57 protein-coding genes and 4 tRNA genes (2 of these 61 running past the window's edge) are annotated in these 56,364 nt (G+C 67.7%); 44 read left to right on the forward strand and 17 right to left on the reverse strand.

The window, feature by feature from the left end; genetic code table 11:
* The 8 genes from purL to truA all read right to left on the reverse strand — a co-directional run.
* Nucleotides 1-567 carry the 5' portion of a phosphoribosylformylglycinamidine synthase subunit PurL gene (gene purL / locus VF167_03195; GenBank protein ID HEX6924405.1) on the reverse strand. It extends 1,752 nt beyond the left edge of the window, so only the first 567 of its 2,319 coding nucleotides appear in the window; the start codon lies at nt 565-567; the stop codon falls past the left edge of the window.
* Nucleotides 568-774: 207 nt separating this feature from the next.
* Nucleotides 775-1,476, reverse strand: coding sequence for a phosphoribosylformylglycinamidine synthase subunit PurQ (gene purQ, locus VF167_03200; GenBank protein ID HEX6924406.1), 702 nt, complete (start codon nt 1,474-1,476; stop codon nt 775-777).
* 28 nt (nt 1,477-1,504) lie between these two features.
* A complete protein-coding gene (gene purS / locus VF167_03205; GenBank protein HEX6924407.1) occupies nt 1,505-1,765 on the reverse strand; it encodes a phosphoribosylformylglycinamidine synthase subunit PurS in 261 nt (86 codons plus the stop codon).
* A complete protein-coding gene (gene pssA / locus VF167_03210; GenBank protein HEX6924408.1) occupies nt 1,762-2,622 on the reverse strand; it encodes a CDP-diacylglycerol--serine O-phosphatidyltransferase in 861 nt (286 codons plus the stop codon). Before pssA ends, purS begins: the two co-directional genes overlap by 4 nt.
* Entirely contained in the window at nt 2,619-3,563 is a 945-nt protein-coding gene (locus tag VF167_03215; protein ID HEX6924409.1) for a phosphoribosylaminoimidazolesuccinocarboxamide synthase, read from the reverse strand. The genes pssA and VF167_03215 overlap by 4 nt, the downstream gene beginning before the upstream one ends.
* 59 nt (nt 3,564-3,622) lie before the next feature.
* Nucleotides 3,623-5,134, reverse strand: a complete 1,512-nt coding sequence (locus VF167_03220; GenBank protein ID HEX6924410.1) for a carboxypeptidase M32 — start codon at nt 5,132-5,134, stop codon at nt 3,623-3,625.
* On the reverse strand, nt 5,127-6,569 hold the full coding sequence (purB, locus tag VF167_03225; GenBank protein HEX6924411.1) for an adenylosuccinate lyase: 1,443 nt from the start codon (nt 6,567-6,569) through the stop codon (nt 5,127-5,129). Before purB ends, VF167_03220 begins: the two co-directional genes overlap by 8 nt.
* A gap of 13 nt (nt 6,570-6,582) precedes the next feature.
* Nucleotides 6,583-7,416 (reverse strand): tRNA pseudouridine(38-40) synthase TruA, encoded by an 834-nt coding sequence (truA, locus tag VF167_03230; GenBank protein HEX6924412.1) that lies wholly within the window; start codon nt 7,414-7,416, stop codon nt 6,583-6,585.
* A 154-nt stretch (nt 7,417-7,570) separates the two neighbouring features.
* Between truA and trpD the strand changes: the two genes are divergently transcribed.
* A complete protein-coding gene (trpD, locus tag VF167_03235) occupies nt 7,571-8,647 on the forward strand; it encodes an anthranilate phosphoribosyltransferase (protein HEX6924413.1) in 1,077 nt (358 codons plus the stop codon).
* Between the two features lie 127 nt (nt 8,648-8,774).
* Here trpD and VF167_03240 read toward each other — a convergent pair whose 3' ends face one another.
* Complete coding sequence (locus VF167_03240) at nt 8,775-8,942, reverse strand: hypothetical protein (GenBank protein ID HEX6924414.1); 168 nt, start codon at nt 8,940-8,942, stop codon at nt 8,775-8,777.
* A 12-nt stretch (nt 8,943-8,954) separates the two neighbouring features.
* The gene (gene lexA, locus VF167_03245) at nt 8,955-9,557 is read right to left on the reverse strand and encodes a transcriptional repressor LexA (protein HEX6924415.1); all 603 of its coding nucleotides are present in this window, start codon (nt 9,555-9,557) and stop codon (nt 8,955-8,957) included.
* A gap of 91 nt (nt 9,558-9,648) precedes the next feature.
* Here lexA and trpC point away from each other — a divergent pair, with 91 nt between their 5' ends.
* The 6 genes from trpC to trpA are packed head-to-tail and all read left to right on the forward strand — an operon-like array spanning nt 9,649 to nt 16,260.
* Complete coding sequence (gene trpC, locus VF167_03250) at nt 9,649-10,479, forward strand: indole-3-glycerol phosphate synthase TrpC (GenBank protein HEX6924416.1); 831 nt, start codon at nt 9,649-9,651, stop codon at nt 10,477-10,479.
* Nucleotides 10,476-11,144 (forward strand): phosphoribosylanthranilate isomerase, encoded by a 669-nt coding sequence (locus VF167_03255; protein HEX6924417.1) that lies wholly within the window; start codon nt 10,476-10,478, stop codon nt 11,142-11,144. Before trpC ends, VF167_03255 begins: the two co-directional genes overlap by 4 nt.
* Entirely contained in the window at nt 11,144-12,364 is a 1,221-nt protein-coding gene (gene trpB / locus VF167_03260; GenBank protein HEX6924418.1) for a tryptophan synthase subunit beta, read from the forward strand. The genes VF167_03255 and trpB overlap by 1 nt, the downstream gene beginning before the upstream one ends.
* Nucleotides 12,365-12,366: 2 nt before the next feature.
* Nucleotides 12,367-14,067 carry a HEAT repeat domain-containing protein gene (locus VF167_03265; protein HEX6924419.1) on the forward strand — a complete coding sequence of 567 codons (1,701 nt, stop codon included), beginning with the start codon at nt 12,367-12,369 and terminating at the stop codon, nt 14,065-14,067.
* Nucleotides 14,064-15,485, forward strand: coding sequence for an HD domain-containing phosphohydrolase (locus tag VF167_03270; GenBank protein ID HEX6924420.1), 1,422 nt, complete (start codon nt 14,064-14,066; stop codon nt 15,483-15,485). Before VF167_03265 ends, VF167_03270 begins: the two co-directional genes overlap by 4 nt.
* Nucleotides 15,454-16,260, forward strand: a complete 807-nt coding sequence (trpA, locus tag VF167_03275) for a tryptophan synthase subunit alpha (GenBank protein HEX6924421.1) — start codon at nt 15,454-15,456, stop codon at nt 16,258-16,260. The genes VF167_03270 and trpA overlap by 32 nt, the downstream gene beginning before the upstream one ends.
* Nucleotides 16,261-16,268: 8 nt before the next feature.
* Here trpA and VF167_03280 read toward each other — a convergent pair whose 3' ends face one another.
* Nucleotides 16,269-17,936, reverse strand: a complete 1,668-nt coding sequence (locus VF167_03280) for an NFACT RNA binding domain-containing protein (GenBank protein HEX6924422.1) — start codon at nt 17,934-17,936, stop codon at nt 16,269-16,271.
* Nucleotides 17,937-18,041: 105 nt separating this feature from the next.
* Here VF167_03280 and panB point away from each other — a divergent pair, with 105 nt between their 5' ends.
* From panB to VF167_03310, 6 genes are read left to right on the forward strand one after another with little or no spacing between them, the layout of a single operon-like run.
* Nucleotides 18,042-18,866, forward strand: coding sequence for a 3-methyl-2-oxobutanoate hydroxymethyltransferase (gene panB / locus VF167_03285; protein ID HEX6924423.1), 825 nt, complete (start codon nt 18,042-18,044; stop codon nt 18,864-18,866).
* A 21-nt stretch (nt 18,867-18,887) separates the two neighbouring features.
* Entirely contained in the window at nt 18,888-19,730 is an 843-nt protein-coding gene (panC, locus tag VF167_03290; protein ID HEX6924424.1) for a pantoate--beta-alanine ligase, read from the forward strand.
* 18 nt (nt 19,731-19,748) lie between these two features.
* On the forward strand, nt 19,749-20,123 hold the full coding sequence (gene panD / locus VF167_03295; protein ID HEX6924425.1) for an aspartate 1-decarboxylase: 375 nt from the start codon (nt 19,749-19,751) through the stop codon (nt 20,121-20,123).
* 4 nt (nt 20,124-20,127) lie between these two features.
* On the forward strand, nt 20,128-20,979 hold the full coding sequence (locus VF167_03300; protein HEX6924426.1) for a hypothetical protein: 852 nt from the start codon (nt 20,128-20,130) through the stop codon (nt 20,977-20,979).
* Nucleotides 20,957-21,562: an HD domain-containing protein gene (locus VF167_03305; GenBank protein ID HEX6924427.1), complete on the forward strand. Its 606-nt coding sequence runs from the start codon at nt 20,957-20,959 to the stop codon at nt 21,560-21,562. The genes VF167_03300 and VF167_03305 overlap by 23 nt, the downstream gene beginning before the upstream one ends.
* Entirely contained in the window at nt 21,559-21,990 is a 432-nt protein-coding gene (locus VF167_03310; protein ID HEX6924428.1) for a LytR C-terminal domain-containing protein, read from the forward strand. Before VF167_03305 ends, VF167_03310 begins: the two co-directional genes overlap by 4 nt.
* Here the strand turns inward: VF167_03310 and rlmN are convergent.
* A complete protein-coding gene (rlmN, locus tag VF167_03315) occupies nt 21,987-23,102 on the reverse strand; it encodes a 23S rRNA (adenine(2503)-C(2))-methyltransferase RlmN (GenBank protein HEX6924429.1) in 1,116 nt (371 codons plus the stop codon). The two genes, VF167_03310 and rlmN, sit on opposite strands and share 4 nt — an antisense overlap.
* Nucleotides 23,103-23,297: 195 nt before the next feature.
* Between rlmN and VF167_03320 the strand changes: the two genes are divergently transcribed.
* The 8 genes from VF167_03320 (at nt 23,298) to recN (ending at nt 33,040) form a co-directional block, all read left to right on the forward strand.
* Nucleotides 23,298-23,756: a PTS sugar transporter subunit IIA gene (locus VF167_03320; protein ID HEX6924430.1), complete on the forward strand. Its 459-nt coding sequence runs from the start codon at nt 23,298-23,300 to the stop codon at nt 23,754-23,756.
* Nucleotides 23,757-23,830: 74 nt separating this feature from the next.
* Nucleotides 23,831-24,148, forward strand: a complete 318-nt coding sequence (locus VF167_03325) for a VanZ family protein (protein ID HEX6924431.1) — start codon at nt 23,831-23,833, stop codon at nt 24,146-24,148.
* Entirely contained in the window at nt 24,145-26,049 is a 1,905-nt protein-coding gene (aspS, locus tag VF167_03330; protein ID HEX6924432.1) for an aspartate--tRNA ligase, read from the forward strand. Before VF167_03325 ends, aspS begins: the two co-directional genes overlap by 4 nt.
* A gap of 66 nt (nt 26,050-26,115) precedes the next feature.
* Complete coding sequence (locus VF167_03335; GenBank protein HEX6924433.1) at nt 26,116-27,129, forward strand: PhoH family protein; 1,014 nt, start codon at nt 26,116-26,118, stop codon at nt 27,127-27,129.
* Nucleotides 27,126-29,345 (forward strand): HDIG domain-containing protein, encoded by a 2,220-nt coding sequence (locus tag VF167_03340; GenBank protein HEX6924434.1) that lies wholly within the window; start codon nt 27,126-27,128, stop codon nt 29,343-29,345. Before VF167_03335 ends, VF167_03340 begins: the two co-directional genes overlap by 4 nt.
* On the forward strand, nt 29,342-29,803 hold the full coding sequence (gene ybeY, locus VF167_03345; GenBank protein HEX6924435.1) for an rRNA maturation RNase YbeY: 462 nt from the start codon (nt 29,342-29,344) through the stop codon (nt 29,801-29,803). Before VF167_03340 ends, ybeY begins: the two co-directional genes overlap by 4 nt.
* Before the next feature lie 51 nt (nt 29,804-29,854).
* A complete protein-coding gene (gene mgtE, locus VF167_03350; GenBank protein HEX6924436.1) occupies nt 29,855-31,207 on the forward strand; it encodes a magnesium transporter in 1,353 nt (450 codons plus the stop codon).
* Nucleotides 31,208-31,360: 153 nt separating this feature from the next.
* Nucleotides 31,361-33,040: a DNA repair protein RecN gene (gene recN / locus VF167_03355; protein HEX6924437.1), complete on the forward strand. Its 1,680-nt coding sequence runs from the start codon at nt 31,361-31,363 to the stop codon at nt 33,038-33,040.
* 175 nt (nt 33,041-33,215) lie between these two features.
* Here the strand turns inward: recN and VF167_03360 are convergent, their stop codons facing one another.
* Nucleotides 33,216-34,622 (reverse strand): hypothetical protein, encoded by a 1,407-nt coding sequence (locus VF167_03360; GenBank protein ID HEX6924438.1) that lies wholly within the window; start codon nt 34,620-34,622, stop codon nt 33,216-33,218.
* A 305-nt stretch (nt 34,623-34,927) separates the two neighbouring features.
* Between VF167_03360 and VF167_03365 the strand changes: the two genes are divergently transcribed.
* The 11 genes from VF167_03365 (at nt 34,928) to lipB (ending at nt 43,210) form a co-directional block, all read left to right on the forward strand.
* Nucleotides 34,928-35,000 (forward strand) — tRNA-Gly (locus VF167_03365).
* A gap of 4 nt (nt 35,001-35,004) precedes the next feature.
* Nucleotides 35,005-35,075 (forward strand) — tRNA-Cys (locus tag VF167_03370).
* Nucleotides 35,076-35,332: 257 nt separating this feature from the next.
* The gene (locus VF167_03375; protein HEX6924439.1) at nt 35,333-35,515 is read left to right on the forward strand and encodes a hypothetical protein; all 183 of its coding nucleotides are present in this window, start codon (nt 35,333-35,335) and stop codon (nt 35,513-35,515) included.
* Between the two features lie 307 nt (nt 35,516-35,822).
* The gene (locus VF167_03380; protein ID HEX6924440.1) at nt 35,823-36,425 is read left to right on the forward strand and encodes an outer membrane beta-barrel protein; all 603 of its coding nucleotides are present in this window, start codon (nt 35,823-35,825) and stop codon (nt 36,423-36,425) included.
* 413 nt (nt 36,426-36,838) lie between these two features.
* A tRNA-Glu gene (locus tag VF167_03385) sits at nt 36,839-36,911 on the forward strand.
* Nucleotides 36,912-36,993: 82 nt separating this feature from the next.
* A tRNA-Val gene (locus VF167_03390) sits at nt 36,994-37,067 on the forward strand.
* A gap of 106 nt (nt 37,068-37,173) precedes the next feature.
* Nucleotides 37,174-37,971 carry a L,D-transpeptidase gene (locus VF167_03395; GenBank protein HEX6924441.1) on the forward strand — a complete coding sequence of 266 codons (798 nt, stop codon included), beginning with the start codon at nt 37,174-37,176 and terminating at the stop codon, nt 37,969-37,971.
* A gap of 60 nt (nt 37,972-38,031) precedes the next feature.
* Nucleotides 38,032-38,838, forward strand: coding sequence for a nucleotidyltransferase domain-containing protein (locus VF167_03400; protein ID HEX6924442.1), 807 nt, complete (start codon nt 38,032-38,034; stop codon nt 38,836-38,838).
* Between the two features lie 97 nt (nt 38,839-38,935).
* The gene (gene mrdA / locus VF167_03405) at nt 38,936-40,855 is read left to right on the forward strand and encodes a penicillin-binding protein 2 (protein ID HEX6924443.1); all 1,920 of its coding nucleotides are present in this window, start codon (nt 38,936-38,938) and stop codon (nt 40,853-40,855) included.
* 176 nt (nt 40,856-41,031) lie between these two features.
* Nucleotides 41,032-42,504, forward strand: a complete 1,473-nt coding sequence (locus tag VF167_03410) for a dihydrolipoamide acetyltransferase family protein (protein HEX6924444.1) — start codon at nt 41,032-41,034, stop codon at nt 42,502-42,504.
* Nucleotides 42,505-42,517: 13 nt separating this feature from the next.
* Nucleotides 42,518-43,210, forward strand: a complete 693-nt coding sequence (gene lipB / locus VF167_03415; protein ID HEX6924445.1) for a lipoyl(octanoyl) transferase LipB — start codon at nt 42,518-42,520, stop codon at nt 43,208-43,210.
* A 122-nt stretch (nt 43,211-43,332) separates the two neighbouring features.
* Here the strand turns inward: lipB and VF167_03420 are convergent, their stop codons facing one another.
* Nucleotides 43,333-43,941 carry a ribonuclease H gene (locus VF167_03420; protein ID HEX6924446.1) on the reverse strand — a complete coding sequence of 203 codons (609 nt, stop codon included), beginning with the start codon at nt 43,939-43,941 and terminating at the stop codon, nt 43,333-43,335.
* Nucleotides 43,942-44,335: 394 nt separating this feature from the next.
* On the opposite strand from VF167_03420, the gene carA reads away from it, so the two are divergent.
* The 12 genes from carA (at nt 44,336) to VF167_03480 (ending at nt 53,297) form a co-directional block, all read left to right on the forward strand.
* Nucleotides 44,336-45,457 carry a glutamine-hydrolyzing carbamoyl-phosphate synthase small subunit gene (carA, locus tag VF167_03425; GenBank protein HEX6924447.1) on the forward strand — a complete coding sequence of 374 codons (1,122 nt, stop codon included), beginning with the start codon at nt 44,336-44,338 and terminating at the stop codon, nt 45,455-45,457.
* Between the two features lie 206 nt (nt 45,458-45,663).
* Nucleotides 45,664-45,960, forward strand: coding sequence for an HU family DNA-binding protein (locus VF167_03430; protein HEX6924448.1), 297 nt, complete (start codon nt 45,664-45,666; stop codon nt 45,958-45,960).
* A gap of 126 nt (nt 45,961-46,086) precedes the next feature.
* Entirely contained in the window at nt 46,087-46,392 is a 306-nt protein-coding gene (locus VF167_03435; protein HEX6924449.1) for a hypothetical protein, read from the forward strand.
* Between the two features lie 89 nt (nt 46,393-46,481).
* Entirely contained in the window at nt 46,482-46,730 is a 249-nt protein-coding gene (gene moaD, locus VF167_03440; protein HEX6924450.1) for a molybdopterin converting factor subunit 1, read from the forward strand.
* A gap of 2 nt (nt 46,731-46,732) precedes the next feature.
* Nucleotides 46,733-47,185 (forward strand): molybdenum cofactor biosynthesis protein MoaE, encoded by a 453-nt coding sequence (locus VF167_03445; protein HEX6924451.1) that lies wholly within the window; start codon nt 46,733-46,735, stop codon nt 47,183-47,185.
* On the forward strand, nt 47,178-48,233 hold the full coding sequence (gene moaA / locus VF167_03450; GenBank protein ID HEX6924452.1) for a GTP 3',8-cyclase MoaA: 1,056 nt from the start codon (nt 47,178-47,180) through the stop codon (nt 48,231-48,233). The genes VF167_03445 and moaA overlap by 8 nt, the downstream gene beginning before the upstream one ends.
* Nucleotides 48,234-48,501: 268 nt before the next feature.
* Complete coding sequence (gene mdh / locus VF167_03455) at nt 48,502-49,425, forward strand: malate dehydrogenase (protein ID HEX6924453.1); 924 nt, start codon at nt 48,502-48,504, stop codon at nt 49,423-49,425.
* A 76-nt stretch (nt 49,426-49,501) separates the two neighbouring features.
* Nucleotides 49,502-50,002, forward strand: a complete 501-nt coding sequence (gene sdhC / locus VF167_03460; GenBank protein ID HEX6924454.1) for a succinate dehydrogenase, cytochrome b556 subunit — start codon at nt 49,502-49,504, stop codon at nt 50,000-50,002.
* Nucleotides 49,999-50,436 carry a hypothetical protein gene (locus tag VF167_03465; GenBank protein ID HEX6924455.1) on the forward strand — a complete coding sequence of 146 codons (438 nt, stop codon included), beginning with the start codon at nt 49,999-50,001 and terminating at the stop codon, nt 50,434-50,436. The genes sdhC and VF167_03465 overlap by 4 nt, the downstream gene beginning before the upstream one ends.
* Nucleotides 50,433-52,172: a succinate dehydrogenase flavoprotein subunit gene (gene sdhA, locus VF167_03470; GenBank protein HEX6924456.1), complete on the forward strand. Its 1,740-nt coding sequence runs from the start codon at nt 50,433-50,435 to the stop codon at nt 52,170-52,172. The genes VF167_03465 and sdhA overlap by 4 nt, the downstream gene beginning before the upstream one ends.
* Nucleotides 52,172-52,918 (forward strand): succinate dehydrogenase iron-sulfur subunit, encoded by a 747-nt coding sequence (locus VF167_03475; GenBank protein ID HEX6924457.1) that lies wholly within the window; start codon nt 52,172-52,174, stop codon nt 52,916-52,918. Before sdhA ends, VF167_03475 begins: the two co-directional genes overlap by 1 nt.
* A 142-nt stretch (nt 52,919-53,060) precedes the next feature.
* Nucleotides 53,061-53,297 carry a hypothetical protein gene (locus VF167_03480; GenBank protein ID HEX6924458.1) on the forward strand — a complete coding sequence of 79 codons (237 nt, stop codon included), beginning with the start codon at nt 53,061-53,063 and terminating at the stop codon, nt 53,295-53,297.
* A gap of 110 nt (nt 53,298-53,407) precedes the next feature.
* Here the strand turns inward: VF167_03480 and VF167_03485 are convergent, their stop codons facing one another.
* The 3 genes from VF167_03485 to VF167_03495 all read right to left on the reverse strand — a co-directional run.
* A complete protein-coding gene (locus tag VF167_03485) occupies nt 53,408-54,154 on the reverse strand; it encodes a hypothetical protein (protein ID HEX6924459.1) in 747 nt (248 codons plus the stop codon).
* Between the two features lie 520 nt (nt 54,155-54,674).
* Nucleotides 54,675-56,111, reverse strand: coding sequence for a hypothetical protein (locus tag VF167_03490; GenBank protein ID HEX6924460.1), 1,437 nt, complete (start codon nt 56,109-56,111; stop codon nt 54,675-54,677).
* Between the two features lie 129 nt (nt 56,112-56,240).
* Nucleotides 56,241-56,364 carry the 3' portion of a nucleotidyltransferase family protein gene (locus VF167_03495; GenBank protein HEX6924461.1) on the reverse strand. The gene runs 1,205 nt beyond the window's last position, so the window shows 124 of its 1,329 coding nt (coding positions 1,206-1,329); the start codon falls outside the window, past its right edge — the gene reads right to left on this strand; it ends in the stop codon at nt 56,241-56,243.

A 56,364-nucleotide genomic window follows, 5' to 3' on the forward strand; every position in this document is an offset into this window, starting at 1 on the left:
CGGGTTGCCCTCGTAGGCGGCATCGAAGACCACCTCGCCCCCAACCGTGGGAATACCCACGCAGTTGCCGTAGTCGCCGATGCCGCGCACCACTCCCGCGAAGAGGTAGCGTACCCGCGCGCCCTCGGGGCCGTCGAGATCGCCGAAGCGGAGCGAATTGAGCACGGCGATGGGCCGTGCGCCCATGGTGAAGACGTCACGGAGGATGCCGCCCACACCCGTGGCCGCCCCCTGATAGGGCTCGACCGCCGAGGGGTGGTTATGAGACTCGATCTTGAACGCCACCGCCAGGCCGTCGCCGACGTCGATCACGCCTGCGTTCTCGCCCGGTCCCTGGAGCACCCAGGGGGCCCTGGTCGGCAGGGTGCGTAGCAGCGGCTTGGAGTTTTTGTAGCCGCAGTGCTCCGACCACATCGCGCTGAACACGCCCAGCTCGGTGAAGGTCGGCTCCCGACCCAGAATCTCCAGGATGAGCCCGTACTCCTCCTCCGACAGACCATGCTCCGCGACCAACTCGGGCGTGATCTCGGGATCGCCGGGCCTACGCAACGGGGTTTCCGATGACATTTCAGTGCAAAAATTACGAATTACGAATTACGAATTACGAGCTTTCGGCTTTGGTCGGCTGTTTCGCTCGGAGTGCGATCGAGCCGAGCGCAACCCGATCCAAGCACCGAAGTCCGGCGTCTTCCAACTCGCGATTCGTACCCCATAATCCGTAATTCGTAATTCGTAATTCGTAATTCGTAATTCGTAATTCCCCGCCCCCGCCGCCTATGCCGCGGTTCCTGCGAGGAACTCAGCCAAAGCTCTGAATATTCCCGCCCCGTCCGCACTCCCCAGGAGGGGGTCCACCGCGCGTTCAGGGTGGGGCATCATGCCGAGCACGTTGCCGCGCTCGTTGAGGATACCGGCGATGTTGCGCACCGAGCCGTTCGGATTTGCCGCCGGGGTCACGCGGCCGTGCGCGTCGCAATAGCGGAAGGCCACGCGGCCCTCCGCCTCGAGGCGGTCGAGGACCTCCTCGTCGGCCACGTAGCACCCCTCACCGTGTGCAATCGGCACCTTGAGCACGTCGCCCTTCTGGTAGCTCGATAGGAAGGGCGGCTCGGTGCTCTCCACCCGCAGGTACACCGGGCGGGAGATGAACTTGAGGTTGCGGTTGCGGATCAGCGCGCCGGGCAGCAGGTGCGCCTCGCAGAGGATCTGAAAGCCGTTGCAGATGCCGGCCACCGGCCCGCCTTGCTCGGCGAACTCGCGCACCTCGCGCATGATCGGGCTGAAGCGCGCGATGGCGCCGGCCCGCAGATAGTCGCCGTAGCTGAAGCCGCCGGGGAGGAAAACGGCGTCTACACCCTCCAGATCGTGCGACTTGTGCCAGAGGAAGACGGTCTCGACCCCCAGCACCTCGCGTACCGCCCGATAGCAGTCGTAGTCACAGTTCGAGCCGGGAAAGGTCACCACCCCGATCTTCATGCTCGTAGCTCCAGTACGCGAAACGCCGTCATCCTTCCGACACCGTCACGTCGAAATCTTCCGTCACCGGGTTGGCGAGGAGCTGCCTGCACATCGCCGTGGCCGTCTCGCGCGCCGCCTCCGCCGATGCGGCGCTGAGGATCAACGTAATCAGGCGGCCGACGTGCACCTCGCCGACCCCCTCGAACCCCAGTGAGGCGAGCGCATCTGCCACCGCTTTTCCCTGCGGGTCCAGGATCCCCTTCCGGGGGACTACCCGGACCTCTACCCGATATTCGTTCACGTTCATTCCTTGAAAAATCGTGGACGGCGGCGGCGCCGAAAGCGCGGTCGCGGCCGGATCTCACTGTAGTCGAGCTCCCGCACCTCCCCCTCGTCGCTGGCTTCGTCCAGCAGCGGATCCTGCTCGGGAAGCCGCTCGAGAAAGCCCAGCGCCACTGTCCGCAGCAGACCGTAGGCGATGTAGATGACGGCCATGGGGAAGAAGAAGTACTCGGGCACTGTCAGCGCCGCGACGACTGAGGCGATCGCGAGGCCCAGCGCAAGGCGGCCACCCCAGGTCCGGAAGGTGAGGCGTGGCACCACCGGATAGAGGACGTGGCTGACCATCAGTCCAGCGCACACGACCAGGATCCAGCCCGCCCCCTGGTGCACGTTGACCTCGGAGAAGTACGTGCGGAAGAGGGGGGTCTGGGTGAAGCTGTAGTAGGTCGAGAGGGTGACGCCGGCGGTGGGGGAGGGGAGCCCGTGGAAGTTCGTCTTCGCGATCCCGGCCTGTTCGACGTTGAAGCGCGCCAGGCGAATGATGGCCGCGCTCACGTAGATGAAGGCCATGATCCAGTTCCAGCCTCCATCGCCGAGGAAGGCGAAGTAGACGATCAGCGCCGGGGCCACGCCGAAGCTGATCGCGTCCACCAGCGAGTCGAGTTGCTCGCCGAACTGGCTGCCCGTTCCGGTGAAGCGGGCGACCCTCCCATCGAAGAGGTCGGCGAACGCCGCCAGCACGATCAGCCAGCCCGCCATCTCGTACCGCCCGCGCGCCGCCGCCACGATCGCCCAGATCCCCAGGAACAGGTTGCCCAGCGTGAAGGCGCTGGGCAGGACGATCACTCCCCCGCGAAGCCGGCGACGCGCGACGGCTGTCACGGCGTGAGCCCCCAGGTGCTCAGGTCTACCTCGTCGAGGGGGGTGCCGGTCAGCCGCTGGAACACGTCCTGGTAGCGTCGCGACATCCCTTCGACCACCTCGCGGGGAAGGTCGGGTGCGGGAGGTTGCTTGTTCCACTCGCCGTGTCGGACCAGCTCCTCCAGGTAGTCGCGGAGCGGCTGTTTGTCGAGCGACGGTTGCCTGCGGCCGGGCGCGTAGAGGTCGGCTGGCCAGAACCGGGACGAATCGGGGGTGAGGACCTCGTCGATCAGGACGATCGCCCCGTCTTCGCCGCGACCGAACTCGAACTTCGTATCGGCGATGATGATACCCCGCTCGGCGGCAATGTCCCTGCCTCGTTCGTAGACCGCGATGCTGGCATCCCGCAGGCGCGCCGCCACCTCCGGACCGAGCATCCGCTCCACCTCGGAGAAGGGGATGTTCTCGTCGTGCCCTTCTTCCGCCTTGGTCGCGGGGGAGAAGGTCGGCTCGGGCATCCGGTCGCTCTCCACCATGCCGGGCGGGAGGGGCTCTCCGGCCAGCGTGCCGAATTCCCGGTACTCCTTCCACGCCGAGCCCGACAGGTACCCGCGGACGACGCACTCCACCGGGAAGGGCTCCAGCTTCTGCACCAGCATCGAGCGCCGCCGCCACTGAGCCTCATTCGCTGCCAGCGCAGGGTAGCGTTCGATGATGAGTTGGGGATCGACGGAGATCAGGTGTCCGGGGATGAGGTCTCGCACCCGCGCGAACCACCACGCGGAGATGAGGGTCAGCACCTCCCCCTTGCGCGGGACGGGCTGTGGCAGGACGACATCGAAAGCGCTGACGCGGTCGGTGGCGACCAGAAGGAGGGCATCGCCCAGATCGTACACGTCGCGGACTTTGCCCCGCCTCAACAGTGGAAAGGGAAGGTCCGTCCGGGCGATCGGTTCGTTCAAGGCCGTTCGGGGCGCGCGTCTGGTGAAATTCAAAATTTAACACACCGGGCGGGAGGGTGCTAGGTCGCCACCTTCCCCTCCAGATACCGGAAAAACGCCTCCACGCTGAGCGGCTCGCCGGTGGCGCGCTGGCAGAGCTCGAAGGCGCTGAAGCGGCGCCCGTGCCGGTGGATCTTCTCGCGCAGCCAGTCCTGCAGTGGCGCGAACTCGCCCCTGGCGATCGCGTCCTGCAGGGAGGGCACCTCCCGGTTGGCCGCGCTCCAGAACTGGGCCGCGTAGAGGTTGCCCAGGGTGTAGGTCGGAAAGTACCCGATCGCCCCCATCGACCAGTGAATGTCCTGGAGGCACCCCTGTCGGTCGTCGGGCACCTCCAGGCCGAGATCCTGGCGCATCCGCTCGTTCCACGCTCCCGGCAGCTCGCGCACCGGCAGATCTCCTGAAAGCAGCGCCCGCTCGAGGTCGAAGCGTAGCAGGACGTGCAGGTTGTAGGTCACCTCGTCGGCCTCGACGCGGACCAGGCCTGGCTTCACCCGGTTAGCGGCACGAACCACGTCGTCGACGCTGGCGCCACCAAGGTCGGAGCCGAGCAGCCGCCGCGCCTCGGGGAGAGCCCAGCTCCAGAAGGGGGCCGAGCGTCCCACGAAGTTCTCCCACAGGCGCGACTGGCTCTCGTGGATGCCGAGGCTCGCGGATTCGGCCAGCGGCTCGCCGAAATGCGCTTCCTTCGGAAGCCCCTGCTCGTACATCCCGTGCCCTGCCTCGTGCATCGTCGAGCTCAGCGCATCCAGGAAGTGTGCCTCGTCGAAGCGGGTGGTGAGGCGCGTGTCGCCGGGGCCGATCGCCTCGCAGAAGGGGTGGGTGGAGACGTCCAACCGGCCCGCTTCGAAGTCGAAGCCGATCCGCTGCGCCACGAAGCGGTTGAGCTCCATCTGCTTCGACACCGGGATGGTCAGCCCGTCGATCGGCGTGGACAAACGGGCGTGGCGGGGCGCGGCCTCGGCGATCAGCGGGGTGAGCCGTGCGCGCAGCTCGCTGAAGATCTGGACGAGCGGCTCGGCGGTGGCGTCCGGCTCGTACTCGTCGAGCAGAGTGTCGTAGACGGGAGCGTCCGGCCGGTAGCAGAGCGCCTTCTGCCGCGCCAGATCGAAGCTCTTCTCCAGCCAGGGAGCGAAGCTGCCGAAATCGCTCGCCTCCCGAGCGTCGCGCCAGGCGCGCTGCGATAGCGCCGCGGTCTGGGCAATCTCGCGCACGAGAGAGCCGGGGAGCTTCAATGCCCGGTCCAGGTCCCTGCGGATCTCCCGCAGATTGGCGGACGCGTCGGGATCGTTGCGGAGGTCGGGGTCCGCTTCGGCGGTCGCCAGCCATTCCTGCACCTCCGGCCGGGTCCGCCGCTCGTGTACGAGCCCGCTCAGCGCTGCGAGCTGATCCGCTCGCAGGGAGGCGCCGCGGGGTGGTAGCTGGGTCTCCTGATCCCACGCCAGCACGGCTCCCGCCGAGGCCAGGACCGCCGTTTCGCGGAGGTCTTTCAGCAGCGCCTCGTACGCTGCCCGAGCGGTGCGCGGCTCAGACATGGAGCTCCGGGGCAGTTCGGTTGACCTCCGAGCCGTATCGCTCGAGCACCGGCTCGACCCATTCCGCCAGGAAAACGTCCACCTGTTCCGGTGCCCGGCCGACATAACGCTCCGGCCGCAGCTCCTCCTCCAGCTCCTGGCGGGTGACCCCGAAGGTCGGGTCGGCCGCGATCCGGTCGAGGAGGTCGTTCGGCAGACCCTGCAGCTTGATCCGCTTGCCCGCCTCCAGCGAGTGCTGCCGCACTCTCTCGTGGAGCTCCTGGCGATCGCCGCCGCGCTTCACGCTGCGCATCATCAGGTTCTCCGTCGCCATGAACGGTAGCTCCTCCATCAGATGGCGACGAATCATCTCCGGGTTGACCACCAGGCCCGCCGCGACGTTGTGCTGGATGAGCAGGATCGCATCGATGGCCAGATACGCTTCGGGGACGGCGATTCGCTTGTTCGCCGAGTCGTCGAGCGTGCGCTCGAACCACTGCGTGGCTGCGGTGAAGGCCGGATCGATGACCAGAGTGATGGCGTGCCGTGCCAGCGCGTTGATCCGCTCGCTGCGCATCGGGTTGCGCTTGTACGGCATGGCAGACGAGCCGATCTGGTGCTCCTCGAACGGCTCTTCCACCTCCTTCAGGTGCGAGAGAAGACGCACGTCGTTGGCAAACTTCGAGGCGGACTGTGCGATTCCGGCCAGGGTGGAGAGGCAGGCGTAGTCTACCTTGCGGGTGTAGGTCTGCCCGGTCACCCCGTAGCGCTGCTCGAAGCCCATCTTGCGGGACACTTTCTCGTCGAGGGCATCGATCCTGGCGGTATCGCCCTCGAAGAGGTCCATGAAGGACGCCTGCGTGCCCGTCGTGCCGCGGACGCCGCGGAAGCGCAGGGTGTCCAGCCGGAACTCGATCTCCTCGAGATCCAGCAGCAGGTCCTGGAGCCAGAGGGTCGCCCGCTTGCCCACCGTCGTGGGCTGAGCCGGCTGGAAGTGGGTGAAGCCCAGGGTGGGCAGCGCCCGGTACCTCCGCGCGAAGTCCGCCAGCGCCGCGATCACCCCGACCAGTCGCGTTCGGACCAGCCGGAGCGCCTCGCGATGCTGGATGAGATCGGTGTTGTCGCCCACGAAGGCGCTGGTTGCCCCCAGGTGGATGACGCCGCGCGCGGCCGGCGCCTGCTCGCCCAGGTGATGGACGTGCGCCATGACGTCGTGGCGGAGTTGCCTCTCCAGCTCCGCCGCCCGCTTCAGGTCCACGGTGTCGAGCTGCTCGCGGATCGCAGCGATCGCCTCGTCGGGGATTGGTAGGCCGAGCTCCTTCTCGGCCTCCGCAAGCGCCAGCCAGAGTCGACGCCAGGTGCCGAACTTGAACGCCGGCGAGAAGATGCGGGACATCTCCGCGGAGGCGTAACGCTCGGTCAGCGGGTTCGAGTATCGCTCGGAACTGCCGGTCATCGGGTACTCTGGTTCAGTGATTGGGGGGCGCCGCCGGCAAGACGGTCGAGCCGCCTGCTTCCTCTACTCCGTCCGCCTCCTCGCCGTCGTCCGCATACCATACCCGCGTGAGATACAGCCCCTGAGGCGGTGCGGGTGGCGAGGTCTCGAGCGCGGTGTCTGCCTTCAGCAATTCGGCCATCTCCTCCACCGGCCTCCGTCCCAGGCCGATCTCCACGAGCGTTCCTACCAGGTAGCGGACCATGTGGTGGAGGAAGCGGTTCGCCGAGATCCGCAGCTCTATGCCGATTGGCGCCCAGTCGACCCAGCGCGCCTCGGACACCATGCAGCGGTCCCCGCGCTCCTCCTGACCGGCTTTGGCGAAGGCGCGGAAACAGTTGTCGCCGATCAGGAGGTGGGTCGCCTCCGCCATCCTTTCCCGGTCGAGCTCCCGTCCCAGCGGCCAGCACCAGCGGGCGTGGAAGGGAGAGGCGGCCTCCGGGGAGGTGCCGATCCGGTAGACGTACGAACGCGAGCGGGCGTCGTAGCGCGGGTGAAAACGCGGCCTGGCCACGGAGGCATGCGCGACCCAGACGTCCCGCGGCAGCAGCGCGTTCATGGCGCGCCTCAGCTCCGCCGGGGCCCAGCGGACCGGCACGTCCACCGCCGCGACCTGGCCGACTGCGTGCACGCCCCGATCCGTCCGCCCCGAGCCGAGCACCCGTGTGGGTCTGTTGAGCAGCCGAGAGAGCACGCGCTCCAGCTCTCCCTGCACGGTTCGCTCCCGGGCCTGCAGCTGCCACCCGAAGAACTCGGCCCCGTCGTAGTGCAGGGTCAGGCGGATGCGGTGCGTCTCCGGGGTTTCCATGGCGGCGGAAAGCTAGACCCGAGCGGTCGAATGTCAAGCCGCCGCTTGGGTTTCGAACCGCACCGACAAGTTGACACGTTGGCTCGGGGATGACTACAATGCGGCCGCTCGAAGGGCCTGGCCCCGGCACGCCTCACACACCCAGCAAGCGCGAATGACCCAGACCCCCGACATCGAGCTCAGCACCCTGGTTCGCATCGCCTCCGAGCGTTCCCTCACGGTCGAGGAGGCGGAGGCCGCTTTCACCGAGGTGATGGAGGGTCGCGCCACCCCGGTCCAGATCGCGGCGTTGCTGGTGGGAATCCGCGCACGCGGGGCGGTGGCCTCGGAGGTGGCGGGGGGCGTGCGCGCGCTACGGAAGGCGATGGTGGCAGTGAATCCGCTGGGCGAGGGGCCGGTGGTGGATACCTGCGGCACCGGGGGTGGCGGCCTCACCACCTTCAACATCTCCACCGCCGCCGCGCTGGTCGCCTCGGCGGGGGGTGCGCGCGTGGCCAAGCACGGCAATCGCAGTTTCACCTCGCGGTGCGGCAGCGCGGACGTCCTCGAGACGCTCGGCGTCCGGCTGGAGCTCCCCCCGGAGCGGGAGGCTCAGATCCTGGAAGAGACCGGGATCGTCTTCATGTTCGCCCCTCTGCATCATCCGGCCATGAGACACGTGGGACCCGTCCGCCGTGAGCTGGCGATGCCCACGATCATGAACGTGCTAGGGCCGCTGACCAACCCGGCGGGGGCGAAGCGGCAGGTGGTCGGCGTGGCGGATCGGCAGCTTCTCGAGCTGGTAGCCGAGGCGCTCCGCGTCCTTGGTCACGAGCGGGCGCTCGTAGTGCACGGGGAGCCGGGGATGGACGAGTTCAGCCCGCTGGGGCCGACCGAGGTGGTGGAGCTTCGGGAGGGTGAGCTCTCGAGGTGGATCTTTGATCCGCAGCGCGAGCTGGGCTGGGAGACCTACGATCCTACCGAGCTGGCGGGTGGTGAGCGCGAAGAGAACGCCGCGACAGTTGCCGACGTGCTGTCGGGTCGGCTGAGCGGGGGAGCACGTGCGGCCGTCGTGTTGAATGCCGCCGCCGCCCTCTACATCGCTGACCGGGCCTCGAGCATTGCGGAAGGTGTGACCCTGGCGGAATCGCTCCTGGACTCGGGCAAGGCCTGGACGCAACTCGAGCGGCTCCGGAAAGCGTCGACGCAGGAAATCCGGGAAGTCGAGGAGGACGCCCCCTCGTCTTCGTGAGCGTCGGGTACGCCGAATTCCCGATCAGCTGACGATTCCGGACCGCGGATTTTTTCGACCAGTCGATTCCGCGGTCAGCGACTTTCCGGCCCGTTGGCTTTGCGACCAGTCCATCAGCACCGACAGATCAGTCGACCAACACCGCCCGAATCTTCCAGGGGCCGGGAAATACCGGCCGTTCCGCCGGGTGCGGGAAGACGAGCTTCTGCTCGCCCTTGCGGATCGTTCCGATCACGAAGACCCAGTGCTTGGCCCCTTCAGCGCCCTCGCCCGATACCTGCTGTCCAGTACGCATCGCTCCCCCACGTCAATACTTGCGGATGACCGCTACCACGATACCCTGGATCTGCACCTCAGCCTCGTCGTAGTACATCGGCTGCATCGTCGGATTGGCCGGCTGCAGTCGGATTCTTCCGCCAGGCTCGCGATAGAACTTCTTCACCGTGGCGGCATCGCCCCCGATCAGCGCCACCACCATCTCTCCGTTCTCCGCCGTCTGCCGGGAATTCACTACGATGTAGTCGCCGTCGCGGATCTGCTCGTCGATCATCGAGTTGCCCTGGACGCGGAGCACGAAGTTGTTGCCGCGCCGGAGCATGTCGTGAGGCACCGCGATCGTTTCCTGCTGCTCGACCGCTTCGATCGGAAACCCTGCCGCGACCAGCCCGAGCAGCGGGAGCTCCACCGCCAACGTCCCCTCCGCCGGCACCAGCTCCAGCGAGCGGCTCTTGTTGTAGTTCTTCCGCAAATAGCCTTTCTTCTCCAGATTACTGAGGTGCTCGTGCACCGTGGCCAGCGAGGAGTAACCGAAGGCGTTGGCAATCTCTTCGAAGCTCGGAGAGTAGCCGTACGTCTCGATGAAGCTTTCCACGTAGTCCAGGATGTGCTTCTGTCGCTTGGTCAGGGCCATAGATCGCGCGCGGTCTGGGTGAGGTCCTGAAGAGCCGAATAGAGACCGAACCACAGTATACCCGAAACAACGCCGAAGGGCAAGCAATTCGTTGAGTACCGTTCCGGCTTCGGCCGCCTCTCCCGATATCCTCTCGCGCATCGTCGACACCAAGCGGGCCGAAGTCGCGGCTCTGCGGCCGCATGCCGCCGAGCTGCGCGATCGTGCGCGGTGCGCGCCGCCGACCCGCGGCTTCGCGCGCGCACTGCGCCGGCCCGCGGAGGTGCGCCTGCTGGCGGAGATCAAGCGTCGCTCGCCCTCGGCCGGGCCCATTCGGCCGGGCTCGTCGCCCGATCAGGTCGCGACGGACTACCTCCGCGGCGGTGCCGCGGCGCTTTCGGTCTTGACGGACAGGGAGTACTTCGACGGCAGCCTCGAGGCGCTGCAGGCCGCCCGTGCGGCGGTGGACCTCCCCCTGCTGCGAAAGGATTTCACCATCGACCCGGTGCAGGTCTACGAGGCGCGCGCCGCCGGTGCCGATGCCGTGCTGCTCATCGTCCGCATCCTCGAGGACGAGCAGCTGCGGGAGCTACTCGGGTTGGCGGCCGATCTCGGGCTGGATAGCTTGGTCGAGGTGCACGACGCGGAAGAGATGGACCGCGCGCTGGCCGCCGGCGCGACGCTCCTGGGCGTCAACAACCGGGACCTGCGTACCTTTCGCACGGAGCTCGACCTCACGCTTCGTCTGGCTCCCCGGGTGCCCGCGCAGGTGACGCTGGTCGCGGAGAGCGGGATCCGCACGCCCGACGACGTATGCGTTCTCGGAGCGGCTGGCGTCGACGCGATCCTGGTGGGCGAGTCGCTGATGCGGCAGCCCGACCTGGCCGCCGCTGCACGCGCCCTGACCGGGTTGCCGAAGAAACCGCGACGAGAGGAACGATGACCGCCGTGCGGGTGAAGATCTGCGGGCTCACCAGGCGGCCCGATGCCGAGCTGGCGGCGGCATCGGGCGCTCACTATGGAGGAGTGATCCTCGCCCCCGGAGGTCGTCGCTCGATCGATCTGGCGGCCGCGGCGGAGGTGCTGGACGGTCTTCCCCTCCGGCGCGTCGGCGTGTTCGTCGACGCGACCGTCGAAGAGATGCGCCGCGCAGCTCACATCGTCTCGCTCGACGTGCTCCAGCTGCACGGCTCCGAGTTGCCCGAGACCGCGCAGCAGCTGCGCAGCGAAGGCCGCTGGGAGGTGTGGAAGGCGCTCCGCCCGCGCCCGGGTATGGACCTCGTGACCGAGTTGCGGCGCTACGCGGGACGGGTCGATGGCATCCTGCTGGACGGCTGGTCTCCCTCCGCGCCCGGCGGTACCGGTACACCCTTTCCCTGGGAGGCGGTCGCGCCGCACCGGGACGCGATTCCCCCGCGAGTGAGCCTGGTGGTGGCGGGAGGCCTGTCTCCCTCGAACGTTCGCGCCGCCATCGAGCTGCTGCGTCCCGACGTCGTGGACGTGAGCTCGGGCGTGGAGGACTCTCCCGGTGTCAAGAACGCGGACGCCGTGACCGCTTTTATAAGTGCGGCCCTCGATGCCGTCGCCGACCCCTTCCCGAGATCCTGATGTCCGAGTCTGTAATCGATACGCCCGCGAGCTCTTCCACCTCCGGCTGGTTCGGTCGTTTCGGGGGCCGCTTCGTGCCGGAAACGCTCATCGCTGCCCTCGATGAGCTGGTGGCGGTATACGCCGAGGCCTCGGCGGATCCGACTTACTGGGAAGAGCTCGGCGACCTCTGGCGCGATTACGTGGGTCGCCCCACGCCGCTCTATCACGCGCGCAGGCTCGGTGAGGCCGCGGGTGGGATCGAGGTCTACCTAAAGCGCGAGGACCTGAACCACACCGGCTCGCACAAGATCAACAACACCCTCGGGCAGGTGCTCCTCGCCCGGCGGATGGGGAAGCGACGCATCATCGCCGAAACGGGCGCCGGACAGCACGGCGTGGCCACCGCCACGGTGTGCGCGCTGTTCGGGCTGAATTGCGTGGTCTACATGGGGGAGGAGGACGTCCGGCGGCAGGCGCTCAACGTCTACCGCATGCGCTTGCTGGGCGCGGAGGTGAGGCCGGTCGGCAGCGGAACGCGCACACTGAAGGACGCCACCAACGAGGCGATCCGCGACTGGGTGACGAACGTCCAGGACACCCACTACATCATCGGATCGGTGGTCGGGCCGGATCCCTACCCGCGCATGGTGCGCGACTTCCAGTCGGTGATCGGCCGGGAGACACGCTCGCAGCTCCTGGAGATCACCGGCAGCCTCCCGGCAGCGGTGGTCGCCTGCGTCGGGGGAGGGTCCAACTCGATCGGGATGTTCCACCCGTTCCTCGAGGACGCGGAGGTCGAGCTGGTCGGCATCGAGGCGGCGGGCGAGGGATTGGAGACTGGTCGTCACGCCGCCTCACTCACCGCCGGGCAGCCCGGCGTACTGCACGGCGCGCTCTCCTATCTGCTGCAGGACGAGCACGGCCAGGTGGCCCCGGCGCACAGTGTCTCGGCGGGGCTCGACTACCCGGGTGTGGGTCCCGAGCACGCCTCCCTGCGCGATAGCGGCCGCGCGACCTACGCCAGCGTCACAGACCGCGAGGCACTCGACGGCTTCGAGCAGCTCTCCCGCCTGGAGGGGATCATCCCGGCGCTGGAGAGCGCCCACGCCATCGCCTACGTGCTGCGCGAGGGGCGGCGCTGGCGGGGAGGGAGGCCGGTGGTGATCTGCCTGAGTGGTCGCGGCGACAAGGACGTTGCGCAGGTGGCCGAGCTCACCCAGCAGGGGTTGGACACCTAGGGATGGACGGGCGGCAGGCCCCCGGGATCGGCGCCGCGGATTTTCCGACGGACTCCGCTGACCGCTCGCCGGTGGCGGGGCAGATCGAGGAGTTGCTGCGCACGTTCTCCTCGACCGTGCGCAGCTACCGGCTCTACGCCGGCAATGGGCCCATGCTCGAGCGGTTCGTGGTGGTCCTGCGCGAGCGGGTACGCGATGTCTGGGAGGAATTGGATCGCCTGCGGCTCGAGATCACGGAGAACGCCATCCTCTGGGAGGGGCACCGGGTTTATCCGACCGGCGACGCCGGTGCCGACCTCGCCTTTCTCTTCTACAAGGACGGTATCCGCACGGTGACGCTCCTGCCGGGGCTGGAGGAGGAGCTGGACCGCCTGCTCTCCGTGCTCGGGCGTGCACCGCAGCTCCGCGAAGAAGAGGACGACCTCGTCACCCTCCTGTGGGAGGAGAACCTGGCCGGCCTCCGGTACGAGCTCGTGGACCTGCCGGTGGACTCCATCGACCTCGGCGCTCCGAGCGGAGCCGCCCCGGCGCGCATCGATCCCGCTGCCGTCCGCGCCGCCGCCTCGGAACCGGCCCCATCCACCGGCCTCTCCGCCGACGATTTCCGCGAGACCCTCTACTTCCTCGACGAGGACGAGCTGAGGAAGCTCGAGCACGAGGTGCAGCTCGAGGCAAATCGAGACCTCTGGCGCGACGTGCTCAACGCACTCCTGGATCGGCTGGAGGACGGCTCCCCGGAGCGGCAGCTGCGCATCGCTCGCATCCTCGAAGAGGTGCTCCCCTCGATGCTCTCGTCGGGAGCGTTCGACCGGGCGGCCAGTCTGCTCGACGAGCTCACGCGCATTGCCACGGGTGAGACTCCGCTTCCGCCGGAGGTGCTCCAGCGGATCCGCCTCGTCTTCGAGCAGCTAGCCAGCCCGCAAACGCTCGAGCAACTGGTGGAGATGATGGATGAGCCGGCGCGCGCTCCCGGCGCCGACTCGTTCGAGCGCCTGCTCGGCTATTTCCCGCCGGCCAGCCTTGCCCCGCTGACCCAGCTGATCGATCGCATCGCGCGGCCTGATACGCGGCGTATCGTGACCGCCGCGGCCGAGCGCCTCGCCGCCGGCAACCGGGACCAGGTGGTTCGGCTCCTTGCCAGCGATGACCCGCTGGTGGTACGGGGAGCGCTGCGGTGGGTGGGCAGTCTGGCGATTGGCAGCGCCGCCGGTGAGGTGATGCGCCTGCTGCGACACGACTCTCCGCTGGTGCGGGAGGCGGCGGTGGAGGCGGTCGTGGGGCTGCGAGCTGCCGTGGCGGGAAACACGGTGATCGCGCTGCTCGACGACCCCGAGCGCGAGGTGAGGATGGCGGCCGCGCGCGCCCTCGGTGCCCTGGAGCATTCGGCCGCTCGCGAGCCGCTCGAGGAGGCGATTCAGGGGAAGCGGCTCCGGGCCGCGGACCGGACGGAGAAGCTGGCCTTCTTCGAGGCGCTGGGGAGGGTCGGCGGGGCGGAGGCGGTACCGTTCCTGGATCGGTTGCTGAACGGGCGGAAGTGGCTGGGGAGGGGCGAGCCGGCGGAGATCCGGGCCTGTGCGGCGTACGGTCTGGCACGGGTGCGCCACCCCTCCGCGCGGCAGTCGCTCGAGCGGGCGGCCGACGATTCCGACCCTGTGGTCCGCACGGCCGTTGCCCGCGCGCTCCGTGGAGGGACCGAGGGATGAGCGACGGCGATCGGGCGGCGCAGCAGCTCGGGCGCGATTTCGTGTTCGCCCTGCACGCCGCTCTGCGGGCGCTGCGGCTCTACCCGCTAGAGAACCGCGCGGTGCAGAACGCCCTCACCGAACTGGAGCAGGTCGCGGGGCGGCTGCTCGGGTCGGAGGGGGGCATCTCGCTGCACTACGTGGGCGATTACTGCTTCGTCAACGACCTGCGGATGCGGATCGACGTGGGAAGCTTCGCCACCTTCGGCGCGCTCAGCCGGCTGCTCGCTTCCCACGGCATCGGCCAGGTGGAGGTCGCCGAGGGCGTGACGCGCGACGAGTGGACGCGCTTCCTCACCCGCCTGAACGCGGAGCCCTTGCCCGACGATCCGCTGGGCCAGATGAACGATCGCCTGACGCGGGCCGGGGTCACCCACATCCTCCTTACCGCACCCGAGCAGGGGGGCAGCGCGGGGTCGCCGGACGAGGCGAAAGAGATCGCAAAAAAGACCTACCTGCAGTCGGTCGCGGTCGCCCGGGAGGTAATGCTGGGGGTGCGGATGGGCAAAGCGGTGAGCGTACGCCGCGTGAAGCGTGCAGTGCAGCAGATCGTCGATCAGGTGCTGCAGAACGAGACGACCATGCTCGGCATGACCGTCCTGCGCGATTACGACCAGTACACCTTCGCGCACTCGGTCAACGTCTGCATATTCAGCGTTGCGCTGGGCAAGAAGCTCGGCCTCGCGCGGGAGCAGCTCTACGAGCTGGGGATGGGGGCCTTGCTGCACGACATGGGCAAGGTGAAGCTCCCCATCGAGCTCACCAACAAAGAGGGGGCGTTGGAGGAGGCGGAGTGGGAGCTCGTCCGCGAGCATCCCACCGAAGGGCTGCTGGCGCTGATGGAGCTGCGCGGACTGGGCACTCTGCCTCTGCGCGCGATGCTCCTCGCCTACGAGCACCACATGAAGATCGATCAGAGCGGCTATCCCCGCTCGATCCGGCCCCGCTCACCGACCCTCTTCTCGCGCATCGTGGCGATCGCGGACGGCTTCGACGCGGCAACCACGAAGCGCAGCTACCAGGCGAATCCGGCCCTGCCGGACCAGGTGCTGCGCGACATGCGGGACAACCCCAAGCGCGGGGTGGACCCGTTGCTGGTCAAGGCATTCATCAGCCTGACCGGCTATTATCCCGTGGGTAGCGTGGTCATTCTCGACAACTACGAGCTAGCGGTGGTGGTGGCGCCCGGCAAGGCACCGGACGCTCACCACCAGCCCATCGTGCGGGTGATCTACGACGAGCTGGGGCAGCCGCTGGACGTGCCGCGCACGCTGGACCTGACCGAGACCGACCCGGCAACGGGGCGGCCGCGGCGCTCGATCATCAAGACGACCGACCCGGAGAGGTATGGCATCAACGTCAGGGACTATTTCGTCTGATTCGTCGCTCCACGCGGCGTTCTCGCGTGCGCGGCAGGAAGGCCGGGCGGCGCTCGTGCTGTATACCACCTCGGGTCACCCGGAGCCGGAACGCGGGCTCGAGACGCTGATCAAGCTCGCCGACGCTGGGGCCGACGTGATCGAGCTGGGGATCCCGTTCAGCGATCCCCTCGCCGACGGCCCGACCATCCAGCGCTCCTCCTTCGAGGTGATCAACAAGGGGGTCGACCTGCGCTGGTCGCTCGAACTCCTGCGTCGCTTCCGCGCGCAGCGTAGCACGCCGGTGGTCGTGTTCAGCTACCTGAACCCCATCATGAGCTACGGCGTGGACGCCTTCCTCCGCGACGCGGGAGAAGCGGGAGCGCAGGGTGTGCTGGTGACCGATCTACCGCTGGGGAGTGACCCGGAGCTGGAGGCGAAGTTCAGCGCCGCCGACCTCGATCTGATCCGCCTGATCGCGCCGACCACCTCTTCCGACCGGGTTCGGGAGATCGCGGCCGCGGCGAGCGGATTCCTGTACTACGTATCGCGCACCGGTGTGACCGGTGTGCGAGAGGAGCTGACCGCGAGCCTCGAAGCGGAGGTGGCGGCGGTGCGCGCGGTGACGACCCTGCCCGTGGCGGTCGGCTTCGGCATCTCCACGCCCGCGCAGGCCGGAGCCGTCTCGCGCATCGCCGACGGTGTGGTGGTGGGCAGCGCGCTGGTGGACCGGCTCGCCCGCGAAGGGTTGGAGTCGGCGGCGAGGTTCGTCGCCGAGCTACGGCAGGCGCTCTGAGCTGACCATCAGGCCGGCTCGGGCGGCTTCTTTGGCTCCACGAACAACGTCTTCACCCGGGAGGGGACCACCGTTCCTGGAGGCGCACCCCGGTGTTTGCGCACGTACTTCCGCCGCGTCCAGTCGACGGGGACGATGCCCGATGTGCGCGCCTTGCTGTAGTAGGCCGCGAGCCGCGCCGCTTCTTCGAGGTCGCGAGCGGGAGGAGCGCCCTCCGGATCGCGCCAGCGAAGGATGACGTGCGAGCCGGGGACGGAACGCGCATGCATCCAGACATCGCTGGGGCTGGAATGGCTGAAGGTGAGCTGATCGTTCGCCTTGGAGTTGCGCCCCACACGGATTTCCAGGCCGCCCGAAGATCGGAACACCCGGTACGGCAAGGCGCTCGTCTGCGTGCCGGAGGTCTGTCGGCCCTTCGCCCGCTCTCGCTCGATCTCGGCCGACACCCAGTCGGGCAGCGAACCCGCCTCTCCCAGCCGCACCGCCTCGCGCCAGCGCTCCACCTCGGCGCGCGCCTTCTCCAGCATTGCCGGGAGGCGCTCAGCCGCCCGCTCGCGCCGTCGGGCTTCGGCGTACCACTCGGTCGCGTTGTCGGCCGCCGAGCGCGTGGGGTCCAGTCGGATTCGCACGCGCTCGCCGTCCCAGCCGCTGATCTCGACTTCCTCCGCCCCTCTGGGGACTTCGTGCAGCCGCGCGAGCAGGAGGTCGGCCTGCTCCCTCAGTCGCTCGGCTCCTCCGCTGCGAGCGACCTCGTCGGCCAGTCGCTCGGCCCGCCGCTCAGCCATCTCGAGCCTCGTTCGGGCCGCCGTGAGCAGCGCCGCGTCTTCACCGTTGGGGGTGCCCTTCTCGGCCGGTGCGGCCTGCGCGACCCGGTCCATCGCCTCCAGCAGGGATTCGGCCCGCTCCCAGCGATAGCCATGCAGCGGAAGGGGATACGGCTGCAGCCCGTAGGGCGTGTGCAGCACGACCGGGCGGCTCGGGGGCAAGGCGCATAGCGCCCACCAGCGCTCGAAGGCCTGCTCGATGGCATCTCCGTCGACGCCGGAGTCCGGTGCCTGCGCGTCGCTCCCCAGGATGGAGGCGGCATTTACCCGACCGGTCCAGGCGAACTCACGGATAAGCACCCCCTCCCGCTCGCTCGCGGCCACGCCACCCAGCGTCTCGCGCCAGCGCCGGCGAGCCGCCTCCCGATTGACGGCCGCGGCTCCGTATCGGTCGGACGACGATGGGGGTTCGTACCGCGCCCCCGGCGTCAGGGCACGCGTCCCCGCCCGGCGGGACCAGAGCGTCGAGTGGATCCGCTCGTCCTCGGCAGAGACCAGCAGCACGTTCCACTGGTTGGCCATCAGCTCCACTTCCAACCGACGGGCTCCCGAGCGGAAGCGGTCGGCCGCGTCGATCTCGATGGTCAGACGGCGTTCGTCGGGCGGGGCGTGCACGCCCGCACAGACGGCGTCGAGCGGCGCAGCATCCGCCTCCCAGGGGACGATGCGTATCCAACCGCGCAGCGGGTGCAGGTCCATCTCCAGCGCTTCACCGCCGTCCAGCGCCAGCAGCGCCACCCTGCGCGCCGCGAAGAAGGGGGTGGACCCACAAACACGCCCGCGGAGGCGCCGGTCGAGCTCCTCCGCGAGGTACCGGATCAGCAGCGGATCGTAGCGAATCGCGTTTGACACCCCCGGAACTTGGAGTTAGCTTTTTCGCGCGTCAATACGTAGAGATTTCAAGGATTTCCGGCGTTTCGGGCCACTCCCGAGGTGCGGAAACCAGCCGGAGGAGCGATGTCGACGCACAGCGGGGAGGGGAAGCGGGTCAGGACTCTTGACCTCCTTGAAATGAAGCGGAAGGGGGAGCGCATCGCGGTGCTCACCGCCTACGATGCCCTCTTCGCGCGACTGCTGGACCAGGCGGGGGTGGATGTGGTGCTGGTGGGCGACTCGCTCGCCGAGGTGGTGCTGGGTCTCGAGTCGACGCTGCCGCTCTCGGTCGACGACATGATCCACCATGCCCGCGCGGTAGTGCGAGGGGTGAAAAGGGCACTGGTGGTGGTGGACATGCCCTTCCTGTCCTATCAGGTCTCCCGGGAAGAAGCGGTTCGCAACGCGGGCCGCATCCTCAAGGAGAGCGGTGCCTCGGGCGTCAAGCTGGAGGGGGGAAGCGAGGCGCTGGCGGACACGGTCGCGGCGATCGTCGGCGCCGGGATCCCGGTGATGGGGCATCTCGGCTTCACTCCCCAGTCGGTCCACGCCCTGGGCGGGCCCCGCGTGCAGGGTCGCGACGAGGCGGCCCAGAAGCGCCTGCTGGAGGAAGCTCGGCGGCTCGAGCAGGCCGGCGCTTTCTCCGTCGTGCTCGAGCTGATGCCGGGAGAGCTCGCGCGCGCCGTCTCGGCTGAGCTCACCATTCCGACCATCGGAATCGGTGCCGGGCCGGGTTGTGACGGGCAGGTGCTCGTCCTTCCCGACATGCTCGGCCTGAACACGACCTTCAAGCCACGCTTCCTGCGGCATTTCGCTAACCTCGGGGAACAGGCCACGGCCGGGGTCAAGGCCTACGTCGAGGCCGTGAAGAAGGGCGAGTACCCGGCCGACGAGCACACCTTCTCCTGATCGCCCGTCGCGCCGCCGCCGATGCGACTGAGCCGCACGCGCCAAGAGACAAGATCCTGGGTCCACTCCTGCCGACTGGCCGGCGAGCGGGTGGCGCTGGTCCCGACCATGGGATATCTGCACGAGGGGCACCTCTCCCTCATCCGGCGCGCGCGCGAGGTGGCCGATCGGGTGGCGGTCTCGATCTTCGTCAACCCCCTGCAGTTCGGTCCGAACGAGGACTACGAGCAGTACCCTCGGGACCTCGATCGCGACCTGGATCTCTGTTCCGAGGCTGGAGCCCACTTTGCGTTCGCTCCATCGGTGGAGGAGATGTATCCGGGCGGGGAGCCGTGGGTGAACGTCGTCCCCGTCCGGGGAGCGGACCGGCTCTGTGGTGCCTCCAGGCCGGGGCACTTTGCCGGGGTGCTGACGGTGGTGGCGAAGCTCTTCGCGATCGTCCAGCCCGACGTGGCCGTCTTCGGGCAGAAGGACTATCAGCAGCTCGTTCTGATCCGGCGGATGGTGCGCGACCTGAATCTGGACATCGAGATCGTTTCCGGTCCCATCGTGCGCGATCCCGATGGGTTGGCGATGAGCTCTCGCAACACCTATCTGTCGCCCGAGGAGCGCACGCGCGCGCTTGCTCTGTCCCGTGCGTTGCAGCGTTGTCAGGAGCTGTATGCGAGCGGCGAGCGGAACGCGGAGGCGTTTCGGGGGTTGCTTTTGCAGATCGACGGCCCGGGCGTCGAGCTGGAGTACGGCGAGGTCGTGGACCCCGACACCCTCGATCCGCTGGAGGAGGTGCGCGAAGGCGCGGTCTGTGCGGTTGCCGCGCGGGTGGGTAGGACCCGGCTGATCGACAATACGATCCTGGGCACCTGACCGGAGGATGGAATCGCCATGCTGCGGATGATGTGTAAATCGAAGATCCACCGGGCTACTGTGACCGGCGCGGATCTGAACTATATGGGATCGATCACCATCGATCCGGATCTCATGGAGGCCGCCGACCTGCTCGAGTACGAGCAGGTGCACGTGGTCAACATCAACAACGGCGCTCGCTTCGAGACGTACGTGATCCCCGGCAAGCGGGGCGAGGGAGAGATCTGCCTCAACGGTGCCGCCGCCCGCTTGGCGCACCCCGGGGACAAGGTGATCGTGATCAGCTACGCGCAGTACTCGGAAGAGGAGCTCGCCGAGCACCGACCCATCTTCATCTTCGTCGACGAGCAGAATCGGCTACACCGCGACCACATCAGGGCAGAGAGCCGCTGACGCGATGGCTCGCTGGACGGGCATTATCCTCGCCCTCCCCTCATCCCGCACGGACGGGATGGTATCACGGCTGCCAGCATACCTCCATCCCATCGCAGGGCGGCCGCTGGTGTGGCACGCCGCGGCGTCGCTGGCGGAGGCGCCCTCGAAGCCGGAGAGGGTGATCGTCGTCTCGGAGGGAGATCTCCCCGCCGACCTCTTTCAGGACCTTCCCGTTCACGTCGACGCCTTCACGGTACCGGACGCCGAGAGCCGCCAGCGCAGTGTGCTGCAACCGCTCGGGGACGGCGAGGAGCGGTGTCTGGCGGTGCACGCCGCCGCCGTACTGGCGGCGGAAACGCTCGAGGTGTTGCTCGATTCCTCCCCGGGGTCGTGGGTCGTGGGAGGACCCGAAGACGCCGCCGCCGCGCACGGCGACCCCGAGCGATTGTCGCAGCTCCTACGCCTTCCCGATCCCTTCGCCGTTCCCAATGGCGTGCTCGCCGCCGCAGACCGCCTCTCCGATTCGCGCGACACCTCCATCGTCCAGAACCGCGCACAGCTCGCAGCCACCTCTGATCGGATCCGTCGACAGATCGTCCGCGGGCACATGGCTGCCGGCGTCACCTTCCTCCTGCCGGAGACGGTGCTGGTGGACGTCGATGTGCGGATCGGTCGCGATAGCATCCTCTATCCCGGCGTGGTGCTGGAGGGGTCGACCACGGTCGGCGACGAGACCGTGATCGGGCCGGGCTGCCGGATCATCGACAGCTGGGTCGGGAGCGGGGTCGAGCTCAGAGGCTGGAACTACATCTCGCACACCTCGATCCGCAACCGAGCCATCCTGGAGCCTTATGTCCGACGCGGCTTCGACTGAGCTACCCGTCAGCTGGGTTTCCGCGACCGTCGCTGCCGCCGCGGCCGGCGAGCTCCCGCCATGGGCTCGGGTGACCGAGGCGAGGCGCGAGCACATCGGGCGGGTCACCGCCCTGATGCGCCAGTGGGCCGAAGAGCTCGGCCTCCCCGCCGTGGACCGGATGCGCTGGGCTGCGGCCGGGATGCTCCACGATGCCCTGCGGGACGCCGACACGGCCGAGCTCCGCACGATTCTCGGTCGCCGCTTCCTTGACCTGCACCCGGTCCTGCTGCACGGCCCGGCCGCGGCCCACCTCCTCTCCGCCGACGCTGACGAGGCCCTCCTGCGGGCCATCCGCTACCACACGCTCGGGCACCCGGAGCTCGACCGGCTTGGTCGGGCGCTCTACCTGGCCGACTTTCTCGAACCGGGGCGCGACTTTGCGCGGGAATGGAGGGCTGAGTTGCGCGAGCGGATGCCGCGCGAGCTCGATTCAGTGGTCCGAGAGGTGGTGGCCGCGCGCATCCGACACCTGCTGGAGGACGGCAAGCCGATACGTCCGGAAACCGCCGCGTTCTGGTCGTCGTTGACGGAGGAGGCGTGAAGGGCTTGAAGGTCGCCGCTCTGGTGGGGCTCTGCGTGCTGGTGCTGTTCCTCGTGGGGTCGATGGTGATGGGGATGCGCGGCGAGAGGCCGCCGGAGCTCGCCGGGGTCGAGGTCGAGTTACCGGAACGGCGCGTCCGCGTCGAGGTGCTGAATGCCGCCGGCATCCCCAGGCTGGCGCAGCGAGAAACCGACCGCCTGCGCGACGAGGGCTTCGACGTCGTCTTTTTCGGGAACGCGAGAGGATTCCACCCCGACACCTCGCTGGTGCTGGACCGGGTGGGAGACCCCGCCGCCGCGCGCGCGGTCGCCGCGGTGCTTGGTATCAACCAGGTTCGCGAAGCACCGGATACCAGCCTCTACCTCGAGGTGACGGTGATCCTGGGGCGCGATTGGGCGGAGGCTAACGCCGAGAGCGTGGCAAACTAGGCGAGCTCGGACGCGGCGGTTTTGAGGCTCGACCCGAGTTTGACGAGCGGCCGACCGCGGGTGGCCTCCGCCTTGAGCTGCCCGCAGGCGGCGGCGATGTCGCGCCCTCGCGGTTCTCGAACGTGGGCGGTAACCCCGCGGCGGGCGAGTCGCTGTGCGAAGGCGGCCAGTCGATCGGGCGGCGTGGGCCTCCAGTCGTTGGCGGGGATGGGGTTGAACGGTATCAGGTTGACGAAGGCCTTGAACTCACGCACCAGCTCGGCCAGGGCGTCCGCCTCGGCCAACCCGTCGTTCACCCCGTCGATCATCACGTACTCGAAGGTGATCCGCTTGCCGCCGGCCTCGTCGAACGCGCGCAGCGCCTCCATGAGCCGCGGGAGCGGATACTTCTTCTCTACCGGGATGAGTTGCTGGCGAAGCTCGTGGGTCGGGGCGTGCAGCGAGACAGCCAGGCGGTACTGCTGCGGCATCTCCGCCATCCGCAGAATGCCGGGTACGATGCCCACGGTGGAGACGGTGATGCGCCGCGCGCCCACGCCGTAGGCCTGGTTGAGGAGCTCCAGGGCCGGAAAGACCGCCCTGGGGTTCATCAACGGCTCCCCCATCCCCATGAACACGATGTTGGTGATGGGGCCGTAGCCGTTCTCCAGGGCCCACACCTGCGCCCCGCGGTACTGCGCGACGATCTCGCCCGCGGTGAGCTGCCGCTGGTAGCCCATCCAGCCGGTCGCGCAGAAGGTGCAGGCCATGGCGCATCCGGCCTGCGAGGAGATGCAGAGGGTCAGGCGCTCTCGCGCGGGAATGAGCACCGACTCGATCAGCTCGCCGTCGGCGAGCTTCCAGAGGTGCTTCGTCGTGCCGTCGACGGAGCGCGATAGCTTGGCCGTTTCCGGCGCGGACAGGGAGAAAGCTTCGGCGAGTGCCTCCCGCTCCGCCCGCGGCAGATCGGTCATCCCCACGAAGGAGAAGGCCAGCTTCTCATACAGCCACGCCAGGACCTGGCGCACCCGGTAGGCGGGCTGACCGCGCGCGGCGAAGTAGTCCGCGAGCGCGCGCGCGGCCTCTTCGGGCGAGCAACCGAGCAGATCTGGACGGGAGACGGCTGTGATCATCGATTCGTTCGGGTGGTGCCGCCGCGGTCGTCGCGGAGGGGCGACGCCTTATTTCCCCGCACCGTTCCTTGTGTTCCATGCATCGGGCGGGCCCCGGCGCCAGCTTGATGCTCCAAACGGGCGGCGTTACCTTTGCAGCGCATGCACCCGTGCCGCTGCGCGGCACCTGCAACGGACCGATTTCACGAGGTGCTCGTGCTGCTCACGGACCTGCTGACTCCCGAGCGAATCAAGATCCCGCTTCGCTCCACCACGAAGGAAGACCTCCTCGAGGAGCTGGTCGACCTGGCCGCCAACGGCGCCGAGGTCAAGGATCGCCAGGAGGTGCTTCGTGCGGTGATGGATCGGGAGGAGGTGCTCAGCACCGGCATCGGGCACGGCGTCGCGATTCCGCACGGCAAGTCCTCGAGCGTGAACGGCCTCGTGCTGGTGGCGGGGGTGACCCGGGAAGGCGTGGACTTCGAGGCCCTCGACGGTAAGCCCGTTCACCTCTTTTTCCTCCTCGTCGGACCCGAGTCTGCAGCGGGGGAGCATGTAAAGGCATTGAGCCGGATCTCGCGCCTGCTGCGGCGGGAATCATTCCGCCAGCGGCTGATCGAGGCTCCGGATCCGCAGTCCTTCTACTCCGTGCTGGCCGAGGCGGAAGCTTCGTGAAAGCCGGGGTGCGTGCATGGGCGCCGGCCCTTGTCTGGGCCGCCGTCCTTTTTGCATTGAGCTCGCAGCCGACCTTGCCGACGGAGCTCGACAACGGACTCGACAAGGCGGCGCACTTCGGGGCCTTCGCCATCCTGGGAGTCCTCCTGGCCCACGGAGCGCTCGCCTCGCGCCTCCGGTACGTGTGGCCGGTAGTCATCGGGCTCGTCTACGCCGCGAGCGACGAGCTTCACCAGCAGTTCGTCCCCGGGCGCGCCCCCGATCCCGCCGACTGGGTGGCGGATGCGCTCGGGGTCGCGGCCGGCTGCTTCATCCTCTACCGCCTGCGGTCCGGGGGCGTTCGGTCGGCTCGGCGCTCCGGCCCCGCCTCCACCGGTTTTCCACATACATGACTTCAGCTCATTCCACACAGTACCGGACCGATCTGGCCGGTGCCCTGCGCGCGTCCGACATCGGTCGCGACGTGCGGTTGGTCGGGTGGGTTCACCGACGTCGCGACCTCGGCGGGCTGGTTTTCGTCGACCTGCGCGACCGCGGCGGTCTCTTCCAGGTCTCCTTCGACCCGGAGTGGTCGCCGGCGGAGGTGGTGCGCGCGGCGCGCGACCTCGGCCCGGAGGACGTCATCCAGGTGGAGGGCAGAGTAGAGCGGCGGATCAAAGAGAACCCGGAGATGGAAACCGGGGAGATCGAGCTGCGCTGTACCACGCTCGAGGTGCTGCAGAAGGCGGCGCCCCTGCCGATCCCCGTCTACCGCTCGCCGGACGAGGCCCTCCCCAGCGAGGACCTGCGGCTGCGCTACCGCTATCTGGACCTGCGGCGGCCGGAGCTGCTGCGGAACTTCGAGCTTCGACACCGTGCGGCGCGTGCCGTGCGACAGTACCTGGACGAGCAGGGATTCCTCGAGGTGGAAACGCCCATGCTCACCCGGCGCACGCCCGAAGGAGCGCGCGACTATCTCGTTCCCAGCCGCGTACATCCAGGCGAGTTCTACGCGCTGCCGCAGTCGCCGCAGCTCTATAAGCAGCTGTTGATGGTCAGCGGCTTCGACCGCTACTTCCAGATCGTCCGCTGCCTGCGGGACGAGGACCTCCGTGCCGATCGCCAACCCGAGTTCACTCAGGTCGACGCCGAGATGGCCTTCGTTACCGAGGAGGACGTCTTCGCCGTCGCGGAGGGAATGGTGGCCGCCGTCTGGAAGGAGGTTCTGGGGGTCGAGCTGCCCACGCCCTTCCCCCGGCTGACCTACGCCGATGCCATGCTCCGCTATGGAACCGACAAGCCGGACCTGCGCTACGACCTCGAGATCGAGGATGTGACCGAGGTTCTCCAGGCGGCCGATTTCCGCGTTTTCGCTGCAACCAAGGGAACCCCGCAGCGAATTCGTGGACTGCGGGTTCCGGGAGGTGCGAGCCTGTCCCGCAAGGAGCTGGACGAGCTGCAGGAGGTGGCGAAGCGGGGTGGCGCACTCGGCGCGATGTGGGTGAAGCGCTCCGAGGAGGGCTTTTCCGGCAGCTTCGCCCGCGCCCTGGAGGGCGGGATCGGCGACCGCTTTGTCGAGCGCACAGGGATGGAGGTTGGCGACCTGTTCGTGCTGGTCGCCGGCGACTTCCGCATCCATCGTGTCGAGGTCGGCCACGCCCCTGACCTCTCGGCGGGCCGCTCGGTGCCGGTTGGTCTCGAGCCTGCGCTCGACGAGCTACGGCGACACCTCGCGGCCCGGCTCCAGCTGGTCGATTCGTCGCAGCATGCCTGGGCCTGGGTCACGGAGTTCCCGCTCTTCGACTGGGATCCCGACGCGGACCGGCTGGTCGCTTCGCACCACCCGTTCACCATGCCGCATGCGGAGGATCTCCCGCGCCTGTACGGGGCGACCGAGCGCGACCAGCCGCTCACCTCGGCAGAGCAGCGAAGCCTGTATGTGGCCGGGATGAGATCCCGGGCATACGATGCGGTGTACAACGGGAACGAAATGGCCAGCGGGTCGGTGAGAATACACGATCCCGCCCTGCAGGGGCGGATCTTCCGCGCCCTCGGAATGTCGGCCGAGGAGGCACGCGCCAAGTTCGGTTTCCTCCTCGAGGCGTTCCAGTTCGGAGCGCCTCCCCACGCCGGGTTCGCATTCGGCTTCGACCGAATGGCGATGCTCCTGGCGGGGGCGCCGAGTCTGCGGGACGTGATCGCCTTTCCGAAGACGACCGCGGCGCGCGGTCTCATGGAGGGCGCGCCGGCGCAGATCGCGGAAGAAGACCTCCACGACCTGCACATTCGTACCGTGAACCCGAGCAATTCGTGACGCATACATCTGCTCATCGAGCCACCCCGGCGGTGCGCTCGACCTCAACCGCCGTCGTGGGGGACCGTGGCTGAGGGCACGATCCAGCATCGGCTCTCTGCCGAAGGCGCCGATCCCCTGCTGCTGGCTGGGGTCAACGACAGTCACCTCCTGGAGCTCTCCCGCGTTGGGGGATCTCGCGTGGTGCTGCGTGACGACCACCTCCTGCTCTCGGGCGCCCTCGAAGACGTGGAGCGCTCCGTACCCGTCGCCCAGCACATGATCGATCTCGCGCGAGCGGGGACGCCGTTCGCGGTCGATGACATCGCGCGGTTCGCCGAGCAGGCGCGGCTGCCCGACGGAGGGCTGCAACGGCTGAGCGAGGGGCAGAAGATCATCGTTCCCGGCGGGAAGAAGTCGATCACGCCGAAGACGGAAGGGCAGCGCGAGTACATCCGCGCCATCGAAGAGAACGACATCGTCGTCGGCATCGGGCCGGCAGGTACGGGTAAGACCTACCTGGCGGTGGCGATGGCGGTCGATGCGCTGTTCAAGAAGCGGGTCAAACGCATCATCCTCGCTCGTCCGGCGGTGGAGGCGGGAGAGAACCTGGGCTTCCTCCCCGGCGACCTGCAGGAGAAGGTGGATCCCTACCTGCGTCCCCTGTACGATGCCCTCGATGACATGATGGGCACCGAGCGAATGCGGCGGGCGCTGGAGTCGCGCGCGATCGAGATCGCGCCTCTTGCCTACATGCGCGGGCGCACGCTGCACGACGCGTTCGTGATCCTGGACGAGGCGCAGAACGCCACCGGGCTGCAGATGAAGATGTTCCTCACCCGCCTCGGGCTGAACTCGAAGGCCGTGATCACGGGGGACAAGACGCAGATCGACCTCCCCTCGCGTGAACAGTCAGGGCTCCTCCAGGTGGAGACGGTGCTGAAGGGGATCGAGGGGATCGCGTTCGTCTACATGCGGCCGACCGACGTGATCCGCCACCGGCTGGTGAAAGAGATCATTCGCGCCTATGCGGCGGCTTCGGGCGAGCCGGAGACGGAGGAGGACATTGCCGCGCTACGGAGTGAGCCCGCCGGGACATGACGGCCAAACGTGTGGGGCCTACCTCGTCGATCCGGCGAGCGGCGCTCGCTCTCGATCAGGATCCGGAGGGAAGCTGGGTAGCGGCCCTGGTACATCATGGCGCGCGCGTCCTGCTTCTGCTGGTGACCGCCGTCATCGTGTACGTGCTCTTCCCGGCACCCCGGCTCCCTGACACGGCGGTCCTCGAGCGGGGTACGGTTGCCTCACAGGACGTCATCGCCGAGTTCACCTTCAACATTCCGAAGTCGCCGGACGAGCTGCTCAGGGAGCAGGTGGAGGCCGCAAGCAGCGTCCCCGCCATCTACGACCAGGTCCCCCAGGCAACGGAGAACGTGGTCGCCGGGCTCAACGGCTTCTTCGCGGAGGTCGACTCGGTCATCGGCTCGGTGCCGGCCGCGGAGCGAAGCGAGGCTCTGGCGGACTACCTGGAGACGAATCGGGTCACCCCCACGCCCGGAACCCTCCAGCTCCTGCTGAATTCGTCGCGGCGAGCTGCGCTGCAGCGCGCCGCGGTGCGCGCAGTGCGCGAGCTCTTTCCGCAGGGAGTCGCGCCCAGCGCCCTCCCCCCCTCCGTCGCCACCATCTACGTGCAGGAGCCCGGCGGCACCCAACGGGTGCTCACCCGTGACTCCGTCCTGACCCCCGAGCGTCTTTTCGCCATGGCGGCGCAGCAGCTCGGTCCGGACAATCCGGACGGTGCGGAGCTCCTGCGCCTCCTGCTCATCCGCTTCTTCGAACCGAGCCTCGTCCCGAACGAGGCCGCGACCGAAGCCGCCCGGGAGCGGGCGCGCGCCGCGGTCGACCCGGTAAAGGCTACCATCCTGAAGGGTGAGAGGATCATCGGGGCGCACGAGCGGGTCGGTGAGGAGGAGGAGGCCCGGCTGCAGGCCTACCAGGCGGAGCTGACCCGCCGGGGGATGGGGAGCGGAATCGAGGATGGCGGCTTTGGCCGCGCGGCCGGTGCGATCCTGTACAACGCGGTGGTGCTCGGGCTGTTCGGGCTGCTCCTGATCTTCTTCAGGCCGGCACTCTACCGCGACTGGCGAGCGCTGCTGGTCTTCGCCCTTCTGGTCCTGAGCGTGGCCGGGGCGGGTTCCCTGATCGCGCGCTTCAACCTCCCTCCGGAGCTGATCCCGGTCACGTTCGCGGCACTGATCGTGGCGGTGCTCTGGGACGGAAGGCTGGGCTTCTCCCTGGCGATGATCCTGGCGCTGCTGATCGGCGGCCAGACGCCCTTCCTGGGAGTCACCGCCCTCTTCACCACGGCGGTCGGTGGCGCGGCGGCCGCGTTCAGCGTTCGGGTGGTGGAGCGCCGCTCGAAGACGTGGCTCTTCATCTCGATCATCTCCCTCGCCTACGTCATCGCCACCCTGACCATGGCGCTGCTGCGGTCGCGCGGGCTGGCGGAGGTGGGGCTGTCGATGGGAGCGGGGATCACCAACGCCATCGTCGCGTCGCTGCTCGCGATTGGCTTCCTGCCATTGCTCGAGACCTTCACGGGCATCACCACCGACCAGACGCTGCTCGAGCTCTCGGACCTGAACCGGAAGCTGCTGAAGCGACTCTCGCTGGAGGCCCCGGGGACCTACGCGCACACGGTCAACGTGGCCAACCTGGCGGAGGCGGCGAGCAGCGCGATCGGCGCCAATGGGCTGCTCGCGCGCGTGGGGGCGTACTACCACGACATCGGCAAGCTGGTGAAGCCGCAGTACTTCATCGAGAATCAGCCGCGGGGGCGTAACCCGCACGACAAGCTGAAGCCCTCGACCAGCTCCGCCATCATCCGCGGGCACGTTGCCGAGGGGCTCAAGCTTGCCGAGGCGGACGGGCTTCCGGAGGTCGTGAAGCGCTTCATCCCCGAGCACCACGGGACGCAGCAGATCTCCTTCTTTCTCAACCGTGCGCGGGAGAACGATCCGGACGCTCAGATCAATCCCAGCGATTTCGCCTACTCCGGGCCGAAACCGCAGACGAAGGAGACCGCGATTCTGATGATGGCGGACACGGTGGAGTCCGCTACTCGCGTCCTGCAGGACCCCACGCCGGCTCGCATCCGGGAGCTGGTGGACCGCCTGATCGGGCAGAAGATTGCGGAAGGGCAGCTGGACGAGGCCCCGTTGACACTGGCAGAGATCGGTATCATCAAGGATTCCCTGACCAAAGTGCTCACGGGAATGTATCATCACCGCATCGACTACCCCGGCGGGCAAGGGTGAACGACCGCATCGAGGTCGAGGTCGGGCTGGGGGAGGGGGTGACGCTGCCGATCACCCTTCCGCATGCCGAAGCGGCGGTGCGGCATGTGCTATCCGCAGAAGGCGTGCAAGTGGCCGAGATCTCCGTGGCGTTTGTCGGTGACGAGGAGATCGCGCGGTTGAACGAGGAATACCTGGCACACGAAGGGACAACCGATGTGATCTCCTTCGCGCTGCACGCTGCGGGCGAGAGTCCGCTGGGTGACATCTATGTCGGGGTCGATCAGGCAGGGCGTCAGGCCGCGGAGGTGGGGGTTCCGGTTGCCGACGAACTGTTCCGTCTGGTGATCCACGGAACCCTTCACGTGTTGGGATACGATCACCCGGAAGGGCCGGACCGCGCCGGGTCCGTGATGTATCGTCGTCAGGAAGAGCTACTCACCGGTTTTCTCGATCGGATCGGCGCCCAGGGGCGCTGATCGAGTCGCGCGTTCACCCCAGCCGTCGCCAGAACCTTGCTCGAACCCGGAATGGCGAAGCTGCTGGAAGAGATCCGCGAGCTGATCCGCACGGGAACCCCGGAAGAGCTTCACGCCCTCCTTCTTCCCTTTCACCCCAGTGACCTTGCCGATCTCCTCGCCGAGCTGGACGAGGAGGAGCGGCGCGCGGTCCTGATCGCGCTGGCCCCCGAGCCGGCCCTCGCCGCAGAGGCACTCGCCGAGATGGAGTGGGACGAGCACCCGGAAGAGGCGCTCGCCCTGCTCGAGCCGGAGCAGATTGCCACCCTGGTCTCGGCGCTCTCCGACGACGACGCGGCCGACATCATCGGCGAGCTGGACCCGGAGGACCAGATCCGGGTGCTCGCGGCGCTGCCGAGCCTGCACTCCGGCGACATCCGCGACCTCCTGCGCTATCACGAGGAGACGGCCGGCGGGTTGATGACGACGGAGCTCGTCGCCATCGACGTCGAGCTGGACGCCCGCGAAGCGCTCGAGGAGGTGCGGCGGCAGGCGCAGGAGATCGGAGAGTTCTACAACATCTACGTGGTGGACGGGGAGCGCCGGCTGAAGGGCACGCTTCCTTTACAGGCCCTGGTGACCGCGCCCGTCGGGGCGCGGATCGCCGACCTGGTGGAACCGGCGATCGTCGCCGTCCCCCCGGAGATGGACCAGGAGGAGGTCGGGCGGATCATCTCCCGCTACAACCTCGTCGCTGTACCCGTCGTCGACAGTGAGGGCAAACTGCTCGGCCGCATCACGTTCGACGACGTGATCGACGTCCTGGAGGCCGAGACCACCGAAGACATCCTCCGGTTCGGCGGTGTATCGGACGAGGAGGAGGTGCGCGGCGGCTGGCAGGACGCCGTGCGGTCACGCCTCCCGTGGCTTCTTCTGAACCTGGTCACCGCGGCTGCTTCGGCCACGGTGGTCGTGTATTACGCGGCGACCATCGAGCGCCTAACCCTGCTCGCGGCGCTGATGCCGGTGATCGCCGGGATGGGCGGGAATACCGGCACACAGGCGCTGGCGGTGACCATTCGCCGCCTGGCGCTGTCGCGGGAGAGCCCGGGGCGGCGCTGGGCGGTGGTGCTGAAGGAGCTGGCGGTGGGGCTGATCAACGGGCTGGCGATCGGCGTGATCGCCGCCCTGGTGACGGCTCTGCTCGCCATTGCGTTCGGTGAGACCTTGCTGCTCGCCCTGGTGGTTCTGCTGGCGATGTGGATGAACCTGGTGGTCGCCGGGTTTGCCGGCGCCTTCGTCCCCATCGTGCTCGAGCGGCGGGGGGTGGACCCGGCCGTCGCTTCCTCCATCTTCGTGACCACCTTCACCGACATGGTGGGCTTCTTCCTGTTGCTGGGGCTGGCGAGCTGGATGCTTCTTTGAGAAGCTAGGAGCTAGAAGCTAGGAGCTGGAATAGGGAGCGCAGGCATGTTAGTAGATATACACATCTCAAACATTTCGTCTGTCCGATGGTCGTGCCGCTGGGTGTTCTCCACCGACATCTTCTAGCTTCTAGCTCCTAGCTTCTACCTTCGCATGCTATCCGAGCTCCGCATCCGCAACTTCGCCCTCATCGACGAGCTGTCGGTGCGTTTGGGGCCGGGGCTGAACGTGCTCACCGGCGAGACCGGGGCCGGGAAGTCGATCATCGTGGGAGCGTTGTCGCTGCTGCTCGGAGAGCGGGCGACGGCGGACATGGTGCGTGCCGGGGCCGAGCGCGCCAGCGTGGAGGGGCTTTTCGACATCGGAGATTCGCCCGACCTCGTTCACATGCTGGATGAGATGGGGATCGAAGTGGAGGACGGTCTTCTCGTGCTCAAGCGCGAGGTGGCGATCGAGGGGCGGAACCGCGCCTGGATCAACGGCTCGCCGACCACGGCAGGCACTCTGGGCCAGGTGGGGGCGGCGCTGGTCAGCCTGCACGGGCAACACGAGCACCAATCGCTCCTGCGCCGCGATGAACAGCGTGCGATCCTGGACGTCTACGGAGGCCACGAGGAGGCGCAGGCCCGGGTGAGTGACGCGCATCGCCGCTTGCGGGAGCTGACCAACCGTATCGAGGAGCTGGAGCGCCTTCGCGCGGAGTCGATCCAACGTGGCGACTACCTGCGCTTCCAGCTCAACGAGATCGAGGCGGCCAACCTGCGCGTCGGGGAGGAGGAGGAGCTCGCCGAGGAGGAGCAGCGGCTCTCCCACTCCCAGGAGCTCATGGAGCTCTCCTCCTCGCTCGCCAATGCCCTGGTCGGGGAAGACGAATCGTTGCTCGGTCGGCTCGGTTCCCTGCGCCGGTCCGTCGATCAACTGGTGCGCATCGACCGCGGACAGGAAGAGCTGACCGAGCTCTTCGACACCGCCTACTACGCCCTGGAAGAGCTCGGCAATCGCCTGGCGGACTATGCCACCCGGGTCGAGCACGATCCCGCCCGCCTCGAGGAGATCCGCCAGCGGCGCGACCTGCTCTTCCGGCTCGGATCCAAGTACGGGGGCTCGGTTGAGGCGATCCTGGAGGTAGCGCAGCGCGCCCGCGCCGAGCTGGAGCGAATCGACAACGCCGAGTGGGAGCTCTCCGGCTTGCAGAAGGAGGTTGCGGCGGCGAGGGAAGAGCTGGAGACGGCAGCGGCGGAGCTGACGCGGCTGCGAACGGCGGCGGCGGAGAAGCTGGCAGGGGAGGTGGGTGCGATCCTCCCGCAGCTCGGCATGGAGGGCGGAACCTTCCAGGCGACGATTCTCCCGCTACGGGAGCCGGGTTCGAACGGGTCCGAAGAGGTGGAGTTCCGGGTGGCGTTGAATCGGGGTTTCGAGCCTCGCCCACTGGCGCAGGTCGCATCGGGAGGCGAGCTGTCGCGCGTGATGCTGGCGCTGAAAACGGTGCTTGCCCGTCAGGATGCCGTGCCGACGCTGGTCTTCGACGAGGTGGACGCCGGCGTGGGAGGCGTGGTCGCCCTCCAGGTGGGCGACAAGATGCGCGAGGTCGCGCGCAGCCATCAGGTTTTCGCCATCACCCATCTGCCGCAGATCGCGTCTCGCGCGCAGACCCACCTGCTGGTGCGCAAGGGGGAGCGGGACGGCTTGACCACCACCGAGGTCCAGGAGCTCGACGCCGAGGCGAGGGTGAGGGAGCTGGCGCGTATGCTGGGAGGAGACCCCGAGAGCGAGGTCTCGCGTCGTCATGCCGGCGAGCTGATCGAGCGGGCCGGGGCCGCGGTGCGTGCTTGACTGTACAGGGGGGGATGGGCGGCTGTGCCGGTGCGTGGCTGGCGCGGACGGCTGTGTGCTGGTCGGGGTTGGCGCGGCCTGGAGTGCTATGCGGGCTGTCCGGAGCTCGCGTGGGCTGGCGGTCAGGTGAGGGCGCGGGCGTGCTCGGCGGATGTACTTGGCGGATGGCCTCGCGTCACCAGAGCCGTGGCAGCAGGCTGGCGGTGACCGTCAGCCTTCCTCCACCGGGCGTCCCTTCCGGCCCCCCGAGGGTACGCTGATAGGCGAGGGTGACTTCGGCGGGCAGGATCGCTTCGCGCACCCAGTAGGCGGGAAGGCTGGAATAGCGGATCTCCAGGCCGAAGCGTTGCAGCCGCCCCCCTGCCAGGTTCAGCACATCGGCCGGGCGCTCCTCCGTTCCACCCGTGTAGCGGGTGTCCCCCACCTCGTACAACGCGTACTCAGCCCCCACGGAGATCGCCCGGTCGAGGCGATAGCGGGGCGCCACACGCAGCTCGGTGATGTCGCCGGGCTTGATGGAAACAGCGGTCGGCTCCTGCGGGGGATCGAGCGGGTTCTCGCCGGGGATGCGGCGGACGATCTCGCTCTCGCGCCCGCGGGTGAAGCGCAGGCTACCGCTCACCCAGATGTGCGAACCGAGGAAGAGGTCCACGGCCGCTCCGCCCGACCAGGAGGAGAGCCCCTCCGAGGGTTCGGGCGTGAGGAGATCCATCGTGTCGGGTTGTTCCCCGGTGGCGAAGCGTGCACCACCCAGCAGGGCGATGCGTAGGTCGAAGCCGGGGTCCGCGGGGACGGGAGCTCCGCCGAAGGTGCTGAGCAGGAGCGCCTTGGCGTCCATTTCCAGGTCGCCGGCGCGCCAGCGCTCGATGCGGGACGCAAGGGGGTCGAACCCGAACTGCTCGCTCAGCAGCGCGGCAAGAACCTCCGTGTTGGCGGTGTCCTCCGGCAGCGCCATCGGCTCGCCAGCCAGCTCGGTGACGCGGTTCTGCAGCTCCATTCCCAGCGGCGACTCCGAGGTGGGGAGGAGAGGGAGCGCGCCAAGCTCCTCCCACCCGATCGCCGCCAGCAGCGCGGCGTTGCCCTCGGCGTCCGGGTTCAGTCCCAGATTGCCTCCCTGCAGCTCGAAGCGATGGACGAGCCGGTCTCCGCGACCGATCGACATGGAGGCGCCCAACTCCAGGCGCGGAAGGATCCCCACGGCGAGCCGTCCCCGCGCCGCCGTGTGGCTGGCCGAGGCCGCCACGTCGAGCAGGCCGAGGGTGATGCTACTCGGCGATGGGGGTTCCGGCGAGGCCCCGGAAGAGCCCTGTGTGGCGTCCAGGAAGGCGGTGAGCTGAGCTTGGAGAGGGGCGAGGGCGGTGAAGCGATCGGGGGTGAGGTCGCCGCCCAGGTCCGAGCCGAGGTCGACCCGGTTGCCGTCGGCGTCGAAGCGGCTGCTCCAGCTCGCGTGGACCCCTTCCACCCCCAGGCGGAACATGCCGAAGGGAAGGACGTACGCGTCGGGGCTCTGGGCGGATGCCGCCGCCGGAAGCAGAGCGCCCAGCGCGAGGGCGGCGCAGGCGGCGCGGGCGCGAAACCTCATCGACTCCAGTCGATCGATTGCCGAAAAACAAGCGGGGCTCCGAGCGCCGGAGCCGTGGGCCGCAAGAGGGTAGCGGCGCCGCGCGGGCGTGTCAACCGAGCCCCGGTGCCGGGTTGACGCATGTGCGCTGTATGGGTAAATTTTGTATTCCTGTGCCGCGCGCCGAAGGTCGCGAGAAGGGGAGGATTTCGCTCGGTTTGCCGCGACAAGTTGCGAGCAAAGCTCAGTGACTTCGCGCGCTGCGCCTGCTCAGGGGTAGATGGCTTCGACTCGCGGAAGTGTACGTTGAGAGCGCGTCTCCAATTGCGGGCATAGCTCAGTTGGTAGAGCGCAACCTTGCCAAGGTTGAGGTCGCCGGTTCGAGCCCGGTTGCCCGCTTTACGGTGCCGTAGCCAAGCGGTAAGGCAGAGGTCTGCAAAACCTCCATCCCCGGTTCGATTCCGGGCGGCACCTCTTTCCCGGCAAGAGCGCTCCAAGAAAGAGCCTGACGAGAGTCTCTCGTCAGGCTCTTTGTCTTTATACGTTCGCGGCCGCCATCCGCGCAGAATCCGTAGTATCGGTGGAACGATGGCGCAAGCGTTTGGTCCTCCTCCACCCGCTCGTCCAGTTTCCGGTCAGGCGGAAGATTCCCGCCGAGCCGCTCGAACTCACCTGAGCTAACTCCAGCCATGCCACCCCGGTCCAGGAAACCCAAGCAACCTCCGCTCATCGTGGATCTACCGGTCGGCCCGCACTCCGATCCGCGTGAGATCCACCTCTGGCTCGACGAGCTGGACGCGCTGCGGCGCGCCTATGCGGGCGAGCCCGAAGCGGCGGCGACTATCGACGAGGCGATCGCGCGGGCCGTGGGCTGGCTGCACGGCCGGGACGAGCTCGCCGGCGCCGGCCCCTGAGCGGCCGATCCGGCGACGGAGGCGCCTGGCCCCCTGCTTTCCCTTCAATTCTCCACCCACCGATCCCCATTCGCGGTTGATCCGCTCCTGCGGCAACATTGCCTGCAGTAACGCCGCGATGTCTCCGGATCCCAGCCCTGGCTCCCATTGGCCTTCGCCTGGCGCAAGTCTGTCGGCGACGGAATTTATCAGGAACTCCGCTCCCCTGTGCTGGCGGTTGCGACAACGGCCGCTATCTTTGCGGCGCGGTTGTCGCATGATGACCGCAGGTTCGTGATCGGCCACTGACCTCATCAGGAGAGTCCGAATGCAACGTCTCGTACGTAGGGCGTATCTTCTCCTCTTTCTGCTTCTCCTCGCCGGCACCCGCGCGGAGGCGCAGGGCATCATCCCGATCGCTGTCGAAGGCCGCGGCGCCTTTGCCCTCCCGCAGGGTGAGTGGAACGACGCCGAGGCCCTGAGCAACGGGTTCGGCTACGGCTTCGACATCCGTCTCCAGGTCATGCCGCTCATCAGCATCTACGGCGGCTGGGACACCTACAGCTTCGACCTCGAGGACATCGAAGACGCGGACGCGAACGACTCCGGTGTCCACCTGGGCGGCCAGCTCTCGCTCCCGTTGTCCGGCCTGACCGGGGTCAGCCCCTTCGCGTTCGCGGGCCTCGTTTTCAACCAGACCGAGATGGCGTTCGAGAACAACGCGGTTTCGCTCGAGGTGGAATCGGATCGCGGGGTCGGCTACGAGCTGGGGGCTGGTCTCGGCTTCCCCTTCGCGCCCGCGCTCACGATCACCCCGCAGGTGCGCTACCGTTCGCACGGGGCCGATTTTCCCGGCGTCGGCGAAGAGGAGGACGAGGATGTGACGGTCTCCTACCTCTCCTTCGAGGTGGGCTTGAAGCTCGGGCTCTAGGACGGCAACTGCGGGCTACGTAATTACGAATTACGAATTACGAATTACGAATTACGGCGGGCACCGAGCCGATTCGATCATCCCGACCGACAGCGAGCGATCGCCGCAGGCGCCGAACAGTCTGCAACCCTTCGCTTCGCTCAGGACCAGGGATCCAATAGAGTCATCTTGAACTATCTGGCTGTCCCTCGGGATGGCAAGACCAGCTCGATCAGTAATTCGTAATTCGTAATTCCTGATTCCAGGCCACGCGCGCGACGCAGAACTTTCTTCCCACCCCGGGGTATCAGGCGCCGAAATCGTTGCGCGCCAGGGGGTTTGCGCGGACTTCGGAGGGCTCCCGGCGGGCGGCGAAGGGCGGCGCCGAGGGGTTGACGGCCCTGGAGGACTCTGATACATTCAGGGCTCTTGTCGCCCCGTTCGTCTAGTGGCCTAGGACATCGCCCTCTCACGGCGAAAACAGGGGTTCGATTCCCCTACGGGGTACTCCGGGAGGCAAAGGGTCAGGGCCCCGCAGGCAGCAGCCCACCTCCTGGCGCGGGTGCGGATACCCTCCGGCCCGCGTTATGGTCGATTAGCTCAGCTGGTTAGAGCGCTCGCCTCACATGCGAGAGGTCCGGGGTTCGAGTCCCTGATCGACCACTGACGGCGCCAGCCCCGGTCGGGTCTGGCGCCGTCTTTCTGTCCGCCCGGAGGCATCGGGCCGACACTCACGGCAGTGGGACGCCCTTTGCAGTGCGAGAGCACCATGCGCTTGCCGACTCTTCTTCTCGCCCTTTCGGTCCTCTTCGGCGCATCCTCCGCGGGCGCACAGGAGAAGCCGCTCCGGATCGACCTCAACATCCCGGCGCTTCGCCTCACCGTCTACGAGGGGGACGAGATCATCCGCTCCTACCCGGTCGCGGTGGGGATGAAGGGGCACGACACCCCCACCGGAAAGTTTGCCATCACCCACGCCGAGTGGAACCCGTGGTGGCGTCCACCGGCCCGCGAATGGGCGAAGGACGAGAAGGTCACCCCGCCCGGGCCCAACAACCCGATGGGCAGGGTGAAGCTCTTCTTCCTCCAGTACTACTTCTTCCACGGCACGCCGGAGAGCGGCAGCATCGGCACACCCGCGTCGCACGGGTGCGTGCGCCTGCTCAACAAGGACGTGATCGCGCTGGCGCGCCTGCTCCACGAACGGGCCGCCCCCCAGGTCAGCTCCAAGGATATCGACCGCATCCTGGCGAACTCCAGCCAGACGCGCCGGGTGAACTTCCGCGAACCGATCCCGGTCACGATCCGCTACGACCTGGTGACCGTGCAGGACGGGGATATCAACATCTATCCGGACATCTACGACTACGGCACCCTGCACTCGGAGGCGGTCTACCAGGCGCTGATGGCGGCCGGGTACGACGTGAGCCTGGTCTCCCACAAGGACGTCGCGCGGTTGATCGAGCAGGGCCGGGGGGCGCGCGAGACGCTGAACCTGAAGGTGGAGGACGTCTTCGGGACCGAGGTCGCCGCGAGCCGCAAGAGCGTGACCACCGCGGTTCGATAGCCGGAAGCTTCGCCCGACGCGAGCGCGCCTGCGCCGCGTCGAAACAGGGAAGAGGAGGGGATGATCGAGAGCTCCAGCCGGGCCAGGCTCGCAGAGGCTCTCTCCCCGCTTCAACTCCACGCGGCCCGATGCGTGGTCGCCCGGGTGCGAGTGGAGATTGCCCCCGAGCTGGTGCAGGCCTCGCTCTTCGGCTCGCGAGCTCGGGGGGACGCTCGCCCCGACTCCGACGTCGATCTGCTGCTCGTCTTCCGCTCGCTGCCACCCGACCGCGAGCCCTACGCTTCTGAAGCGGAATCCATTGCCGAGCAGGAGGCTCGTCGCCTGCACGTGCCGGTCACGGTCTGGTCCGTCTCCCTCGAGGACCTGGCCGTCGGTCAGCGCACCCCCATGCTGGTCGACGCCCTGGCCGACTCGATCCCTCTCTGGTGCCGCGAGGCCCCGCTCCCTGCGGTCCCCTTCACCCCCGTTGACGCGATTCATTGCGTCGAGACGCTGCTCCGCCGTATCGACGAGGGTTCCCAACTCGTCCGGATCGCGCTCCGGCAAGGCCGCTCGAAGGCGGCGGCGCGCCGGGTCCGCGACGACCTCGTCCGCGCCTGTACGGCGCACCTCCTTCTGAGCGGGATCACGCGGCCGCGCCGGGCCGAAGCCGTCCGCCAGGTGCTGCTGCCCAGCGGAGGCGAGTGCCTTACCGGCTCAGTCGCCGAATGGGTGGAACGCTCCTTTGGCTTCAACGGTACGGATGAGCACGTCTTCGTCCCGCCCCCGCCGGGGGGCTTTGCGGCGGCCGCGGAGTTGGTCGAGGAGTTGCGAAGGGCGGCGCTGCAGCGCCTCGACGAGCTGCGAGCGCGCCTCGGGAGGTGGTGAACGTGAAGAGGAGGGTTGCCGTCAGCCGGAATATTCCTTGCTCGGCGTCTCCACCTGACAGGGCGCACCGGTTCAGCCCGTTCAGCAGCATCCATCCATGAGGCTCTTCCAGCCAGACAGCCGCCAGCGCCGAACCCTGGGCGCTCTTTTCGCGATCAGCTTTGTGATCGCGGTGCTCCTCACCGCGTTCTACAACACGCAGATCGTTCGGGGAGAGTCGTACGCGCTCGCCTCCGAGGACAACCGTCTGCGACCGGTCGTCATCCCCGCCCCGCGGGGAACGATTTACGATCGCTACGGGGAGGTGGTGGCCACCAGCATTCCCGGCTTCTCCGTGGTGCTGCTCCCCGGAACCGAGGAGACGATTCGCGCCACTCTCGAGGATCTGCAGCGTTTCCTGGGCCTGGCGGACTCCGACGTCGAGCGGCTGATGCGTCAACGCGAGACCAGCCCGCACGGCCTGCTCACCATCACGGAAGACGCGACCTTTTCGCAGGTGGCTGCCCTCGAGGAGCGGCGCGCCTCCTTCCCCAACCTGCTCATCGTAGATCGACCCAAGCGCTACTATCCTGCCGGTCCCGCCATCGGTCACATCATCGGCTACGTATCGGAGATCTCCGACGAGGAGCTCCAGTTGCCGATCTACCAGGAGGCCGGGTATCGGCAGGGGCGATGGATCGGAAAGGCGGGCGTGGAAAAACAGTACGAGCTGCGCCTCAGCGGGGAAGACGGGGCGCGGTTCGTGGAGGTGGACGCCAAGGGGCGCATCGTGAACCCTCGCTCCACCGTGGAGGTGCAGCCCCCTGTTCCTGGCCAGGACCTGCGGCTGACGCTTGATCTCGAGCTGCAGAAGTACATCGCCGAGATCTTCCCGGACACGATGAAGGGCGCCGTGGTGGCGATGGTGCCCTCGACGGGGGAGATCCTCGCGATGTACAGCAATCCCAGCTACGATCCCAACGATTTCGTCGGGGGGATCAGCGGCAGGTTGTGGTCGGCGCTGCAGAACGATCCGCTGAAGCCGCTCATCGACCGGACGATTGGGGCCCGCTACCCGCCCGCTTCGACCTTCAAGCTGGCGACCGCGGCCATGGGCGTGAAGCTCGGGCTGGTGAACGCCTCGACCCGGATGCCAATTCCCTGTACCGGCGGTCTTTCCTACGCGGGACGCTACTGGAGGTGCTGGCAGTCTCAAGGACACGGCGCGCTCGACCTGGCCAGCGCCATCGAGAAGTCGTGCAACGTCTACTTCTACCAGCTCGGACTGCAGATCGGTCTGCAGAAGTTCATCGAGGAAGGAACGCGGATCGGCTTCGATGAGCGCACCGGCATCGACCTGCCCAATGAGGCGCGGCCGATCTTTCCGCTCTCGCTGGAGTGGTACGAGGATCGCTACGGGTACCGGCCCAAGAGCTCCGAGGTACTCAGCCTCTCCATCGGTCAGGGACCCAACACCCAGACCGTGCTGCGCATGGCGCACTTCTACTCCGCCATCGCCGGCAACGGGACTGCTCCGGCCCCACACCTCGTCCAGGGCGAGGCGCCTGCGGAAGGAGGGATAGACCTCGGGCTGACGCCGGAGCAGTTGGAGACGCTCTGGGCCGGGCTGGTGAAGGTCGTTCAGCCGGGGGGAACCGCGGTGCTCTCCTCGCTGGCGAACTGGCAGATCTACGGGAAGACCGGAACGGCTCAGAACCCGCCCAATCCGGATCACGGTTGGTTCATCGGCTTCTCCGGTAAGCCGGGGGGCACGCCGGAGATCGTGGTTGCCGCCATCATCGAGCACGGGCTGCACGGCAGCGACGTCGCGCCCCTGGCGGCGAAGGTGATCAATCACTATCTGAGTCGGAAGCACGGCATTCCGGTCGATCCGCAGCCGACCTACATCGAGCGTCTCGAGTCCGGTCGCGCCCGCGGGCCCGACACCTACCCGGCGCCGCTGCACCCCGGTCTCCCGCCGGGAGCGGGAACGCTGGCCACGGCTCCCGAGCAGGCCCAGTCGCCGGCAGAGGAATGAGAACAGACGGTCGGACGGATGCGGCAGCGGCCGCGGCTCTTGGCTGGGTCGCGGCCGCTCCAGCGTCGTCCCTTCCTCACCGCCCGCGTCTTGACCGCTCGCCGGGGCCGGGGCAGGTTGTCGCCGCCCCCAAGGCCGCAGTCGAACCGGCCTGATTCACCACGAGCAACGCAACAATGTCCCGAATCGAAGTCCCCATGCCGCAGATGGGTGAGTCGATCACCGAAGGGACGGTCTCCGTCTGGCTGAAGAGCGTCGGCGACCGGGTGGAACGCGACGAGCCGATCATGGAGATCTCCACCGACAAGGTGGATGCGGAGATCCCCTCACCCGCGGCCGGGACACTGGTCGAGATCCTCGTCCAGGAGGGAGAGACGGTCGAGGTGGGCACTCCGGTGGCGCTGATCGAGACCGAGGTGTCGGGTGAGGCGCCGGAGGGCTCGGTCGCGGCCGCCCCCGCCTCCGCAGGCGCATCGTCCGAGACCGAGACCGGCACCGCGGAAGAGGGTATCGCGGCGGCGGTCGAGCAGCAGGGTGCGGCCGCGCAGCTCGGGGCGATGGCCATCGCCGCGGAAGGTGGTACGGCAACCGCTGCGGCGGGCGGTGCCGCGACCGCCACTGCCGGCGAGGCCGGAGGGCCGAGCGGACCGATGGCAGGCCCGGGGAGTACTGGGGGAGCTGCGGCTGCGACGCCGACCAACGCTTCGCCCCAGACCCTTGAGGAGCGGATCCGCAGGCGCTCCTCGCCGCTAGTTCGGCGTATGGCGGAGGAACATGGGATCGATCTCCAGCGCGTCCAGGGGACCGGGTGGATGGGGAGGGTGACCAAGGACGATATCCTCGCCTGGATTCGAAACGGTGGGGCGGCGGTCGCGGAGAGGCGTGGGGCAGGGAAGCTGGACTGGGACGAGTTCTACAGCCACGTCGAACACCCGACCGTGGAAGTCGGTCCAGCCGATCGCGTGGAGCCGATGAGCCGGATGACCCGGTTGATCGCCGACCACATGGTCATCTCCAAGCGGGTCTCGCCCCATGTCCATTCCTTCATCGAGGTGGACTACTCCCGCATCGACCAGGTGCGCGCTGCCCACCGGAAGCGGTGGGAGGAGCAGGGGGTAAAGGTGAGCTACACGGCCTTCGTGGCGCGGGCGGTGGCCACCGCGCTGCGGGAGCATCCGAAGCTCAACGCCTCGATCTCCGGCGCCGAGGTCGTTTACCGCGGCCGGATCAATCTGGGGATCGCGGTGGCGCTCCCCTGGGGCCTCATCGTTCCCGTGGTGAAGCAGGCGGACGAGCTGTCGCTGGTCGGCATCGCCCAGCGCATCAACGACCTGGCCGAGCGTGCCCGGGCAAAGAAGCTCTCGCCCGAGGAGGTGCAGGAGGGAACCTTCACCATCACCAATCCGGGCGTTTTCGGGACGCTGATCGGCTTCCCGATCATCAACCAGCCGCAGGTGGCGATCCTGTGTATGGGCGGGATCGAGAAACGGCCAGTCGTGGTCACCGACGAGTTTGGCAACGACGCGATCGTGGCGCGCAAGCGCGGCTTCATCTCCCTGGGCTTCGATCACCGCCTGGTGAACGGGGCCGACGGGGACAGCTTCCTGGCCCGGGTGAAGGAGCTGCTGGAATCGGCAACTGAGGTCTGAGGAGGTCGAGAGGGTGAGCGTGACGACGGCACAACTGGTCGCGCGGGGGAGAGCGCAGCGCATCCTGGAGGTGCGTCGGATAGGGACCGTGCCCTATGCGGACGGGCTTCAGCTTCAGGCGGAGCTGGTGCGTCAGCGACGGGAGGGCGAGATCCCTGACACGCTCCTCCTGCTCGAGCACCCCCACGTCATCACCAAGGGGTCGGGGACGCACCTCGAGAACATTCTGCTGAGCGACGAGGAGCGGGAGCGGCGGGGCATCGAGCTCTTCGACGCCGGGCGTGGGGGCGACGTGACCTACCACGGCCCGGGTCAGCTGGTCGGCTATCCGATCCTGGACCTCAAGCCGGACCGGTGCGACCTCCACGCCTACCTTCGGGATATCGAGGAGGTGCTCATCCGCGTGCTCGCCGGGTACGGCCTGTCCGCGGGGAGAAGGGAGGGCCTCACCGGCGTCTGGGTGGAGGATCGGAAGCTGGCCGCAATCGGGATTCGCGTCTCCTCCGGCTGGATCACCAGCCACGGCTTCGCGCTGAACGTGAGCACCGACCTCAGCTACTTCAGCGCGATCATCCCCTGCGGCATCCACGAGTACGGCGTGGGATCGATCGAGTCCGAGCTGGGCCGCAAGGTGGAGATGTCCGAGGTGGAGGAGAGGGTGGCGGGGGAGTTCTGCGCGGTGTTCGGGATGGCGGTGGGAGGGTGAGAAGGTGACAAGGTGACAAGGTGACAAGGTGAGTGGGGAGGCGGAAGCCAGCAGCCAGGAGCTGGACGGGTCAGGCCACGGGCCCAGACGCCGCCATCGGTCACTGTCACCTTGTCACCTTGTCACCCCCCCGGCGGCGGCGGCGACGGCCGAAACTCGAACTCGTCCGGATTCGGAGGCAGGAAGTCGAGGTAGCGGCCGCGGTTCTGCTCTTCCGCGATCCAGGCGTCGAAGCCCGAGGGGACGAGGCCGCCGCTGGCGGACTGACTCGCGGCGGCGCGGGTGGCGAGATGGTTCGCGTACTCGTTCTGCGGATGACCGGCGTGGCCCTTCACCCAGCACCATTGCACCTGGTGTGCGGCCGCCGCGCGCGCCAACTCCTTCCAGAGGGCGAGGTTCTCGATCTCGCCACCCTTCCGGGTCCAGCCCCGCCGCGCCCATCCGTAAACCCAGCCGGTGATCCCGTCGACCAGGTAACGGCTGTCGGTGGTGAAGACCACCTGCGAGCGGACTCTCAGCGCGTCCAGCAGGTCGATCGCGCTGCGCAGCGCCATCCGGTTGTTGGTTGTGTCCGGCTCCGAGATCCAGTAGTCCCGCCGCACCCATCCGCGCTGCGGGTGCAGGTACTCCAGCATTCCTCCGGCCCCTCCTGGCCTCGCCCGATCGCGAAACTGATTCCCCAGACAGGATTCGTCGGCGTAGATGAAGACGAGAGGGCTTTGGCGGTTCAAGATTCCAGGTCGGGCGGAGGTTGAGAAGCCAGGAGCCAGGAGCTAGAAGCTAGAAGCCAGAAAGGCTTGGCCGGCGCGCTCCCGTTATCGCTAGCAAAGTTAGCGGATCAACACACCCGCCGCACACTTCGGTCTGGGGCCGTCTCTTCTGGCTCCTGGCTTCTGTCTTCCAACCCCTTCTGGCTCCTCGCTCCTGGCTCCCTTCCTACGCACAGGCGGCCGCGCAGGCTGGGAATGGGAAGAAGGTGGAGGAACGTCACCCCGAACCTTCTAGCTTCTAGCTTCTAACTTCTAGCTTCTTCTCTTGACATCCCCCCTCACCCCCCTACATTCCCCCGCGGCGCAACCGCGCCTGTCCCTTGAACTTGACGCGATAACGCGAGACGGGAGCCGAATGGCGGATCAAGCGATCCTCATGCTGGAGGACGGACGCACGTTCTCAGGTGAGGCGTACGGTGCCCGCGGCACGACCTTCGGCGAGGTGGTCTTCAATACCTCGATGACCGGGTACCAGGAAGTGGTCACCGACCCCTCCTACGCGGGGCAGATCGTCACCATGACCTATCCGCTGATCGGAAACTACGGCGCCAACGACACCGACCAGGAGTCGGCCCATCCCCAGGTCGCCGGCTTTGTGGTCTACGAACCCTCGCCGATCTACAGCAACTGGCGCGCGACGGAATCGTTCGATGCGTATCTCCGTCGTCACGGGGTGGTGGGGATCTGCGACGTCGACACGCGGGCGATCACCCGTCACATCCGCTCAGCGGGCGCCATGCGCGGGGCCATCGCTCCGGCGGAGGTCGATCGCGACGCGTTGCTCCAGCAGATCCTGGCCCAGCCCCGTATGGAGGGACTCGACCTCGCGTGCGCCGTCTCGACCGATCGTCGCTACGTCGTTCCCGCCCGCGGTGAGCGCCGCTTCCGCGTCCTCGCTTACGACTTCGGCGTCAAGTCGCACTCGCTGCAGCTGCTCGCGGAACGAGGGTGCGAGGTGACCGTGCTGCCGGCGAGCACTCCGGCCGACGAGGTGCTGGCCAGCGGGGCGGACGGTCTCTTCGTCTCCAACGGTCCGGGGGATCCCGAGGCGGTCGGTCAGGCGCTGGAATCAATCCGCGCGCTGGCGGAGGCCGATCGACCGGTGTTCGGCATCTGCCTGGGCCACCAGCTCATCGCGCGCGCGTTCGGGGCGCAGACGTTCAAGCTCCTCTACGGCCACCGCGGCGGCAATCATCCGGTCCGGCGGTTGTCCGACGGTGCGGTGGAGATCACCGCCCAGAACCACGGTTTTGCGGTGCGCGGCGACGAGTCGGGAGTGCATCACGCTCCGGACCTGCGGGTCACGCACCTGAACCTGAACGACGGCACGGTCGAGGGTCTGGAGCACACCAGCCGGCCGGTTTTCTCGGTGCAGTACCACCCCGAATCGGCTCCTGGGCCGCACGATTCGCGCTACCTCTTCGATCGCTTCATCGCCGAGATGGATCGGCGCGTTCGGAGTCAACGGGAAGCTTGACGGCAACCGGGGGCGTCTTTATTGTAACTCCGGTAAGCTGCCATCCAGCAATCTGTTAGCAATACTCGCGAGCTCTCCGTCGGCGCTCGTTTCGCGGCCACGGGGGTCCTCGCAAAGAAGTAGGATCACCGATCGCGGTCCGAACGCCCCGGCCGCGGTTTAGAGCGGATAGTCGCCCCTCTCTCCCAACTCGACGGAGGCAGTCCATGACCAAGGCGGATCTCGTACAGCTTGCATCCGAAGCCATCGGGCCGGGCATCACCAAGAAGGACTGTGCCGTGGTGGTCGATGCGTTCCTCAACGCCATCAAGGACGCCATGGCCGAGCACAAGAACATTGAGATTCGCGGCTTCGGCACCTTCAAGGTGCGCGAGCGGAAGAGCCGTCTCGCCCGCAACCCGCGCACCGGTGACCCCGTGGAGGTGCCCCCGCGCGCGGTGCCGGTTTTCAAGCCCTCGAAGGAGTTGAGGGCGATGGTGGAGGAGCGTCCGCTGGAGGTCTGACCCGGACGCGCCAGGCCGGCGCCCGACGATCGGGGGGCGACTTCAAGAGCCCGTCGCAAAGGTGACGGGCTCTCTTCTTGCGTTTCCGCGGCTGCGCGACTCGTTCCCCCGCGGCCGGGAGATGCCATGCTCGTCCAGGAGGTAGTCACCGATCTTCCCCGTGCCGAGGTGCTGGCGCGGGCGCGCGAATGGTTCACCACTCGCTTCTCCCCCTACGCCGGCTTCCTGGAGGACGAGAGCGAAAGCCACCTCCGGTTCGAGGCGGAGTCCGGCGAGTTGGTCCTCGGTGTCGCCGAGCGAGACGGGCGCACTGTCGTACGCGGATCCACCTCCCGAATGCACCACGAGCTCTCACAGTTCCTCATGACCCTCGCCCCTGCCGAAGAGGTCAGGCAGAACCTCATCGGGCCGGGCGTGAGCGGTGCGGGCTGAGCCGCTCGTCCGAGCTCGGATCGCCAGGCACGACTTTCTGGATCCCGGGTAGCACGGGGGTGGACTCTCCTCGGCCCCGGGATCATTGTATGATGACCGTCCGCGCGCTCTTCTTCGCTTCGTATCGGGACTTCGCCGGTCAGGACGAGCTCGAAGTCGAAGTGCCGCCCGGCGTCAGCGTTCGAGAGCTGGTGCGTCTGCTGCGAGCGCGAGGCGGTGGGTGGGCGCGGCTTCCCGAGGCTCCCGTCGTTGCGGTCAACATGGAATACGTGGACCTTTCCACCCGCCTCAGCGCGGGGGACGAGGTCGCTTTCATCCCGCCCGTGAGCGGAGGGTGAACGTGCCCGCGATCACCTGCAGCATCACCGACCAGCCGATCGACGCGGCAGCTATTCTGAACTCGGCGATCTCGCCGAGCGATGGTGCCGCGCTGCTCTTCCTCGGCGTCGTGCGCAATCACAATGAAGGCCGCGAGGTGGGGCACCTCGAGTACTCCGCTTTTCGGGAGATGGCGGAGCGCGTTCTCGCCGAGATCGCGCGCGAGGCCGCGGAGCGCTGGGAGACGGGCGACATCACCGTAGTGCACCGCATCGGCCGGCTGGACCTGGGGGAGGCGAGCGTGGCCATCGCGGTGGCCTCGCCCCACCGGGATGCCGCCTATCAGGCCTCGCGCTACATCATCGAGGAGCTGAAGCGGCGCGCTCCTATCTGGAAGAAGGAAGGGTACCTGGAAGGAGAGTCGGCGTGGCTCTCGGGCCACTCGCCCGCGCCCCGGGAGCTCGCGCATGAGTAGCCGCCTCGTCCAGCTAGGCGAGTCGCGCGCGACTTTCCCCGAGCGGCCCGTACCGACCACCGGCCCGATGGAGGACGGGTTCGGCCGTCGCATCGAGTACCTCCGCATCTCGGTCACCGACAAGTGCAACCTCCGCTGCGTCTACTGCATGCCCGAGGAGGGATTACCGTGGCTGCGGAGGGAGGATCTCCTCACCTTCGAGGAGATCACCGAGATCGTTCGGGAGATGGCGCAGATGGGCCTCCGCAGGCTGCGGATCACCGGCGGAGAGCCGCTGGTGCGACGGGATCTGCCTCGGCTGATCGAGTTGCTCCGCGAGATCCCCGGAATCGAGGACATTGCGCTCTCGACCAACGCGGTCCTGCTGGCGGACCAGGCGGCGGCGCTGCGGGAGGCCGGCGTCGATCGGATCAATGCCTCGCTCGATTCCCTGCGGCCGGAGCGAGTGGATGCGATCGCGCGCCGCGCGGGCTCCGCGGAGAAGATCTTTGCGGGATTGCGGGCGGCCGAGGCCGTCGGGTTCGCCCCCATCAAGGTGAATTGTGTGGTGATGAGGGGGATGAACGACGACGAGCTGGTCGACTTCGCCCGCATCACCCTGGAGCGCCCGTGGCACGTCCGGTTCATCGAGGTCATGCCGACCGGGGACAACCTCGAGATCTCGCGCGATGCCTTCGTGTCCGCGGACGAGATACTCGAGCGGATCGCCTCCATCGGGGCGTTGTCGCCGGTCGAGGGCCCTCGAGGGAACGGCCCCGCGCGCTACTTCGCCTTCGCCGGCGCGCCGGGCACGGTGGGCGTGATCACCCCCATGAGCCACAACTACTGCGACCGCTGCAACCGCATGCGGCTCACCGCCGATGGGCAGCTCCGCCCCTGCCTCTTCGGCGAGATGCAGACCAACCTCCGCGATCCCCTTCGTCGTGGTGAGCCGATCGCTCCGCTCATCCGGCAGACCCTGCGAATCAAGCCCGAGCGCCACTGGCTGGCGGCGGGGAGCGACCGTGGTAGCGGAGGGCTCCGTGCGTTGTCTCAGGTGGGGGGGTGAGCGCGTCGGATCCCGGTGACGCGAATCGCTGGAGACGAGCCGCTCGATTGCGCGGAAGCTGGTCGAAAAGGCGATTTAACGGCGCAAACCGGTAGGTGGCGAGAAGGCGCGGCCGGTGGGGATGTTCGTGACCCGGAATTCGCAATTCATCACTCGCGCCGCGCCTGCTGCGCCGAGTTGACATCTTCTGTGTGCCCGCTCTAGTTTGGCGACCCGACGGCCGGGAGCCGCCCGGCACGTCCTCAGCCACAGATCGGGCGCATTTTTCATGGATAAGATCACCGTCGTCGGTGCCGGCAACGTCGGCGCCACAGCCGCTCAGCGCGTTGCGGAGAAGGAGCTGGCCCGCGAGGTCGTGCTCGTCGATATCGTCGAGGGGATTCCGCAGGGGAAGGGGCTCGACCAGTGGGAGTCGGCCCCGGTCGAGGGCTTCGACACGCGCGTCATCGGCACCAACGGGTACGAGGAGGCCGCGGGCTCGGGCATCTTCATCGTCACCGCGGGCATCGCCCGGAAGCCGGGCATGAGTCGCGACGACCTGCTGAACACCAACGCCAAGATCGTCCGGGAGGTCAGCGAGAACATCGCGCGGGTCGCTCCCGATTCGATCATCATCGTGGTGAGCAACCCGCTGGACGTGATGTGCTACGTCGCCAAGGAGGCCTCCGGCTTCCCGCGCGAGCGCGTCATCGGCATGGCCGGCGTGCTCGACACCGCGCGGTATCGTTCCTTCCTGGCCCTGGAGCTGGACGTGTCGGTCGAGGACATCCAGGCGATGGTGCTGGGTGGCCACGGCGACACCATGGTCCCCCTGATCTCTTACACGACCGTCTCCGGGATTCCGGTAACCCAGCTGATCTCGCGGGAGAAGCTGGAGGAGATCGTCCAGCGCACCCGGAATGGGGGGGCCGAGATCGTGCAGTACCTCAAGACCGGCTCCGCCTACTACGCGCCCTCCGCGGGCGCCGTGCAGATGGCGGAGGCGATCGTCAAGGACAAGAAGCGTATCCTCCCCTGCGCCGCCTGGCTGCAGGGCGAGTACGGCATGGAGGGTCTCTTCCTCGGGGTGCCGTGTAAGCTAGGCCGCAAGGGGCTCGAGCAGATCGTCGAGGTCGAGCTTACCGCCGAGGAGAGAGCCGCACTCGAGCGGTCGGCCGAGGCGGTTCGCGAGCCGATGCGGGCCCTCCAGTAAGCGGGATTCAGACGCTGCGCCCCACCTCGGGGCGCAGCGCACATAGGGTTTCGTTCGCCCACGCACGGAGATCGCCATGGCAGTCGAATACCGCCACCGATCGCTCGGGACCGCCCTGCGCTACAAGGGCGGGGAGGGGATGTGGACCTGGATCCTCCACCGCGCGACGGGGCTGGGAGTTCTGCTTTTTCTGGTCGCGCACGTGATCGATACCGGGATCATCATCTACCGACCCGATTGGTACGACCACGCGCTCGGTGTCTACCGACATCCTCTCTTCCGCGTCGCCGAGCTCTTCGTCTTCTTCGGCGTCGTCTATCACGCGGCCAACGGGCTGCGCATCGTCGTGCAGGATTTCTGGCCGTATATCATGCAGCGGCAGCGACAGATCTCGCTGGCGGTGGTCACCGTGGTCGTGCTCGCGATGATCCCGATCACCTGGATCATGATTGCTCCGCTGCTTGGCCTCGCCGACGAGCCCGGGACGGCGCGCCATGAGCAACGGTGCCTCGAAGTCCCGAATGCCCCGGCGTGCGTGCAGGAGGTGGGAACGGGAGCCGCGGAGGTGGCCCTGTGAAGGCGCCCGGCGGAGTGGTCGAGCGGCGCATCGCTCGGCGGGGTGGTGGTCACCTGAAGCCGACGGGGAGCCGAGGGGGCTTCGAGCTCTGGTCCTGGTTCTTCATGCGCATTTCCGGCCTAGTGCTGATCTTCCTGGCCCTCTATCACCTCATCTGGTGGAACCTGGTGATCGGGGTCGAGCACCTCGACTCGGCAATCGTGATCGAGCGCTGGAACAATCCGCTCTGGCGCTTCTTCAATGTCATGCTGATCACGCTGGCCATGCTGCACGGACTGAACGGCCTGCGCTACGTCATCGAGGACTACGTGCGTAGCCCTGGTAAGCAGGCCGCGACCAAGGCCGTGGCCTACACCGTGGTGCTCTCGGTGCTTGCGTTTGGCATTTACGCGCTGGTGACTTTCGATCCGGCTATCTTCTTCGCCGACCGATGATCCATACTCACACATACGATGCGCTGGTGGTCGGCGGCGGCGGCGCCGGCCTGATGGCCGCGATCTACCTGTCCCGGGAATCCGACATCAAGACGGCGGTGATCTCGAAGCTCTACCCGACCCGCTCCCATACGGGCGCGGCTCAGGGAGGGATCGGCGCCGCTCTGGCCAACCTGGAGGAGGATCATCCCCAGTGGCACGCCTTCGACACGGTCAAGGGCTCGGACTACCTCGGCGACCAGGACGCCATCGAGACAATGTGCGAGGAGGCGGTGGGGGTGATCATCGAGCTGGAGCACATGGGGCTCCCCTTCTCGCGCACCCCTGACGGAAAGATCGCCCAGCGTCCTTTCGGCGGTCACACCCACCACTTCGGCCAGGGGCCGGTGCGTCGCTCCTGCTATTCGGCGGACCGCACCGGCCACATGATCCTGCAGACCCTCTACCAGAACTGCATCAAGAACGGAGTCGAGTTCTACGACGAGTTCCAGGTAGTAGACCTCCTGTTGAATGAGGGGCGCTGCGTGGGTGTGGTGGCGTACGAGGTGGCCACGGGCGACCTCCACGTCTTCCGGGCCAAGGCGGTGAACTTCGCGACCGGTGGGTTCGGGCGGGTCTGGTCGATCACCTCGAACGCGCACGCCAATACGGGTGACGGGCCGGCGGTGGCGCTGCGTCGCGGCATCCCGTTGCAGGACATGGAGTTCTACCAGTTCCATCCGACCGGCATCTACCGTCTCGGGATCCTGATTACCGAGGGCGTGCGCGGAGAAGGTGGGGTGCTGCGCAACGATCTCGGCGAGCGTTTCATGGAGCGCTACGCTCCGACCATGAAGGACCTCGCCTCCCGCGACGTGGTGGCGCGGGCCATCAACCAGGAGATCCGGGAGGGACGGGGGATCAACGGGAAGAAGTACGTCTACCTCGACGCCACCCACCTCGGCGCCGAGGTGATCGAGAAGAAGCTCCCCGACATCGCTGATTTCTGCCGCACCTATCTGGGCGTGGATCCGGTGCGCGAGCCGATGCCGATCCAGCCGACCGCGCACTACGCCATGGGAGGCATCCCCACCGACGTGAACGGGCGGGTGGTGATCGACGCGCAACGAACCGTCTTCCCTGGCCTCTATGCGGCGGGGGAGACGGCCTGCGTCTCGGTGCACGGCGCGAACCGGCTGGGCACAAACTCGCTGCTCGACCTGGTCGTTTTCGGCAAGCGCTCGGGCGTCGACATGGTGCGCTTCTGTCGCGAGAACGACCTCGGTCCGCTCCCCGAGAATCCCACGGCCGAGATCGCCGCGACATTGCAGCGCCTGCTGGATAACAAGGATGGCGAGCCGGCCGCCCGTCTGCGCGAAGAGATGCAGGACGTGATGCAGGACGACGTCGGCATCTTCCGCGACGGCAAGGGGATGGAACGTGCGTTGACCAAGGTGCGCGAGCTGCGCGAGCGCTACCGTAACGTGGTGGTAATGGACAAGGGAAAGCGCTTCAACACCGACCTCATGGAGGCCTGGGAGCTGGGGAATCTGCTCGATCTGGCCGAGGTGACGACGTGGAGCGCCCTGAACCGGAAAGAGAGTCGTGGCGCGCACATGCGCGAGGATTTCTCCAAGCGCGACGACCAGAACTGGCTCAAGCACACGCTCGCGTATCGTCGGGAAGACGACACGATCGAGCTCGCTTACAAGCCCGTGACGATCACGAAGTTCGAGCCGAAGGAGAGGGTGTACTGATGGCGCAGACCGCCGCATCCGCGCCCCCGCGCGCGCCGGCCACCTCGACAGCCACGATCAAGATCCTGCGCTTCAACCCGGAGACCGATCGCGAGCCGACGTACCGGAGCTACCAGGTCCAGGTCGAGCCGACGGACCGGGTGCTCGATGCGCTCAACACGATCAAGTGGTACCAGGACGGGACGCTCACCTACCGCCGCTCGTGTGCGCACGGGGTCTGCGGCTCGGACGCCATGCGCATCAACGGGGTCAACCGACTGGCCTGCAAGGTGTTGATGCGCGACGTGGGAAGCGAGGTAGTGGTGGAGCCGTTGATGGGCTTCCGGGTGATCAAGGACCTGGTGGTGGATATGGAGCCCTTCTTTGCCCAGTACCGCTCCATCTTCCCCTACCTCATCAACGACGAGCGCCCGCCGGAGCGGGAGCGGATCCAGTCGATCGAGGAACGCGAGATCTTCGACGATACCACCAAGTGCATTCTGTGCGCGGCCTGCACTACCTCGTGCCCGTCCTTCTGGGCGAACGAGGAGTTCGTCGGGCCGGCGGCGATCGTGAACGCGCACCGTTTCATCTTCGACTCTCGCGACCACGGGGCGAACTTGCGGCTGGCGCGCCTCAACGGGCGCGAAGGGGTCTGGCGCTGCCGCACGATCTTCAACTGCACCGAGGCCTGCCCGCGCGAGATCAAGATCACCAAGGCGATCGGTGAGGTGAAGAAGGCGATTCTGTACGGCGGAGTGGGATGAGATAAGAAGCTAGAAGCTAGAAGCTAGAAGATTCCGGCGTCAGGCGCCTCAGACTCGAGCGACCGGGACCCCAGCTGTGGATTGCATTCTAGCTTCTAGCTCCTAGCTTCTAGCTTCTGATCTTATCACAAGTGAGGTCCCTTTGAAGGTCCCCATCGAGTGGCTGGTTCAGCGGGTCGATGAACCGCCCACCTCGTACAATCCGCGGGAGGGCAGTTCGCCGCTGCGCATCCGCATGGCGTGGCAGAAACTGAAGAGCCGGGCGCACGGGCAGGACGAGATCTGGGCCTACGCCAATCCGTCGGATCGACACGGGCGTCACCAGGGGTTCGCGCTGGTCAGAGAGGGCGTGGTGATCGAGGCGATCGAGGTGGATTGATAGGCCCCGTTCGGACGGGTGCCGGATGCCGAGAGGGCGCGAAGTCCAACGACTTCGCGCCCCCTTTCGTTCTCACGATCCTTGCCTGTCGCCGTCGAATCGAGCGGGTCTCACTGGTCGGCGGTGGACACGGCGGTCGAGACGATGATCGCGCCGTGTGGATGCCCGGGGCCGAGCCGCAGCGCTGCCTGCGCGGCTGAGAGCCGGGTGATCGACCGGACTTCTGCGGCGGGGATGCTGCGCAGGTTGTCGACGTCTCCCAGACGTGCGTTGTCCAGGTAGGTAATGATCTGCGGAGTGCCGGGAATGACGGCGACCGAATAGTCGGTCTCGAGCACCTGTCCCTGCTCGAGCAGGCTCTTGTTGCCGCGGACGATGAACCAGTCCGGCTTGAGCGACTGGATGACCTCGAAGACGGTGGTGCCTCCCGCCTCGGCGATCTCCTCGTGGGAGAGGAACTCGATCCCTTCCATCGCAACGTTCCTGGGGATGGCCAGCCCCGGCCCCACCCCTGCGTGGTGCTCCCCGATCAGGAGCCCTGCGATCGCGCCGATTGCCGCGCCGCTCGCGGAGTAGAGGCGACGCTGTTCGAGGAAGCTGCTGTTGGAGGTCTTGTGCCAGTCGTTGTAGACCACGTGACTGGTGAAGTATCCCAGGCCGGCGCCGACCACGGCACCCCCCACGGTGAACAGAGTCCTGGTCAGGAGGCTTCGCGCGGCGCTGCGGCGGCCTGACGCCATCTCGGCCTGGGCCGCCGGGGAGAGCAAAGATGCGCTCCGCGAGCTGAGTAACTGCCCCTGCGCCTCGCCCGCCAGGGCAAGGATCGATAGGGCGACGAGTGGTATGCGGCGATACATCTGGGCTGCGGGGGCTGCGGTAAAAGCGAGGCCTCGCCGGAGGAGCCTCTCGCGAGGGGCTCGGCCTGCGGGGGGCGGAATCTCCGAAAAGTCCCACACGGGCGTGTGCCAGGGACGGCTGGAGGCTCGATGCTCTCCGGCGCGCGGGATTGGTATATCATGCGCGGCTTACATGCCCGGGGCAAGTCGGCCGAATCTCCGCAGCGGGAGCTTCCCCTGGACGACGCCGTCCTGTCCGTTTCCTGGCCGCCTCCGACAACGCCTACCGCGACGCCCTGCGCTGCTCGCCGAGACCGACCGAGCGGCGCGTCGCGACCCTTCGCCTGGTCCAGGCGTCGAGCGCCGTCGCCCTTTCCCCAACCGGATTGCGCGGCGCGTCATTCCCGAAGCAGGACCGTCGCACCCGAACGCCGAGGTCGGGGGACATGCGACGCCCCGGGCGCCCGCGCCGTTTTCGGGGCGGTTCACGTGTTTCCCGCCGGCTGGAGGCGCCATCAGGGATGCGAGCGCTTCCTCGCGCTCACCAGCGCGGTGGCACGACGGCCCACGAAGCGCCCCAGCAGGCCACGGTGCCGGTGGACCTTAACGCGCAGGTGCCCCAGTTCGCCGCGCTCAGCTGTGTGAAGGTACCCGCGGGAGGCGTCGCCTGGCCAAGCTCATTGCTCCCCCAGCAGGCGAGGGTGCCGTCCGAACGGAGGGCGCAGGTGTGTTCGACGCCTGCGCTGACCTGGGTGAAGGTGCCGTCGGGAACTCCGCTCACCTGGCCCTCGCTGTCGTCGCCCCAGCAGATCACGGAGCCGTCCCGGCGCAGAGCACAGCTGTGGGTGTGGCCCGCGCTCACCTGGACGAAATCGGTGCCGGGGGGTGGCGAGGCCTGGCCGAGGTCCGGGATTCCGCCGCCGCCGTCAACCGCTCCCCAGCACGAGATGGAGCCATCCCGCCGCAGCGCGCAGGTGTGCGAGTTGCTCGCGCTGACCTGCACGAACGGTCCTTCGTGCGTGTGGGTTGCCGAATAGGTCGGGGAGCCGCCGACCTGGCCGGCCCAGTTGTCGCCCCAGCAGTAGACCGAACCGTCTCCACGGAGCGCGCAGACATGCGAGCCACCCGTGCTCACCTGCGTGAAGTCGGAGGAGTGGAGCGTGCAGGTGTACAGCCAGAGCGAAGGGTGGTCGCAAGCCCAACCCTCTTCCGGGGGGTTGCTGTACCGAACGAGTAACTCGCTGCCCCAACAGGTGAGCGTGCCGTCGCCGCGCACCCCACAGCCGACGACGTTGGCGTAGCCCGCATCCACCTGGACGAAGCCGGCGCCGGGTGGCTGCAGGTCGGTGGGTCCGCAGGTCACGGTGCCGTCCGCGTGCAACCCGCAGTTGTTCTCCCCCGCGCTCACCTGGACGAACCGCACGGCGGTCCGGGTGCGGGCCGCGACCAAATCGAAGTGCACGGTGAACGGACCTGGCTGGAGCGCGTCGACGTAGAGCACCGCCTCGAACACGTCCTCGGGGCCGACCGACTCACGCGGCAGCTGCAGCCCGGGGTGACGCAGCACCGCCACACGGACCCGGCAGTTGACACAATGCATCGGCGCGGCCGCGTCCCCCACCTCGTCGCGCCGGAAATCCACGCTGTCCAGCACGATGTCCTTTACCGTGAAGCGCACGGTCAGGACCTGATCCTCCAGCGCCTGGTTCCCGCACCCCTCACAGGTTACGCTGGCCTCTACGTGGTCGGCCGTCACCGGCACGCGGGTCAGAGACGGGCCCCCGGCTCCGCTGGCGACACCGGCTCCCTGCCGCAGCTGGACCACCCCGATCGCGGGGTCGACCTCCAGCGCGATCTGGGCGACGACCGAGCGATCGTCGGGGAGTGGAGCTTCGGCCGCGGGGCCGAGTAGGCGCGGGCTCTCCTGACAGCCGACGAGGAGAAGCGCCAGCGGGAGGAGGAACGATCTCGATCGCATTCGATACTCTCCTGCGGGCGTGAAAGTCGGAGACCAGCAGGGGGACGGAAGCGGGCGGATGTGCCGCCAGACTCGAGCGAGTTGCCCTATTCTTTGGGGACAAATAGATCCAAGCCCAGACCCTGTATGTCAAGAGTCTTCGCGTGCCTGCGGCGGGACCGCGAGGACCGACGTCCCGGCCGCGGTAGGCGGGTTCTCCGGGACGCCGGAGCGGGCACCCGTCGTGGTGCGGTGGGATGATCGAGGGAGGAGG

This window comes from Longimicrobiaceae bacterium, from assembly GCA_036375715.1.
Taxonomy (GTDB): Bacteria; Gemmatimonadota; Gemmatimonadetes; order Longimicrobiales; family Longimicrobiaceae; genus DASVBS01.

Bases quoted from the DNA above. Each gene is read 5' to 3' on its own strand.
- sdhA (HEX6924456.1), top strand. From the start codon at position 50,433: ATGATCCATACTCACACATACGATGCGCTGGTGGTCGGCGGCGGCGGC.
- mdh (HEX6924453.1), top strand. From the start codon at position 48,502: ATGGATAAGATCACCGTCGTCGGTGCCGGCAACGTCGGCGCCACAGCC.
- mgtE (HEX6924436.1), top strand. From the start codon at position 29,855: ATGGCGAAGCTGCTGGAAGAGATCCGCGAGCTGATCCGCACGGGAACC.
- recN (HEX6924437.1), top strand. From the start codon at position 31,361: ATGCTATCCGAGCTCCGCATCCGCAACTTCGCCCTCATCGACGAGCTG.
- purS (HEX6924407.1), bottom strand. From the start codon at position 1,765: ATGAACGTGAACGAATATCGGGTAGAGGTCCGGGTAGTCCCCCGGAAG.
- panD (HEX6924425.1), top strand. From the start codon at position 19,749: ATGCTGCGGATGATGTGTAAATCGAAGATCCACCGGGCTACTGTGACC.
- VF167_03270 (HEX6924420.1), top strand. From the start codon at position 14,064: ATGAGCGACGGCGATCGGGCGGCGCAGCAGCTCGGGCGCGATTTCGTG.
- VF167_03305 (HEX6924427.1), top strand. From the start codon at position 20,957: ATGTCCGACGCGGCTTCGACTGAGCTACCCGTCAGCTGGGTTTCCGCG.
- moaD (HEX6924450.1), top strand. From the start codon at position 46,482: ATGATGACCGTCCGCGCGCTCTTCTTCGCTTCGTATCGGGACTTCGCC.
- VF167_03300 (HEX6924426.1), top strand. From the start codon at position 20,128: ATGGCTCGCTGGACGGGCATTATCCTCGCCCTCCCCTCATCCCGCACG.
- VF167_03255 (HEX6924417.1), top strand. From the start codon at position 10,476: ATGACCGCCGTGCGGGTGAAGATCTGCGGGCTCACCAGGCGGCCCGAT.
- VF167_03400 (HEX6924442.1), top strand. From the start codon at position 38,032: ATGATCGAGAGCTCCAGCCGGGCCAGGCTCGCAGAGGCTCTCTCCCCG.
- rlmN (HEX6924429.1), bottom strand. From the start codon at position 23,102: ATGATCACAGCCGTCTCCCGTCCAGATCTGCTCGGTTGCTCGCCCGAA.
- moaA (HEX6924452.1), top strand. From the start codon at position 47,178: ATGAGTAGCCGCCTCGTCCAGCTAGGCGAGTCGCGCGCGACTTTCCCC.
- panB (HEX6924423.1), top strand. From the start codon at position 18,042: ATGTCGACGCACAGCGGGGAGGGGAAGCGGGTCAGGACTCTTGACCTC.
- VF167_03395 (HEX6924441.1), top strand. From the start codon at position 37,174: ATGCGCTTGCCGACTCTTCTTCTCGCCCTTTCGGTCCTCTTCGGCGCA.
- sdhC (HEX6924454.1), top strand. From the start codon at position 49,502: ATGGCAGTCGAATACCGCCACCGATCGCTCGGGACCGCCCTGCGCTAC.
- trpB (HEX6924418.1), top strand. From the start codon at position 11,144: ATGTCCGAGTCTGTAATCGATACGCCCGCGAGCTCTTCCACCTCCGGC.
- lexA (HEX6924415.1), bottom strand. From the start codon at position 9,557: ATGGCCCTGACCAAGCGACAGAAGCACATCCTGGACTACGTGGAAAGC.
- VF167_03220 (HEX6924410.1), bottom strand. From the start codon at position 5,134: ATGTCTGAGCCGCGCACCGCTCGGGCAGCGTACGAGGCGCTGCTGAAA.
- VF167_03410 (HEX6924444.1), top strand. From the start codon at position 41,032: ATGTCCCGAATCGAAGTCCCCATGCCGCAGATGGGTGAGTCGATCACC.
- mrdA (HEX6924443.1), top strand. From the start codon at position 38,936: ATGAGGCTCTTCCAGCCAGACAGCCGCCAGCGCCGAACCCTGGGCGCT.
- VF167_03360 (HEX6924438.1), bottom strand. From the start codon at position 34,622: ATGAGGTTTCGCGCCCGCGCCGCCTGCGCCGCCCTCGCGCTGGGCGCT.
- trpA (HEX6924421.1), top strand. From the start codon at position 15,454: ATGGCATCAACGTCAGGGACTATTTCGTCTGATTCGTCGCTCCACGCG.
- purQ (HEX6924406.1), bottom strand. From the start codon at position 1,476: ATGAAGATCGGGGTGGTGACCTTTCCCGGCTCGAACTGTGACTACGAC.
- purB (HEX6924411.1), bottom strand. From the start codon at position 6,569: ATGACCGGCAGTTCCGAGCGATACTCGAACCCGCTGACCGAGCGTTAC.
- trpD (HEX6924413.1), top strand. From the start codon at position 7,571: ATGACCCAGACCCCCGACATCGAGCTCAGCACCCTGGTTCGCATCGCC.
- VF167_03265 (HEX6924419.1), top strand. From the start codon at position 12,367: ATGGACGGGCGGCAGGCCCCCGGGATCGGCGCCGCGGATTTTCCGACG.
- VF167_03435 (HEX6924449.1), top strand. From the start codon at position 46,087: ATGCTCGTCCAGGAGGTAGTCACCGATCTTCCCCGTGCCGAGGTGCTG.
- VF167_03475 (HEX6924457.1), top strand. From the start codon at position 52,172: ATGGCGCAGACCGCCGCATCCGCGCCCCCGCGCGCGCCGGCCACCTCG.
- panC (HEX6924424.1), top strand. From the start codon at position 18,888: ATGCGACTGAGCCGCACGCGCCAAGAGACAAGATCCTGGGTCCACTCC.
- truA (HEX6924412.1), bottom strand. From the start codon at position 7,416: ATGGAAACCCCGGAGACGCACCGCATCCGCCTGACCCTGCACTACGAC.
- VF167_03485 (HEX6924459.1), bottom strand. From the start codon at position 54,154: ATGTATCGCCGCATACCACTCGTCGCCCTATCGATCCTTGCCCTGGCG.
- VF167_03430 (HEX6924448.1), top strand. From the start codon at position 45,664: ATGACCAAGGCGGATCTCGTACAGCTTGCATCCGAAGCCATCGGGCCG.
- VF167_03240 (HEX6924414.1), bottom strand. From the start codon at position 8,942: ATGCGTACTGGACAGCAGGTATCGGGCGAGGGCGCTGAAGGGGCCAAG.
- aspS (HEX6924432.1), top strand. From the start codon at position 24,145: ATGACTTCAGCTCATTCCACACAGTACCGGACCGATCTGGCCGGTGCC.
- VF167_03340 (HEX6924434.1), top strand. From the start codon at position 27,126: ATGACGGCCAAACGTGTGGGGCCTACCTCGTCGATCCGGCGAGCGGCG.
- VF167_03380 (HEX6924440.1), top strand. From the start codon at position 35,823: ATGCAACGTCTCGTACGTAGGGCGTATCTTCTCCTCTTTCTGCTTCTC.
- carA (HEX6924447.1), top strand. From the start codon at position 44,336: ATGGCGGATCAAGCGATCCTCATGCTGGAGGACGGACGCACGTTCTCA.
- VF167_03490 (HEX6924460.1), bottom strand. From the start codon at position 56,111: ATGCGATCGAGATCGTTCCTCCTCCCGCTGGCGCTTCTCCTCGTCGGC.